Annotated in this window: 52 protein-coding genes, 2 pseudogenes, 2 riboswitches and 1 other annotated feature (1 of these 57 only partly in view); of the genes and pseudogenes, 24 read left to right on the top strand and 30 right to left on the bottom strand. The window is 64.1% G+C overall.

Annotation, left to right across the window (positions count from 1 at the left end):
* The 4 genes in view from VF673_RS05400 to VF673_RS05385 are tightly spaced (at most 29 nt apart) and all read left to right on the top strand, a layout consistent with a single transcriptional unit that may run on beyond the window.
* Positions 1–450, top strand: the 3' portion of a protein-coding gene (locus VF673_RS05400) for a CheR family methyltransferase (protein ID WP_440291185.1). The gene continues 390 nt to the left of window position 1, outside the view; 450 of the gene's 840 nt are visible here — the last part of the coding sequence; its start codon lies beyond the left edge, outside the window; it ends in the stop codon at positions 448–450.
* Positions 438–6,698: an Hpt domain-containing protein gene (locus VF673_RS05395; protein ID WP_440291184.1), complete on the top strand. Its 6,261-nt coding sequence runs from the start codon at positions 438–440 to the stop codon at positions 6,696–6,698. The genes VF673_RS05400 and VF673_RS05395 overlap by 13 nt, the downstream gene beginning before the upstream one ends.
* The gene (locus tag VF673_RS05390) at positions 6,691–7,650 is read left to right on the top strand and encodes a chemotaxis protein CheB (RefSeq protein ID WP_440291183.1); all 960 of its coding nucleotides are present in this window, start codon (positions 6,691–6,693) and stop codon (positions 7,648–7,650) included. Before VF673_RS05395 ends, VF673_RS05390 begins: the two co-directional genes overlap by 8 nt.
* Positions 7,651–7,679: 29 nt before the next feature.
* Positions 7,680–8,141 carry a chemotaxis protein CheW gene (locus tag VF673_RS05385; protein WP_440291182.1) on the top strand — a complete coding sequence of 154 codons (462 nt, stop codon included), beginning with the start codon at positions 7,680–7,682 and terminating at the stop codon, positions 8,139–8,141.
* Here VF673_RS05385 and VF673_RS05380 read toward each other — a convergent pair.
* Together VF673_RS05380 and ompR are read right to left on the bottom strand one after the other, a co-directional pair.
* Positions 8,135–9,445, bottom strand: a complete 1,311-nt coding sequence (locus tag VF673_RS05380; RefSeq protein WP_235818647.1) for an ATP-binding protein — start codon at positions 9,443–9,445, stop codon at positions 8,135–8,137. The genes VF673_RS05385 and VF673_RS05380 overlap by 7 nt on opposite strands.
* Positions 9,442–10,167, bottom strand: coding sequence for an osmolarity response regulator transcription factor OmpR (gene ompR / locus VF673_RS05375; protein ID WP_090540273.1), 726 nt, complete (start codon positions 10,165–10,167; stop codon positions 9,442–9,444). Before ompR ends, VF673_RS05380 begins: the two co-directional genes overlap by 4 nt.
* 198 nt (positions 10,168–10,365) lie before the next feature.
* On the opposite strand from ompR, the gene VF673_RS05370 reads away from it, so the two are divergent.
* The 4 genes from VF673_RS05370 (at position 10,366) to VF673_RS05355 (ending at position 15,797) form a co-directional block, all read left to right on the top strand.
* Positions 10,366–12,684 carry a Tex family protein gene (locus tag VF673_RS05370; RefSeq protein ID WP_320331548.1) on the top strand — a complete coding sequence of 773 codons (2,319 nt, stop codon included), beginning with the start codon at positions 10,366–10,368 and terminating at the stop codon, positions 12,682–12,684.
* A gap of 4 nt (positions 12,685–12,688) precedes the next feature.
* Positions 12,689–13,090, top strand: a complete 402-nt coding sequence (locus VF673_RS05365; RefSeq protein ID WP_090540193.1) for a PaaI family thioesterase — start codon at positions 12,689–12,691, stop codon at positions 13,088–13,090.
* Positions 13,091–13,123: 33 nt separating this feature from the next.
* The gene (gene gshA, locus VF673_RS05360; RefSeq protein ID WP_440291181.1) at positions 13,124–14,695 is read left to right on the top strand and encodes a glutamate--cysteine ligase; all 1,572 of its coding nucleotides are present in this window, start codon (positions 13,124–13,126) and stop codon (positions 14,693–14,695) included.
* Between the two features lie 124 nt (positions 14,696–14,819).
* Positions 14,820–15,797 carry an NADPH:quinone oxidoreductase family protein gene (locus VF673_RS05355; RefSeq protein ID WP_090540189.1) on the top strand — a complete coding sequence of 326 codons (978 nt, stop codon included), beginning with the start codon at positions 14,820–14,822 and terminating at the stop codon, positions 15,795–15,797.
* A gap of 43 nt (positions 15,798–15,840) precedes the next feature.
* Here the strand turns inward: VF673_RS05355 and VF673_RS05350 are convergent, their stop codons facing one another.
* The 5 genes and pseudogenes from VF673_RS05350 to glnA all read right to left on the bottom strand — a co-directional run bounded on the left by VF673_RS05350 (position 15,841) and on the right by glnA (position 21,354).
* Positions 15,841–16,305 (bottom strand): tRNA (cytidine(34)-2'-O)-methyltransferase, encoded by a 465-nt coding sequence (locus VF673_RS05350; protein WP_440291180.1) that lies wholly within the window; start codon positions 16,303–16,305, stop codon positions 15,841–15,843.
* A 108-nt stretch (positions 16,306–16,413) separates the two neighbouring features.
* Positions 16,414–17,844 (bottom strand): nitrogen regulation protein NR(I), encoded by a 1,431-nt coding sequence (gene ntrC, locus VF673_RS05345; protein ID WP_440291179.1) that lies wholly within the window; start codon positions 17,842–17,844, stop codon positions 16,414–16,416.
* A pseudogene (glnL, locus tag VF673_RS05340) lies at positions 17,841–18,917 on the bottom strand (nitrogen regulation protein NR(II)). Before glnL ends, ntrC begins: the two are co-directional and overlap by 4 nt.
* 234 nt (positions 18,918–19,151) lie before the next feature.
* Positions 19,152–19,775, bottom strand: a complete 624-nt coding sequence (locus VF673_RS05335; protein WP_440291178.1) for a DUF4124 domain-containing protein — start codon at positions 19,773–19,775, stop codon at positions 19,152–19,154.
* 175 nt (positions 19,776–19,950) lie between these two features.
* Complete coding sequence (gene glnA, locus VF673_RS05330) at positions 19,951–21,354, bottom strand: glutamate--ammonia ligase (RefSeq protein WP_440291177.1); 1,404 nt, start codon at positions 21,352–21,354, stop codon at positions 19,951–19,953.
* A 321-nt stretch (positions 21,355–21,675) separates the two neighbouring features.
* Between glnA and thiI the strand changes: the two genes are divergently transcribed.
* From thiI to VF673_RS05315, 3 genes and pseudogenes are all read left to right on the top strand, one after another.
* On the top strand, positions 21,676–23,130 hold the full coding sequence (gene thiI / locus VF673_RS05325) for a tRNA uracil 4-sulfurtransferase ThiI (RefSeq protein ID WP_440291176.1): 1,455 nt from the start codon (positions 21,676–21,678) through the stop codon (positions 23,128–23,130).
* Positions 23,131–23,249: 119 nt separating this feature from the next.
* Complete coding sequence (typA, locus tag VF673_RS05320) at positions 23,250–25,061, top strand: translational GTPase TypA (protein ID WP_440291175.1); 1,812 nt, start codon at positions 23,250–23,252, stop codon at positions 25,059–25,061.
* A 108-nt stretch (positions 25,062–25,169) separates the two neighbouring features.
* A pseudogene (locus VF673_RS05315) lies at positions 25,170–25,696 on the top strand (IS3 family transposase); the annotation flags it as partial.
* Positions 25,441–25,572: a sequence feature (AL1L pseudoknot), on the top strand. (Overlaps the previous pseudogene by 132 nt.)
* A gap of 131 nt (positions 25,697–25,827) precedes the next feature.
* On the opposite strand, the gene VF673_RS05310 reads toward VF673_RS05315, so the two are convergent.
* Positions 25,828–26,997, bottom strand: coding sequence for a saccharopine dehydrogenase NADP-binding domain-containing protein (locus tag VF673_RS05310; protein WP_273128764.1), 1,170 nt, complete (start codon positions 26,995–26,997; stop codon positions 25,828–25,830).
* Between the two features lie 110 nt (positions 26,998–27,107).
* Entirely contained in the window at positions 27,108–28,451 is a 1,344-nt protein-coding gene (locus VF673_RS05305; protein ID WP_440291174.1) for a KamA family radical SAM protein, read from the bottom strand.
* A 428-nt stretch (positions 28,452–28,879) separates the two neighbouring features.
* Between VF673_RS05305 and VF673_RS05300 the strand changes: the two genes are divergently transcribed.
* On the top strand, positions 28,880–29,299 hold the full coding sequence (locus VF673_RS05300; protein ID WP_440291173.1) for a GFA family protein: 420 nt from the start codon (positions 28,880–28,882) through the stop codon (positions 29,297–29,299).
* 20 nt (positions 29,300–29,319) lie between these two features.
* On the opposite strand, the gene VF673_RS05295 is transcribed toward VF673_RS05300, so the two are convergent.
* The 3 genes from VF673_RS05295 to VF673_RS05285 form a co-directional block, all read right to left on the bottom strand.
* Positions 29,320–30,555 carry a serine hydrolase domain-containing protein gene (locus tag VF673_RS05295; RefSeq protein ID WP_440291172.1) on the bottom strand — a complete coding sequence of 412 codons (1,236 nt, stop codon included), beginning with the start codon at positions 30,553–30,555 and terminating at the stop codon, positions 29,320–29,322.
* Between the two features lie 93 nt (positions 30,556–30,648).
* Positions 30,649–31,458: a TIGR03915 family putative DNA repair protein gene (locus tag VF673_RS05290; RefSeq protein ID WP_440291171.1), complete on the bottom strand. Its 810-nt coding sequence runs from the start codon at positions 31,456–31,458 to the stop codon at positions 30,649–30,651.
* A 2-nt stretch (positions 31,459–31,460) separates the two neighbouring features.
* A complete protein-coding gene (locus tag VF673_RS05285; RefSeq protein WP_440291396.1) occupies positions 31,461–31,721 on the bottom strand; it encodes a hypothetical protein in 261 nt (86 codons plus the stop codon).
* A 186-nt stretch (positions 31,722–31,907) separates the two neighbouring features.
* On the opposite strand from VF673_RS05285, the gene VF673_RS05280 reads away from it, so the two are divergent.
* Entirely contained in the window at positions 31,908–32,399 is a 492-nt protein-coding gene (locus VF673_RS05280; protein ID WP_440291170.1) for a phosphate-starvation-inducible protein PsiE, read from the top strand.
* A 63-nt stretch (positions 32,400–32,462) separates the two neighbouring features.
* Entirely contained in the window at positions 32,463–33,713 is a 1,251-nt protein-coding gene (locus tag VF673_RS05275) for a DUF2254 domain-containing protein (protein WP_440291169.1), read from the top strand.
* A 154-nt stretch (positions 33,714–33,867) separates the two neighbouring features.
* Here the strand turns inward: VF673_RS05275 and VF673_RS05270 are convergent, their stop codons facing one another.
* Positions 33,868–34,488 carry a trimeric intracellular cation channel family protein gene (locus VF673_RS05270; protein ID WP_440291168.1) on the bottom strand — a complete coding sequence of 207 codons (621 nt, stop codon included), beginning with the start codon at positions 34,486–34,488 and terminating at the stop codon, positions 33,868–33,870.
* Between the two features lie 22 nt (positions 34,489–34,510).
* Positions 34,511–34,608: riboswitch (glycine riboswitch) on the bottom strand.
* A gap of 22 nt (positions 34,609–34,630) precedes the next feature.
* A riboswitch (glycine riboswitch) is annotated at positions 34,631–34,723 on the bottom strand.
* Positions 34,724–34,863: 140 nt separating this feature from the next.
* On the opposite strand from VF673_RS05270, the gene VF673_RS05265 reads away from it, so the two are divergent.
* From VF673_RS05265 to dtd, 5 genes are all read left to right on the top strand, one after another.
* The gene (locus tag VF673_RS05265; protein ID WP_440291167.1) at positions 34,864–35,400 is read left to right on the top strand and encodes a DUF924 family protein; all 537 of its coding nucleotides are present in this window, start codon (positions 34,864–34,866) and stop codon (positions 35,398–35,400) included.
* 26 nt (positions 35,401–35,426) lie between these two features.
* Positions 35,427–36,398 (top strand): META domain-containing protein, encoded by a 972-nt coding sequence (locus VF673_RS05260; RefSeq protein ID WP_440291166.1) that lies wholly within the window; start codon positions 35,427–35,429, stop codon positions 36,396–36,398.
* 28 nt (positions 36,399–36,426) lie between these two features.
* Positions 36,427–37,008: an NnrU family protein gene (locus VF673_RS05255; protein WP_440291165.1), complete on the top strand. Its 582-nt coding sequence runs from the start codon at positions 36,427–36,429 to the stop codon at positions 37,006–37,008.
* Between the two features lie 87 nt (positions 37,009–37,095).
* Complete coding sequence (pip, locus tag VF673_RS05250) at positions 37,096–38,067, top strand: prolyl aminopeptidase (protein WP_440291164.1); 972 nt, start codon at positions 37,096–37,098, stop codon at positions 38,065–38,067.
* Positions 38,067–38,504 (top strand): D-aminoacyl-tRNA deacylase, encoded by a 438-nt coding sequence (gene dtd / locus VF673_RS05245; RefSeq protein ID WP_090540143.1) that lies wholly within the window; start codon positions 38,067–38,069, stop codon positions 38,502–38,504. Before pip ends, dtd begins: the two co-directional genes overlap by 1 nt.
* Before the next feature lie 17 nt (positions 38,505–38,521).
* Here dtd and VF673_RS05240 read toward each other — a convergent pair whose 3' ends face one another.
* Both VF673_RS05240 and VF673_RS05235 read right to left on the bottom strand, forming a co-directional pair.
* On the bottom strand, positions 38,522–39,112 hold the full coding sequence (locus tag VF673_RS05240; protein WP_440291163.1) for a 2-hydroxychromene-2-carboxylate isomerase: 591 nt from the start codon (positions 39,110–39,112) through the stop codon (positions 38,522–38,524).
* Positions 39,113–39,129: 17 nt separating this feature from the next.
* Positions 39,130–39,858 (bottom strand): SDR family oxidoreductase, encoded by a 729-nt coding sequence (locus VF673_RS05235; protein ID WP_273128379.1) that lies wholly within the window; start codon positions 39,856–39,858, stop codon positions 39,130–39,132.
* A gap of 107 nt (positions 39,859–39,965) precedes the next feature.
* Here VF673_RS05235 and VF673_RS05230 point away from each other — a divergent pair, with 107 nt between their 5' ends.
* Positions 39,966–40,451: a winged helix-turn-helix transcriptional regulator gene (locus VF673_RS05230; protein WP_440291162.1), complete on the top strand. Its 486-nt coding sequence runs from the start codon at positions 39,966–39,968 to the stop codon at positions 40,449–40,451.
* Here VF673_RS05230 and VF673_RS05225 read toward each other — a convergent pair whose 3' ends face one another.
* Genes VF673_RS05225 through ubiE form a run of 9 tightly spaced genes read right to left on the bottom strand, consistent with a single transcriptional unit; the run spans position 40,452 to position 46,279 of the window.
* A complete protein-coding gene (locus tag VF673_RS05225; RefSeq protein ID WP_320331567.1) occupies positions 40,452–41,159 on the bottom strand; it encodes a 16S rRNA (uracil(1498)-N(3))-methyltransferase in 708 nt (235 codons plus the stop codon).
* Positions 41,156–41,935, bottom strand: coding sequence for a twin-arginine translocase subunit TatC (tatC, locus tag VF673_RS05220; protein WP_440291161.1), 780 nt, complete (start codon positions 41,933–41,935; stop codon positions 41,156–41,158). Before tatC ends, VF673_RS05225 begins: the two co-directional genes overlap by 4 nt.
* Entirely contained in the window at positions 41,932–42,297 is a 366-nt protein-coding gene (tatB, locus tag VF673_RS05215) for a Sec-independent protein translocase protein TatB (protein WP_090540130.1), read from the bottom strand. The genes tatC and tatB overlap by 4 nt, the downstream gene beginning before the upstream one ends.
* A 6-nt stretch (positions 42,298–42,303) precedes the next feature.
* Complete coding sequence (gene tatA, locus VF673_RS05210; RefSeq protein WP_090540128.1) at positions 42,304–42,534, bottom strand: twin-arginine translocase TatA/TatE family subunit; 231 nt, start codon at positions 42,532–42,534, stop codon at positions 42,304–42,306.
* Positions 42,535–42,555: 21 nt separating this feature from the next.
* Positions 42,556–42,900 (bottom strand): phosphoribosyl-ATP diphosphatase, encoded by a 345-nt coding sequence (locus VF673_RS05205; RefSeq protein WP_320331568.1) that lies wholly within the window; start codon positions 42,898–42,900, stop codon positions 42,556–42,558.
* Entirely contained in the window at positions 42,881–43,294 is a 414-nt protein-coding gene (hisI, locus tag VF673_RS05200; protein ID WP_440291160.1) for a phosphoribosyl-AMP cyclohydrolase, read from the bottom strand. The genes VF673_RS05205 and hisI overlap by 20 nt, the downstream gene beginning before the upstream one ends.
* Before the next feature lie 17 nt (positions 43,295–43,311).
* Positions 43,312–44,901: a ubiquinone biosynthesis regulatory protein kinase UbiB gene (gene ubiB / locus VF673_RS05195; protein WP_440291159.1), complete on the bottom strand. Its 1,590-nt coding sequence runs from the start codon at positions 44,899–44,901 to the stop codon at positions 43,312–43,314.
* Positions 44,898–45,518, bottom strand: a complete 621-nt coding sequence (locus VF673_RS05190) for a ubiquinone biosynthesis accessory factor UbiJ (protein WP_440291158.1) — start codon at positions 45,516–45,518, stop codon at positions 44,898–44,900. The genes ubiB and VF673_RS05190 overlap by 4 nt, the downstream gene beginning before the upstream one ends.
* Positions 45,518–46,279: a bifunctional demethylmenaquinone methyltransferase/2-methoxy-6-polyprenyl-1,4-benzoquinol methylase UbiE gene (gene ubiE, locus VF673_RS05185; protein ID WP_090540120.1), complete on the bottom strand. Its 762-nt coding sequence runs from the start codon at positions 46,277–46,279 to the stop codon at positions 45,518–45,520. Before ubiE ends, VF673_RS05190 begins: the two co-directional genes overlap by 1 nt.
* Positions 46,280–46,431: 152 nt before the next feature.
* Between ubiE and VF673_RS05180 the strand changes: the two genes are divergently transcribed.
* A complete protein-coding gene (locus VF673_RS05180) occupies positions 46,432–46,707 on the top strand; it encodes a polyhydroxyalkanoic acid system family protein (RefSeq protein ID WP_090540118.1) in 276 nt (91 codons plus the stop codon).
* A 44-nt stretch (positions 46,708–46,751) separates the two neighbouring features.
* On the opposite strand, the gene VF673_RS05175 is transcribed toward VF673_RS05180, so the two are convergent.
* From VF673_RS05175 to VF673_RS05150, 6 genes are all read right to left on the bottom strand, one after another.
* Positions 46,752–47,132 carry a gamma-butyrobetaine hydroxylase-like domain-containing protein gene (locus VF673_RS05175; RefSeq protein WP_090540116.1) on the bottom strand — a complete coding sequence of 127 codons (381 nt, stop codon included), beginning with the start codon at positions 47,130–47,132 and terminating at the stop codon, positions 46,752–46,754.
* A gap of 21 nt (positions 47,133–47,153) precedes the next feature.
* Positions 47,154–48,494: an ATP-dependent protease ATPase subunit HslU gene (hslU, locus tag VF673_RS05170; RefSeq protein WP_440291157.1), complete on the bottom strand. Its 1,341-nt coding sequence runs from the start codon at positions 48,492–48,494 to the stop codon at positions 47,154–47,156.
* A gap of 20 nt (positions 48,495–48,514) precedes the next feature.
* The gene (hslV, locus tag VF673_RS05165) at positions 48,515–49,045 is read right to left on the bottom strand and encodes an ATP-dependent protease subunit HslV (protein ID WP_090540269.1); all 531 of its coding nucleotides are present in this window, start codon (positions 49,043–49,045) and stop codon (positions 48,515–48,517) included.
* Positions 49,046–49,182: 137 nt separating this feature from the next.
* The gene (locus VF673_RS05160; protein ID WP_440291156.1) at positions 49,183–49,776 is read right to left on the bottom strand and encodes an SPOR domain-containing protein; all 594 of its coding nucleotides are present in this window, start codon (positions 49,774–49,776) and stop codon (positions 49,183–49,185) included.
* A gap of 5 nt (positions 49,777–49,781) precedes the next feature.
* Positions 49,782–51,527, bottom strand: coding sequence for an arginine--tRNA ligase (gene argS / locus VF673_RS05155; protein WP_440291155.1), 1,746 nt, complete (start codon positions 51,525–51,527; stop codon positions 49,782–49,784).
* Positions 51,528–51,631: 104 nt separating this feature from the next.
* Complete coding sequence (locus VF673_RS05150; RefSeq protein WP_440291154.1) at positions 51,632–53,848, bottom strand: primosomal protein N'; 2,217 nt, start codon at positions 53,846–53,848, stop codon at positions 51,632–51,634.
* Between the two features lie 209 nt (positions 53,849–54,057).
* Between VF673_RS05150 and rpmE the strand changes: the two genes are divergently transcribed.
* The 3 genes from rpmE (at position 54,058) to VF673_RS05135 (ending at position 56,437) form a co-directional block, all read left to right on the top strand.
* The gene (rpmE, locus tag VF673_RS05145; RefSeq protein ID WP_090540106.1) at positions 54,058–54,273 is read left to right on the top strand and encodes a 50S ribosomal protein L31; all 216 of its coding nucleotides are present in this window, start codon (positions 54,058–54,060) and stop codon (positions 54,271–54,273) included.
* A 16-nt stretch (positions 54,274–54,289) separates the two neighbouring features.
* The gene (locus tag VF673_RS05140) at positions 54,290–55,057 is read left to right on the top strand and encodes a thermonuclease family protein (protein WP_440291153.1); all 768 of its coding nucleotides are present in this window, start codon (positions 54,290–54,292) and stop codon (positions 55,055–55,057) included.
* A 117-nt stretch (positions 55,058–55,174) separates the two neighbouring features.
* Positions 55,175–56,437 carry a malic enzyme-like NAD(P)-binding protein gene (locus VF673_RS05135; protein ID WP_440291152.1) on the top strand — a complete coding sequence of 421 codons (1,263 nt, stop codon included), beginning with the start codon at positions 55,175–55,177 and terminating at the stop codon, positions 56,435–56,437.
* The last annotated feature ends 209 nt before the right edge of the window (positions 56,438–56,646 follow it).

The following is a 56,646-nucleotide window of genomic DNA, read 5'->3' as shown; positions in this document are numbered from 1 at the left end:
CAACCGCGCCGGGATTTCGGCATCTGGGCAACCGATATCAGCCAGCAGGCGCTGGATCAGGCGCGCCGGGGGGTCTATCCGGCCCGGCGCTTGGGTGGGATGACCGCCGCCGAGACACATCAATGGCTGGAACAACTGCCGGATGGACAGTATCAGGTAGCCAGTGTGCTGCGTGACCGGGTGTGTTTCACCCGGCTGAACATCCTGGAACTGGCCCAGGCCCCGATCCGGGACCTGGATATCATCTTCTGCCAGAACCTGCTCATCTACTTCCGGCGCTGGCGCCGTCGCGAGCTGCTCAACCAACTGGCAAGACGGTTGACGCCCGGCGGCATGCTGGTGATCGGGCCAGGTGAAATAATGGACTGGGATAATCCCTTGCTCGAGCCCGTAGCGGATGATGGCGTACAGGCTTACAGGCGCAGGGACTGCATGGAATGTCTGGAGTGACTATGGGTGATCGGCATGATTATGTCGCCCTCGACTGGGTTAAAGGCGAGATTTCCGAGACGCTGAATCAGGCGCGTCAGGCACTGGAAGCCTTTGTGGAGAACCCCGAGGACACTACGCGGCTGCGCTTTTGCCTGACCTATATCCATCAGGTCCACGGCACCTTGCAGATGGTCGAATTCTACGGCGCTGCGCTGCTCGCCGAAGAAATGGAAAAGCTTGCCCAGGCGCTGATGCATGGCACCTGCAGTCGCAAGGCAGAGGCTCTGGAAGTGCTGATGCAGGCGATACTGCAGATGCCCTCATATCTGGATCGGGTGCAGAGTGGCCGGCGCGATGTACCTGTCCTGCTGCTGCCACTGCTCAACGACATGCGCAGTGCCCGGGACGAGAAGCTGCTGACCGAGACCGCAGTATTCAATCCGCAGCTGCGCGACAGCGAGGCCGAACCCGTCGCCCGGGTGGACTTCGCCAGCCCCACGGTAACCCTGCAGCTGCGCAAGCTGCGTCAGGCGCTGCAGATCACCCATGCGGCGATCCTGCGCGGTCAGGATGTCGAGCGCAACAGTCACCAGCTGGGTCGGGTGTTCGTGCGCCTGGAGCAGCTGTTCCAGGGGACCCGTTTCGCCGAGCTATGGAGTGCTTTTGCCGGTGTCGCCGAAGGTCTGGAGCATGGCAGCATCGAGAACGGTGCGGCGGTGCGCCAGCTGCTGCGACTGGCCGACCGGGAACTGCGCCAGCTGCTGGAGGAGGCCGCGGACATTCCACGGCAGGACCCCAGCCCCGAGCTGCTGCGCAATCTGCTGTTCTATATTGCCAAGAGTGATGGCGACAGCCCGCGGCTCAGAGCGCTGAAGGATTACTACCAGCTTGACGAGGTATGGCAGGAAAGCAGTGACACCAGTGCCGACAGCAACGATCCGCTGGTCGGTCTGGACCAGGGCACAATGCAATCGGTAGCCGCTGCGCTCAACGAAGAACTGCTGCAGGTCAAGGAGCGCCTGGATCTGTTTGTCCGCAGCACCATCCGCAGCCAGCATGAACTGGGCGCCTTGCTGCCGGACATGAAGCGCATTGCCGATACCCTGGCGGTACTCGGGCTGGGTCAGCCTCGTCGAGTGCTGCAGGAGCAGATCCAGCGGGTCGAGCAGCTGGCTTGCGCCCCCGAATCACCGACTGATGCACAGTTGATGGAAGTGGCCGGTGGCATGCTCTACGTCGAGGCCAGCATGCACGGCATACTGGCCATGGAGCGCATGCACGACCAGGGGGCTGCCGGCGGACAACTGTCCACTACCGGCGCCCTGTTGCAGATCCAGCAGCAGGTGGTGGTGGAGGCACGCAACAATCTGGAGCAGACCCGCGAGGCCATCAGCGCCTTCGTTGCCGGTCAATGGGATTACAGCCATCTGGAACCCGTGGACGAGCTGCTGACCAGCATCCGTGGTGGTCTGGCGATGCTGCCGCTCAAGCGGGCCGCCGACGCCGTGGCTGCCTGTCGACTTTATATCAAGCGCGAACTCATCGACGCCCAGCGCGTCCCGGACTGGGAGGCGCTGGATGCCCTGGCGGACGTCATCTCCGGTATCGACTACTACCTGGAGCGGGTGGCTCGGGATGACGCCAGTCGCGGCGATGGCATTCTCACCACCGCCGAGGAGCGCCTGGCAGCCCTGGGTTACCCCCCGGCAGAGCTGTCGCGCCTGCAGGCCGGCGCCGTGCCGCTGGATGACCGCGAGAGTACCGCCAGCCCCGAGGAGGCCGCCGAGGCGGCAGTTGCAGTCGAGCCGGCGCTGGTCGAGGAGGCGTCGGAGGATGAAGACGAGCTTGACCCGGAGTTGCTGGAGATCTTCATCGAGGAAGTCGGCGAAGTGCTGGAAACCCTCGAGGAGTACAGCCCGCGCTGGGAGGCCGACAACGACGACGTCAGCGCGCGAACCGAAGTCCGCCGGGCCTTCCACACCCTGAAGGGCAGTGGGCGCATGGTCCAGGCCAGTGTACTGGCCGAGTTGGCCTGGGCGGTGGAAAACATGCTCAACCGGGTGATCGACGGCAACGTGGACACCACGCCGGCGATCTTTGCCGTGGTCAATGCAGCTCGTGGCCTGATGCCGGCCCTGCTGGACGACTTTGCCAATGGCCGGCCCAGCGCCCTGCAGGTGGTCGAACGTCTTGCCGGGCAGGCGGAGATGCTGTCCCGTGGGGAGATGCCGGTCGATGTGATCGGCGAGCTGGAGCCGGCACCGCAAACCCTGGTGGCCGAGCAGCCCGAAGGGCTGTCCGACGAGGTTGTGGACGAGTCCCCGATCATCGAGCCTGTCGAAGAGTTGCAGCCGCAGGACGAAGCAGAGCTGCCGCTGGAACTGGAAGCAGAGCCGGAGACACAAGCGGAACGGGATGCGCCGTCGCTGCCGGCCATCGAATTCGAGCTGGAAGGTGCGGATCTGCCGCTGCCGGAGCTGGTCGAGGAGTCGGCGCCGGACGCACTGCCCGAGCTGCCTGATGAGGTGGCCGAGCCGGTGGCGCTGGAGGCAGAGGAACCCACCGACGCAGTCGAAACTGTCGAGACACTCGAGCCGACCGACACCGTGCCGCTGGCGGCGGAGAGCGCGACCGAGCTGGATCCGCTGCTGCTGAGGATCTTCCGTACCGAAACCCAATCCCATATCAGCCAGATCAACGGGTTCCTGGACAAGTGCCATCGCGAGCTGCCCCAGCCGTTGAGCGATGCACTGCAGCGGGCGCTGCACACCCTCAAGGGCAGCGCACACATGGCCGGCATCCAGCCGGTGGCGACACTGGTCACGCCCCTGGAGAAGCTGGCCAAGGACTTCAAGACCAATCTGATTCCCGCCGACCAGGCCGTCGCCGAACTGCTTGGCGAGGCGGTCGGCATGCTGCAGGCCTGGCTGGATCAGGACGACGCGAATCAGGCCATCAGCGGCAGCGAGGAGTTCCTGCAGCGGCTTGATGCGCTCTATCAGCAGACCATGCAGCGGCTCGACAGCAGCCGCGCCCAGCTGGAAGGGGGTAGCGATACCGACCTGCTGTCGATCTTCCTGACCGAGGGCGTCGAACTCTTGCTGGACGCCGCCGACGAGCTGGCCGAGGGGCAGGCGATCGACCATGTCGAACTGGGTCGTGCATTGCGTGCCCTGGCCGAGGTGGCCCAGGAGGTCGAGCTGCCGGCCATCGAGGAACTCTGTCAGGGGCTGGAAGACGTTCACGAAGCCCTGGTCGGACAGCGCCTGCAGCTGGATGACACCGTGAACGGCGCCCTGGCGCGGGCCCATGAGCGCCTGATCGCAATGATGGACCAGGTCGCTGCGCACCAGCATGTGCAGTCGGCACAGGCCGAACTGCAGGAGCTGCGCGAGCTGTTCTCCGTGCCGATCGAAACGCCGGCCGCCGAGGCCGAGACCGCTGCGGCAGCAGGGCAGTGGCTGCCGACCGAGGCGGATGTCGACAGCGAACTGGTGGATATCTTCCTCGAAGAGGCGCAGGAAATCCTCGACAGTGCGTCCACCGGCCTGCAGCGCTGGCTGGCCGAGCCGGGCGACGCCGAGGCACTGCATGCCTTGTTGCGAGACCTGCACACCCTCAAGGGTGGCGCGCGCATGGCCGAGATACGTCCGGTCGGCGATCTGGCCCACGAACTCGAGTTCCTCTACGAGGGGCTGGTGGGTGGCCGCTTCGAGCTGATTGACGGCCTGCCCGAGCTGCTGATGGCCTGCCATGACGCCCTGGCCGACATGGTCGAGGGCATTCAGGCCGGTCGTGCGATCAGCGATGGCATGGCGCTGACCCGCGCCATCCGCGAATTCCGCGCCGCGCCGCAGCAGGTACCGCAGTGGCGGGAGGACACTCCGCTCCGGACTGCGCCCCCGGCGGAGGCGACGGTACCCGAGGTGGCGCTGGCCGAACTGCAGTCCGCGGACGAACCGCTGTCGGAAGTCCCCGTGGCGACCCCGGCGGTATCCGGCATGCTCGGCATGTTCATCGAAGAGGCCCGGGAGCTGCTGCAGCCCTGCCCCGCATTGCTGGCCCAGCTGCCCGGCGACCCGGCGGCCGCTGCGCAGCTGTTGCACCGGGTCGAGGCGCTCAAGGGGTCTGCCCGTCTGGCCGGCCAGGACAGCCTCGCCGAACAGGCGCGGGAGCTGGAGCGCGCCCTGCACGAAACCGGTCCGCAACTGCAGCAGCTGGAAACCGGTTTCTCCAGGCTGCAGGCGGATATCGAGCAACTGGCCGGTGGTCACAGCCAGGTGGTGGAGGACTGGACCGCAGCGGTGGTCCCGGTCGCGCAGCCGGAGCCGGAGGCCCCTGCGGCGCTGCCGACCTCCGAGCATACCCTGGCGCAGGTTCGACAGATCCTGAGCGACGCCATGGGTCAGGGGCAGGCCGAGAGCGGTGGCAACCGCTCCGCCGTGCAGGAATCGGTCAAGGTGCCTGCGGCGCTGCTCGAGGAGCTGGTCAACCTGGCGGGCGAAACCTCCATCTTCCGCGGCCGCATCGAACAGCAGGTCAGCGATATCAGCCATACGCTGAATGATATGGAAAGCACCATCGAGCGGGTTCGCGACCAGCTGCGGCGTCTGGACATGGAAACCCAGGCGCAGATCCTGTCGCGCCACCAGGAGGAGATCGAGCAGGGTTACGAGGACTTCGACCCGCTGGAGATGGACCGCTACTCCCAGTTGCAGCAGCTGTCCCGCTCGCTGTTCGAGTCCGCCTCGGACATGCTCGACCTCAAGGAAACCCTGGCGGCCAAGAGCCGGGATGCCGAAACCCTTCTGCTGCAGCAGGCGCGGGTCAACACCGAGCTGCAGGAAGGCCTCATGCGTACCCGCATGGTGCCCTTCGATCGTCTGCTCCCGCGCCTGCGGCGAGTGGTCCGTCAGGTCTCCGCGGAGGTCGGCAAGCAGGTCAACCTGGAGGTGCTCAACGCCGAAGGGGAGATGGACCGCAGCGTACTGGAACGCATGATGGGACCGCTCGAGCACATGCTGCGTAACGCGGTCGACCACGGTATCGAGCTGCCAGCGGCGCGCAGCCAGTGTGGCAAGTCCGAGACCGGGCGCATCACCCTGGACCTGCAGCGTGAGGGTGGCGAGATAGTGCTGCGGCTGTCCGATGACGGCCGCGGGGTGGATCTGCAGGCGGTGCGATCCAAGGCCATCGAGCGCGGCCTGATGGATGTCGATGCCCACCTCACCGATCACGAGGTGCTGCAGTTCATCCTTCAGGCCGGGTTCAGTACCGCCGAGCAGGTGACACAGATTTCCGGCCGCGGGGTCGGCATGGATGTGGTCAACAGCGAAATCAAGCAGCTCGGTGGCAGCATGACGCTGAGCACCGAGGCGGGGCAGGGCACGATCTTCACCATACGACTGCCGTTCACCGTGTCGGTGAACCGGGCGCTGATGGTGTACTCCGGCGACGACCTCTATGCCATTCCGCTGAATACCATCGAGGGTATCGTGCGGGTCTCCGGCTACGAGCTGGAGGCCTACTACGTGCCCGGGGCACCGGCGTTCGAGTACGCCGGCAAGCATTACGATCTGCGCTATCTGGGCGACCTGCTCGGCACCGGTCAGCAGCCGCGCCTCAGCGGTCAGAGTCTGCCGCTGCCGGTGATCCTGGTACGGGGTGCAGAACACAGCATTGCGGTGCAGGTGGATGCCCTGGCTGGCTCCCGGGAGATCGTGGTGAAGAGCCTCGGCAAGCAGTTCTCGGTGCTGTCGGGCATCTCCGGCGCGACCATCCTCGGCGACGGTCGGGTGGTGGTGATTCTCGATCTGCTGGCGGTGATCCGGGCCCAGCAGGCCCATGCCCAGCAGGCACGTCAGGTGCTGCAGCCGGCAGCGGTGGAGGACCGCGCCACCCTGGTTATGGTGGTGGATGACTCCATTACCGTACGCAAGGTCACCGGACGGCTGCTGGAGCGCCATGGCATGGAGGTGGTCACCGCCAAGGACGGGGTCGACGCCATCGCCCGGCTGCAGGACATCCAGCCCGATGTCATGCTGCTGGACATCGAGATGCCGCGCATGGACGGCTTCGAGGTGGCGACCCTGGTTCGCCACGACGAGCGCCTCAAGGACCTGCCGATCATCATGATCACCTCGCGTACCGGTGAGAAGCACCGTGAGCGGGCACGCAGCATCGGTGTCAACGAGTACCTCGGCAAGCCGTACCAGGAAGCGCAGCTGCTTGAATTGATCGGCAAACTGGTGGGGCGTGGTGAGTGACGACAGAACGCCCGGTGTCGCGCTGCTGGTTGGTTGCAACCGCAAACGCGATCGCCTGAGCGAGGTGGTGCAGCACTTCGGCTACCGGGTGGTATTTACCGGCGAGCCGGAAGCGCTGGAGGCCGGGCAGCTGGCCGAGGTGTCCACCGATCTGTGGCTGCTGGACATGGCCGAGGACTCGCCGCTGCTGGACTGGCTGCTGGACAGCAGCGAGGTGCCGGTGCTGCTGGGCAATGACGAGATCCCGCCGCCCCGCGATGAGGATTATCCCCGCTGGCAGCGGCGGCTGTACGGCAAGCTGTGCGGATTGCTGGGGGCACCGCCTTCGGCACCGAAACTGCAGGTGCCCACATCAGCTGTGGCGGTGGGCAGCTGCAGTGTCTGGTTGCTGGGTGCGTCACTGGGTGGGCCGGCGGCGGTCAAGAGCTTCCTCGATGCCCTGCCGTCGGAGCTGCCGGTGGCCTTCGTGTATGCCCAGCATATCGATGCCGGTTTCGAGGAGCAGCTGCCGCGCATCATTGGCCGGGAGAACAGCTGGCGGGTACGCAACTGCGAACAGGGCAGCCGTCTGCAGCCGGGGGAAGTATTGGTGACGCCCATCACGCGGCGTCTGAGTTTCAGCAGCGACGGTCTCATCCATCTGCAGGACAGCCCCTGGCCCGGCGCCTATCAGCCGGCCATAGAAGCGGTGCTCGACGAGGTGATCACGGCCTTCGCGCCCCTGTGCGGGGCGATCATATTCAGTGGCATGGGTGAGGATGGAGTGCAGGCCTGTGGGCGCATGCGCCGTCAGGGGATGCCGGTCTGGACCCAGAGCGCCGACAGTGCGGCCTGTGCGATCATGCCCCAGGCCGTACAGGACGCCGGCCACAGCCTGCTGCAGGGTTCACCCGAGGAACTGGCCCTGGCGATGCGCCATTGGCTTGAACAGGAACGCACGACGCCTGCCTGAAGGGGCGCGCGGTGCAAGAGGATTTTGCTATGTCAGATGCACTGGACAGTCTTACCGGTCTGATCATCCCCCTGGTGGGTCAGCCGCTGCTGCTGCCCAACGTGGCCGTTGCCGAGCTGGTGGGTTACCGGGTGGGCCAGACCGCCCCGCGTGGCCCGGAATGGTTCATCGGCTGGGCCAGCTGGCGCGACCAGAAAGTGCCGCTGGTCGACCCCGGACTGCTGATGGGGCAGCCGCCGACCGAGGGGCCGGGCACGCGGATCCTCATTCTCAACGGGGTGGGAGGTCGCCCGGGACTGAATTTCATCGCCCTGCGCATCGGTGGCATTCCCCGTTCCCGCCGGGTGTTGCGCAGGGAGCTGGCGGCCACCGGTCAGGCTGGCGATTTCGTCAGTCAGCAGGTGCAGCTGCTGGATGAGGAGCAGCCGCTGCTGATACCGGATCTGGAGGCCATCGAGCAGGTGGTGACCGAGGTGCTCGCCGCTCAGTGAGTCGGCGCCGGGAAGCACAGCCGTGCTTCCATTCCCCCGCCGCTGCGGTTGAGCAGCTGCACACTGATGCCATGGCTGTCGGCGATACGCTTGACGATGGCCAGGCCCAGTCCGGTGCCCTTGGTCGAACGGGCGCTGTCGCCGCGAATGAATGGCGTGAACAGATCCTTGCCTTCGCTCTGGTCGACACCCGGCCCCCGATCCAGCACGCTGACCACCACGCAGGGCTGCAGGGCGCTGTGTTCCAGATGACTGGTGATCTCCACCCCGGTACCTCCGTGATTCAGGGCATTCTCCACCAGATTGCTCAGCATGCGCTTGACTGACAGCCGCCGCAGCGCCAGTTCGGGTACCGGCTGCAGATAGAGGGCCACCCGCGGCTCGGTGCTGTTGATCGGCGTCACCACCTCGCGGATCAGCTCGTTCAGATCGCAGGGTTCGCAGGGTTCGGCATTGCCGTCGCGGATGTAGGCCATGAACTGATCGAGGATGGCGTCCATGTCCTCGATGTCGCGGATCATGCCTTCGGTCAGCTCCGGCTCGACGCCGGACATCAGTTCGGTGGACAGACGCATGCGCGTCAGCGGTGTGCGCAGGTCATGGGACACCCCGGCCAGCAGCAGGGCCCGGTCGCTGTTGGCCTGTTCCACGTCCTGGGCCATCTGGTTGAACGCCCGGTAGACCTCGGCAATCTCCGCCGGCCCGCTGGTGTCCAGCAGACGCACACTGTGGCCCTGACCGATGCGCTGAGCCGCGCGCTCCAGCACCTTGAGCGGCCGGTTGAGCTGGCGCACGAAGATCCAGGCGGCGGCAAAGGACAGCATGATGATCAGCGCCGACCAGGTCAGCACCAGGCCCAGGCGCTGTCCGCGCAGCGGGTGGGCGTAGAGCGGTACCTTCAGCCAGTGTTCGCCGTAGCTCGGCTGGTGGACCCAGATGGCCGCCTGGTCATGGGTCTGCACACGGATCTGGGTACGGTCACCGAGCTCGTTGCGCAGCTGGCTGGTAAACACCCCGGAATAGGGCCAGTGCACCTCGCCGGGAGGCACCTGACTGTGGTGGACCAGCTGCATGCCGGTCAGCTTTTCCAGGTCCGCACGGGCCTCCGGCCCGCTGGCCCAGTAGGCATGCACCAGCATGGCGGTGCCATGGCTGTACTGGCGGTCCACCAGCAGATCCTCGTTGCTGATCAGGTACAGCAGGGTGAGGATCTTGGAGAACAGCAGGGTCAGCAGCACCAGCAACAGGGTGCGGGCAAAGAAGCTGCGGGGCAGCAGCGGGTGCCAGCCCGGACCGCCCTTCACTGCTGCTGGCCATCCGGCACGAAGACGTAACCCACACCCCACACCGTCTGGATATAGCGCGGCTTGGACGGATCCGGTTCCAGCAGCCGGCGCAGGCGGGAGATCTGCACATCGATGGAGCGCTCCAGGGCGTCCCATTCCCGGCCCCGGGCCAGCTGCATCAGCTTGTCCCGGGTCAGGGGCACACGGGGGTGGTGCACCAGCGCCTTGAGTACCGAGAATTCGCCGGAGGTCAGCATGTGGACCTGGTCGCCCCGTTTCAGCTCCCGGGTGGACAGGCTGAGCACAAAGTCGCCGAAGGTCACCTCGTTGTCCTCGATGGTCGGTGCCCCGGGAATCTGCGGCGCCTGGCGGCGCAGTACAGCCTTGATGCGGGCCACCAGCTCACGGGGGTTGAACGGCTTGGGCAGGTAGTCGTCGGCGCCCAGCTCCAACCCCTGGATACGGCTGGTTTCGTCGCCCTTGGCGGTGAGCATGATGATCGGGGTGCTGTTGCCCTGCTCGCGCAGGCGCTCGCAGGCCTTGAGCCCATCCTCGCCGGGCAGCATCAGGTCGAGCACTATCAGCGAGTAGAGCTCGCGATCCAGCAGCCGGTCCATCTGTGCGGTGTCCTCGACGGCGCGCACGCGGTAACCCTGTTCGCTGAGAAAACGCTCCAGCAGACGGCGCAGCCGGGCATCGTCGTCGACGATGAGTATCTTTTCGCCTTCCGTATTGCTCATAAGCAGCATCACCTCTTGGTAAGCGTTGCATTGTCGCTGATGCCGGATGCGGGGGGAGCCGGCCATTGTTACAAGAGTTTACTTCCCAACCGCCCCGACTGCCGGATTACCTGCGGCCAGAGCGCACAAGGCAGCAACGCTTGGACCAGCGACTCGGTTATACTGCCGCGCTTGAGACAATTGATGTGGAAAGCCCCTATGGACAGTATTGCCGCGCGTATTGCTTCCGAACTGGCCGTGCGCCCCGAACAGGTGGTGGCCACCGTAGCCCTGCTCGACGAGGGCGCCAGCGTGCCCTTCATCTCCCGCTACCGCAAGGAGGTCACCGGCAGTCTGGATGACACCCAGCTGCGCCAGCTGGAGGAGCGGCTGCGCTACCTGCGCGAACTGGAAGACCGCCGCAGCACCATCCTGGCCAGCATCCAGGAGCAGGGCAAGCTGACCCCGGAGCTGGAGCGGGACATCCGTCAGGCCGAAACCAAGACCACGCTCGAAGACCTGTACCTGCCCTACAAGCCCAAGCGCCGGACCCGGGGCCAGATCGCCCTGGAGGCGGGCCTGGGACCCCTGGCCGATCAGCTGTACGCCGATCCCACGCAGGATCCGCAGCAGCTGGCCGCCGGCTTCGTCGACGCCGACAAGGGCGTGGCCGATGTGAAGGCGGCGCTGGACGGTGCCAAGTACATCCTCATGGAGCGCTTCAGCGAGGATGCCCGGCTGCTGGAACGCCTGCGCCAGACCCTGCGTCAGGACGGCCGGGTGGTATCCCGGCTGGTCGAGGGCAAGGAGCAGGAGGGCGCCAAGTACCGCGACTATTTCGAATACGACGAGCCGCTGCGCAATGTGCCCTCCCATCGCGCCCTGGCCATACTGCGCGGGCGCAACGAAGGCATCCTCAGCATAGCGCTGGAACTGGGCGATCCCGAGGCGCCGGCTGGCGCCACGCATCCCTGCGAAGGGTTGATCGCCGAGGCCGCCGGTATCAGCAATCAGGGTCGTGCCGCGGACAGCTGGTTGCAGGAGGTGGTGCGCTGGACCTGGCGGGTGAAACTGCTCGGCCACATGGAAACCGAGCTGCTCGGCGAGCTGCGCGAGCGTGCCGAGGATGAGGCCATTCGCGTGTTCGCCAGCAACCTCAAGGATCTGCTGCTGGCCGCTCCCGCCGGCCCGCGGGTGACCCTGGCGATGGACCCGGGGCTGCGCACCGGGGTCAAGATCGCCGTGGTGGATGGCACCGGCAAGCTGCTGGATACCGCGACCATCTTCCCCCATGCGCCGCGCAATCAGTGGGATCAGTCCCTGGCGGTGCTGGCAGCCCTGTGCCGCAAGCATCAGGTGAGCCTGCTGGCCATCGGCAACGGCACCGCCTCCCGGGAGACCGACAAGCTGGCGGGCGATCTGCTCAAGCTGTGTCCGGAACTCAAGATGCACAAGGTCATGGTCTCCGAGGCAGGTGCCTCGGTGTATTCCGCATCGGAACTGGCGGCCCGGGAATTCCCCGATCTGGATGTGACCTACCGCGGCGCGGTGTCCATCGGCCGCCGTCTGCAGGATCCGCTGGCCGAACTGGTGAAGATCGAGCCCAAGGCCATAGGTGTCGGCCAGTACCAGCACGACGTGTCCCAGGTGAAGCTGGCGCGCAGCCTCGATGCGGTAGTGGAGGACTGCGTGAACGCCGTGGGCGTGGACCTCAATACCGCCTCGGCAGCCCTGCTGACCCGGGTGTCCGGGCTCAACCCGACCATTGCCCAGAACATAGTGGACTACCGCGATCAGCATGGCGCCTTCAGCAGCCGCCGCGAGCTGCTCAAGGTCAGCCGGCTGGGCGAGAAGACCTTCGAGCAGGCCGCGGGCTTTCTGCGGGTGATGAACGGCAGCAACCCCCTGGACGCCTCGGCGGTGCACCCGGAGGCCTACCCGCTGGTGGAGCGCATCGCCGAGCAGACCGGTCGCGACGTGCGCAGCCTGATCGGCGATTCGGCCTTCCTGCGCCGGCTCGACCCGGCCCGCTTCACCGACGAGCGCTTCGGTATCCCGACCATCACCGACATTCTCTCCGAGCTGGACAAGCCCGGCCGCGACCCGCGTCCCGAGTTCAAGGCGGCGGCCTTCCAGGAAGGGGTGGAGAAGATCAGCGACCTCAAGCCCGGCATGGTGCTCGAGGGGGTGGTCAGCAACGTGGCCAACTTCGGTGCCTTCGTCGATATCGGCGTGCACCAGGATGGTCTGGTGCATATTTCCATGCTCAGCGAGGCCTTCGTCAAGGACCCGCGGGATGTGGTCAAGGCCGGGGATATCGTCAAGGTCAAGGTGCTGGAGGTGGACGTACCGCGCCAGCGCATCAGCCTGACCATGCGCATGGGCGATCAGCCCGGCAGTACCGGTGGCGGCGGTCGAGAGGCCGGCGGCGAGCGACGCAGCCGCCCGCGGGCGGAGAAGAATCAGTCTGGCCCCGCGGCGCAGTCAGGTGCTACCTTTGCCAACCTGTTCGCCAACGCCCGGCATCTGAGGAAGTAGTTCCATGAGTGAGCACCCCAAGACCCGTGACATCCGTCTCAACCGCATGAGCCCCTTCACCGAGGCACTTGGCCTGGAGCTGGTGAACCTGGACAGGGAGGGCTGCAGCATGCGCCTGGAAATAGGGCCGCAGCACTTCAACGCCGGCGGTCGGGTGCACGGCGGGGTGACCTTCTCGCTGCTCGATTCGGCCATGGGGGCGGCGGTTTACGCCCATCTGGCCCCGGATGAGATGACCGCTACCATTGAATGCAAGGTCAACTACACTCTGGCCATTACCGGTGGCGTGCTCGCGTGCCGGGCCCGGGTAGTGCATGTGGGCACCAAGACCATGGTGGTGGATGCCGAGGTCCATCAGGACGGCGTACTGGCCGCCAAGGCCCTGGGTACCTTTGCCCGAATCTGAGCCTGGCCCATTTCTTGTTGAGGAGTGACGCTCTTGTCACCACTGTTGAAGCAACGCATCGAGCTGCTGTCGCAGGCGGCCCTGCAGGACGACCTGCGTCAGGCCATGCATGGCATCGAGAAGGAAAGCCTGCGGATCGATGCACAGGGAACCCTGTCGCAGCAGCCCCACCCGCCGGCCTGGGGCTCGGCGTTGACGCACCCCAGTATCACTACCGATTACTCCGAGGCGCTGGTCGAGCTGATCACTCCGGTGACCGGGGATATTGACGAGCTGTTCGGCGAACTGGACCGTATCCATCGCTTCGTCTACAGCGAGCTGGGCGACGAGCTGCTGTGGACCGAGTCCATGCCCTGCATACTCCCGGCCCGGGATGACGACATTCCGATCGCCTGGTACGGCACCTCCAACGTCGGCATGCTCAAGCATGTCTACCGCCGGGGCCTGGCGGTGCGCTATGGCAAGCCCATGCAGTGCATTGCCGGTATCCACTACAACTTCTCGCTGGCGCCCGGCCTGTGGCAGGCACTGCAGCGGCAGGACGGCGATGCCCGCAGCGCCCAGGATTACCAGTCCGAGCGCTATGTGGCGCTGATCCGCAACTTCCGCCGCTATGCCTGGCTGCTGATGTACCTGTTCGGGGCCTCACCGGCGCTGTGCGCCAGTTTCCTCCAGGGCCGCGAGCACCAGCTGCAGCCGCTGGGCGACAAGGGGCTGTATCTGCCCCATGCCACCAGCCTGCGCATGAGCGACCTGGGTTACAACAACGACGCCCAGTCGGGGCTGAGTGTCTGCTACAACAGCCTGGAAAGTTACATCGCCAGCATGCGCAAGGCCATCAGCCTGCCCTATCCGCGCTACGCCGAGCTGGGCACCCACGATGTCGATGGTCAGTGGCAGCAGCTCAATACCAACCTGCTGCAGATCGAGAACGAGTTCTACAGCTCCATCCGTCCCAAGCGCGTCACGCGCAGCGGCGAGAAGCCGGTGCAGGCCCTGGCCGAGCGGGGCGTGGAGTACGTGGAGGTGCGCTGCCTGGATATAGATCCCTTCCTGCCACTGGGCATAGAGTCGGCTACCGCCTACTTCCTCGACAGCTTCCTGCTGTTCTGTGCGCTGGCCGAAAGCCCGGCGATGTCCGACGAGGAATGCCGCACCAGCAGCGAGAACTTCGATCTGACGGTGATGCGCGGCCGCGAGCCGGGTCTGCAGCTGACCCGCAAGGGCCAGCCCTGCGAGCTGCTGACATGGGGCGAGCACCTGCTGGACAACATGGCCGCCTGCGCCGCGCTGCTGGATCAGGCCCACGGGACCCGTGCCTACAGCGACAGTCTGGCCCGGCAGCGGGCCAAGCTGCAGGACCCTGCGCTGACGCCCTCGGCCCGTGTGCTGGCGGCCATCCATGAGCAGGGTGACAGCTTCTTCCGTTTTGCCATGGACCAGTCGGAAAACCACCGGGACCATTTCCGCAGCCGCCCGCTGAGTGACGCTGAACAGCAGCACTTCAGAGAGCTGGCCCGCCAGTCGCTGGCTGATCAGCTTGCCCTGGAGCAGGGCGACACCCTGGATTTCGATACCTACGTCGCGCGCTACCTGGCGCAGTGACCCGGCGGGCGGGCAGGGAAGCCCGACGCCTGTCTTATGCAGACCGATCAATCCCCGGTATGGTGATTGACCCGGCGCCGGTAGGCGCGGCTAGACTAATAAAAAATACCCATCAGGAGCCATCATGAAAGCCGTACTGTGCAAAGCCTATGGTCCCGCCAGCAGCCTGTCGCTGGAGGAGACCACCGACCCGGTAGCGGGCGACAACGAAGTCGTCATCGATGTCCATGCCGCCGGCGTCAACTTCCCGGATACGCTGATCATCGAAGGCAAATACCAGGTCAAGCCCGAGTTCCCCTTCTCCCCCGGCGGCGAGGCGGCCGGCGTGGTCGCCAGCGTCGGCGCCAGGGTCAAGCATCTCAAGCCCGGTGACCGGGTCATGGGCCTGACCGGCTATGGCAGCTTCGCCGAGAAGGTGAAGGCCGACGCCAGCCGCGTACTGCCGATGCCCGATGACATGGACTATGTCACCGCGGCCGGTTTCAGCATGACCTACGGTACCTCCATGCATGCCCTGGTGCAGCGTGGCCAGCTGCAGCCGGGCGAGACCCTGCTGGTGCTGGGCGCCTCCGGTGGCGTGGGTCTGGCCGCCGTGGAGATCGGCAAGGCGATGGGCGCCCGGGTGATCGCTGCCGCTTCCAGCGACGAGAAGCTCGAGGTGGCGCGCAAGGCCGGTGCCGACGAGCTGATCAACTACAGCGAGGGCGACTTCAAGGAGAAGGTCAAGCAGCTGACCGGCGGCAAGGGCGCCGATGTGATCTATGATCCGGTCGGAGGCGACCTGTTCGATCAGTGCATGCGCTGCATCAACTGGAAGGGTCGCCTGCTGGTGGTGGGCTTTGCCAGCGGCCGCATTCCCGAGCTGCCGGTAAACCTGGCGCTGCTCAAGGGGGCCTCCGTGGTCGGGGTGTTCTGGGGCGCCTTCGCCACCCGTGAGCCCCAGGCCAACCTGGACAACTTCCGGCAGCTGTTCCAGTGGCACAGCGAGGGCAAGCTCAAGCCGCTGGTGTCCCAGACCTTCGAACTGGACCAGTACGAAGCTGCACTGAACACCCTCAGTACCCGTCAGGCGGTGGGCAAGATCGTCATCAAGACCCGCTGACAGCCCTGCGAAATGGCCCGCCGCCGGCGGGCCATTCCCCTTCTCAGCTGCCGCCGGCGAACCCCTGCTGGCGCCAGGCTTCATAGACCAGCACCGCCGCACTGTTGGACAGATTGAGACTGCGATTGCCCGGTCGCATGGGGATGCGCAATACCTGCTCCGGAGGCAGGCTGTCGCGTATGTCCGCTGGCAGTCCCCGGCTCTCCGGCCCGAACAGGAACAGATCCCCCGGCACATAACGCACCTCGCTGTAACAGCGGGCACCCTTGGTGCTCAGGGCAAACACCCGGTGCGGCTGCACGCTGGCCAGGCAGCCGGCCAGATCCGCGTGGGTCTGCACGGCGGCATATTCGTGGTAGTCCAGCCCGGCGCGGCGCAGGCGCTTGTCGTCCAGCTCGAACCCCAGGGGCTCGATCAGGTGCAGCTGGCAGCCGGCATTGGCGCACAGGCGGATGATGTTGCCGGTATTGGGGGGAATCTCCGGCTCGAGCAGGGCGATATGGAACATGGGGGCAGTCCGCAGGAAAACGGCTGCAAGTGTAGGGGCGACGGGCAGCCGGCTTCAAGCTGCACAGGTCTTTCGGGCTGCGCCTGGGCAGGGCGCGGCCCGCTGTCTTCAGTCGTCGCCGTCGTCGCCGTTCTCGTCCACCTGCATGCCCAGTTCCTTGATCTTGCGGGTCAGGGTGTTGCGGCCCCAGCCCAGCAGTATGGCGGCATCCCCGCGCCGGCCGGCACTGTGCTTGAGGGCGGTTTCTATCATGACCCGCTCGAAGATGGGCACTGCCTGATCCAGCAGGTTGCCGACACCGCGGGTCAGCTGCTGGTCGGCCCAGTTGCGCAGACTCTGCTCCCAGTTGTTGTCGGTGGTGCCGGTGTGCGGCTGGTTGAGCAGCTCCGGCGGCAGGTCATCCACCAGCACCTCGCGGCCGGAGGCCATTACCGTGATCCAGCGGCAGGTGTTCTCCAGCTGGCGGACGTTGCCCGGCCAGGGCAGGGCCTTGAGGTATTCCTGGGTCTGGGGCTTGAGCACCTTGGGCTCCACCGCCAGCTCCTTGGCGGCGCGGGCCAGGAAATGCTGCGCCAGGGTCGGGATATCCTCGCGCCGTTCTGCCAGCGTCGGAATATGGATGCGGATCACGTTCAGCCGGTGGAACAGATCCTCACGGAATTTGCCCGCCTGCACCAGCTCCTCCAGATTCTGGTGGGTGGCGGCGATGATGCGCACATCCACCTTGATCGGGGCATGCCCGCCCACCCGGTAGAACTCGCCATCGGCCAGCACCCGCAGCAGTCGGGTCTGGGTCTCGGCAGGCATGTCGCCGATCTCGTCGAGGAACAGGGTGCCGCCGTCGGCCTGCTCGAAACGCCCGCGGCGCTGCACGGCGGCGCCGGTGAAGGCACCCTTCTCGTGGCCGAAGAGTTCGGACTCCATCAGCTCCCGGGGAATGGCTGCCATGTTCAGGGCAATGAAGGGGCTGCGCGAGCGCGGACTGTGGCGGTGCAGTGCCCGGGCCACCAGCTCCTTGCCGGTGCCCGACTCGCCGTTGATCAGTACGGTGATGTTGGAGTGGGACAGCCGGCCGATGGCGCGGAACACCTCCTGCATCGCCGGCGCCTCGCCGATGATTTCCGGTGTGTGGGTGGACTGGCCGGCGTGCACCGTGTCCTGTTCATTGCTGTGGGCCAGCGCGCGGCGCACCAGCGCCACGGCCTCATCGACGTCAAAGGGCTTGGGCAGATACTCGAAGGCGCCGCCCTGATAGGAGGCGACCGCACTGTCCAGGTCCGAGTGCGCGGTCATGATGATCACCGGCAGACCCGGGTGCAGCTCGCGGACATTCGACAGCAGCTCCAGGCCGCTGCTGCCGGGCATGCGGATATCGCTGATCAGAACATCGGGCCGCTGCTGCCGGTGCAGGCGCAGCAGGGCGCTGTCGGCGCTGTCGAAGCAGGTCGGTTCCATGCCGTCCTGTTGCAGGGCCTTCTCCAGAACCCAGCGGATGGAGCGGTCGTCATCGATGATCCAGATATTGGCGGCTTGGCTCATTCATCCTCCCCGGGAAGCGGTAGAAACAGGGTAAAGGTGGTGTGGCCCGGCACGCTGTCGCATTCGATGAGACCCTGGTGCCGGGTGACTATGTTCTGGGTGATCGACAGTCCCAGGCCGGTGCCGTCGGCGCGGCCGCTGACCATGGGATAGAAGATGCTGTCGAGGATGCCCGGGGCAATGCCCGGGCCGTTGTCGGTGATCTCCAGGCGGCAGACCAGGCGGTGGCGCTTGGAGCCTATGGTGAACTGGCGCAGGGTGCGGGTGCGCAGAATGATCTGGCCGCGCCGGCCATCGGCTTCGGCCATGATCGCCTGCATGGCGTTGCGCACTATATTGAGCACCGCCTGGATCAGCTGTTCGCGATCCCCCAGCAGGTCGGGAATGCTCGGGTCGTAATCGCGCAGGATGTCCATGTTGCCCTGGGTCTCGGCCTGGATCAGGCTGCACACGTGCTCGGTGATCTCGTGGATGTTGATCGGCATCAGGCGCGGCGGCTGGTAGGGGCCGAGCATGCGATCGACCAGATTGCGCAGGCGGTCGGCCTCCTGGATGATCACGTCGGTGTAGTCCTGCAGGGAGGGCTCGACCAGCTCCCGGGCCAGCAGCTGGGCTGCTCCGCGGATGCCCCCCAGGGGGTTCTTGATCTCGTGGGCCAGCCCGCGTACCAGCACCCGGGTGACCTCCTGCTTGGACAGCTGGGCCTCCTCCCTGGTGATGCGCAGCAGGCGGTCCCGGGGCAGCAGCTCCAGCAGCACCCAGTTGCGCTCGGAGGCCTGCACCGGCGTCACCGAGTAATCCACCATCAGGCATTGACCGTTGCTCAGATTCAGCTGGGCCTCGCGCTTGGTGAAGGGGTGGCCGTTGCTGATCTAGTTGCGCAGCGACTCCATGGATTCGACTGCATCGCTGAACAGGCTGGAGATCCGTTGGCCCTGTACCCGCTGGCCGCTGACCTCGAGAAGCATTTCCGCCGCCGGATTCATGTAGCTGACCCGCAGACTGCCATCCAGCAGCACCACCGCAGTGGTGAGGTTATCCAGTATCTGGCGAAGAAGGTGCTCAGGCAGCATAGGGCGTTATCCCGGGTGATTGTTCCCGTTGTGACGGGGGCGATTGTTCTTTGCAAGAATCAAACCAGATTCCGCAGGCCATGCAGGGAGCGCACGGAATCGGAGCAGCCCGCGCCGCTGCGCCCCGGCGGACAGGCGCCTGCGCCGCCGGGAAGCAGAAGAGAGGTAGTGGTGACTGAACTATGGCACGAAAAAGTGCATGTGCACCATGTTGGTGCACATGTCAGGGGTTGGTCAGCTGCCGCTGCCTGGACGGGGCGCATTCGGTGCGCGGGGAGCTGCCGGTGCGCGCGGTGCCTGGTTGGCACCGCCGCGGGCCGGCTGATTCAGCGAGGTGCGTTGCAGGTGCACCGTGATGGGGGCGGTGCGCTGGACCTCCTGACCGCGGGCATCGACTACCACCGCAGCGACCTCATGGCTGCCCCGGTCAATGTTGTGCACCGTCAACTGATGTACCTCGGCACCGGAACCGGGCACGCCGGTCTGGCTCAGCTGACCGTCGATGGAGACCTTCAGCAGGTGGCTGCCGCTGAGCGGTGGTTCGGTGACCACGGTCAGGGTGAGATCACCTTCGTTGCTGCGCAGCGCAGTGTCGTGGGCCGGGTCGGTGATCATCAGGCGCTGGTAGACCGGGCCGCTGGGCCGGTCACCTTGCGTACTGCCACGGCTCGATGCCGGGGGCGCCGGAGTGGGCTCCACCACATTGGTGGGTTTGAGCTCTATGGTGCTGGCACCCGGGCGGGGCTGGTCGGAGTACATCCGATTGCCGTCGGCATCGGTCCAGGAATAGATCTGGGCGCCGGCCGGACCGGCCAGCAGCAGGCACAGGCAAAGCAGGGGCAGTAATAAACGCGGCATGCCATTCACTCCCTTGTAGACTGTCCCAAGGGTTGCACCCAATTGCCCTTGTGGCAAGTGTCGTGGTGGATGGTGCGACGCCGTTCGCACTGCCGGCGGCACCGGTCGTCGGAGGGTGCGCAGGCAAACGAAAAAGGCGCTCCGAAGAGCGCCTTTGTTCAGGGTGTTGCCGGGATTACACGCTGTAGTACAGGTCGTATTCCAGCGGGTGAACGAAGGTGCGAACCTTGATCTCCTCGGCGGCTTTCAGCTCGATGAAGGCATCGATGAAGGCGTCGGAGAACACGCCGCCCTTGGTCAGGAAGCCACGGTCGGCATCCAGTGCTTCCAGCGCTTCCTTCAGGCTGCCGCAAACCTGCGGGATTTCCTTGGTCTCTTCCGGGGGCAGGTCATAGAGGTTCTTGTCAGCCGCATCGCCGGGGTGGATCTTGTTCTGGATGCCGTCCAGGCCAGCCATCAGCAGGGCAGCGAAGGCCAGATAGGGGTTGGCTGACGGGTCCGGGAAGCGAGCCTCGATGCGCCGGGCTTTGGGGCTGGTCACATAGGGGATGCGGATCGACGCCGAGCGATTGCGCGCGGAGTAGGCCAGCATGACCGGAGCCTCGAAACCGGGCACCAGACGCTTGTAGGAGTTGGTCGAGGGGTTGGTGAAGGCGTTCAGCGCCTTGCCGTGCTTGATGATACCGCCGATGAAGTACAGGGCGGTGTCGCTCAGACCGGCATAACCTTCACCGGCGAAGGTGTTCTTGCCATCCTTGCTGATGGACATGTGCACGTGCATGCCGGAACCATTGTCACCGTACAGCGGCTTGGGCATGAAGGTAGCGGTCTTGCCGTAGGCATCGGCCACATTGTGCACCACGTACTTCAGGTTCTGCACCTCGTCGGCCTTGGCAACCAGGGTGTTGAACTTGACGCCGATCTCGTTCTGGCCTGCAGTGGCCACCTCGTGGTGATGAACCTCGACGGTCTGACCCATCTCTTCCAGTGCGTTGCACATGGCGGTACGGATCTCGTGGTCATGGTCGACCGGCGGCACCGGGAAGTAGCCGCCCTTGACGCCCGGACGGTGACCCTTGTTGCCGGTCTCGAAGGCGGCGCCGGTGTTCCAGGAGGCCTGTTCGGAGTAGATCTTGAACATGGAGCCGGAGATGTCGGACTTGAACTTCACTTCGTCGAAGATGAAGAACTCCGGCTCCGGACCGAAGAAGGCGGTGTCGCCGATGCCAGTGGACTTCAGGTATTCCTCGGCCAGCCGGGCGATGCTGCGCGGATCGCGCTCATAGCGCTGCATGGTGGAGGGGTCGATGATGTCGCACACCAGAATCAGGGTCGGCTCTTCGGTGAAGGGATCCAGTACCGCAGTGCTGTCGTCGGGCATGAGGATCATGTCGGAGGCTTCGATGCCCTTCCATCCCGCGATGGAGGAGCCGTCGAACATCTTGCCCTCTTCGAAGAAGTCTTCGTTGACATCCCGCGCGGGCATGGTGACGTGCTGCTGTTTGCCCTTGGTATCGGTGAAGCGCAGGTCAACCCACTTCACGTCAAATTCGTTGATCAGTTGGATCGCTTTCGACATGCTGTTCTCCAGAAGGAATCGTTACCCAGATACGGGTTCAGCCGTGACCTGGAAATGGTGCGGAATGCAAGGCTCCCGCCGGTTCGTTATTCACCTGTCAGTGACAGCAAAAGCTGTGCCATCTCTACCTGGCTGTCGAAACCCCTTTCGCAGCGCCATCCGCGGGGCAACGCTGCAGTTAAGCGCCATTATCGCGCACTTGATCGGTGCGTGGAACAGACTTGCGCACCATATTGGCGCATCTGTCGGTATTTTGCGCAGTAGCCGAACCGTGCAGGTATAATGCGCCCCTTTCGCACCGCCGACCGCTGAATATTACCTATGAAACTCATTATCAAGTTCTTCGCCGAAGTCACTATCAAGTCACCCCAGGTACGCAAGCGCTTCGTCAGCCAGCTGCGCAAGAACCTGAAGGTACTGCTCAAGGCGATCGATCCTGATGTGCGTCTGAGTGGCACCTGGGACAGCCTGGAGGTCATCACCGGCGATGATCCTGCGGTGCAGGCAGCGCTGCTCGAGCGGCTGCGCAACACTCCGGGCATCAACCACATCCACGAGGTACGCGAGTACCCGCTGGGGACGCTGGAGGAGCTGGGCGAGCTGTGCGTCGAGCGTTTTTCCGAGCAGCTGGCGGGCAAGACCTTCGCCGTGCGCTGCAAGCGCGTGGGCAATCATCCCTTCACCTCCAACGACGTCAATCGTCAGATTGGTGCCCGGCTGATGCAGACAGGTGCACCGGCAGGGGTGTCACTGAATGATCCGCAGATGGTGGTGCAGCTGGAGATCCGCCAGCAGCGGGTGTTCCTCATTCAGGCCAGGCACGAAGGGCTCGGCGGCTTTCCGCTGGGCACCATGGAGCCGGTGCTCAGCCTGATGTCGGGCGGCTTCGACTCCACCGTGGCCAGCTACCAGATGCTCCAGCGCGGCGTGCTGCCCCATTTTGTGTTCTTCAACCTCGGTGGTCGTGCACACGAACTGGGCGTGCGCCAGGTGGCGCACTATCTGTGGGAAAAGTACGCAGCCAGCCATCGTCTGCGCTTCATCAGCGTGCCCTTCGAAGGGGTGGTCGCGCAGATCCTGCAGAACGTCGACAACAGCCAGATGGGCGTGGTGCTCAAGCGCATGATGCTGCGCGCGGCCAGCCGCATTGCCCATCGCTACGGCTACCATGCCCTGGTGACCGGCGAGGCCATCGCCCAGGTCTCCAGTCAGACGCTGCCCAATCTCGCCGCCATCGATCAGGTCTGCGACATGATGGTGCTGCGGCCGTTGATCACTACCAGCAAGACCGAGATCATCCGTACCGCCCGGCGCATCGGCACCGAGGCGTTTTCCAGCAGCATGCCCGAATACTGTGGCGTGATCTCCGTCAGCCCGGACATCCACACCAATGTGCGCAAGGTCGAGGCGGCCGAGACGGGCTTCGATTTCAGTGTGCTGGATGCGGCGGTGGAACAGGCCACCTCCACCGATTGCTGTGATCTGGAGCTGGAGCTGGAGGGCTCCCAGGTCGAGACCGTCGAGCAGGCGCTGGCTGGCCAGGTGGTGCTGGATATCCGCCATCCGGATGAGGAAGAACTCAAGCCGCTGGCGCTGGAGGGCGTCGAAGTGCTCAAGGTGCCCTTTTACCAGCTCAACAGCCGTTTTGCCGAACTCGACCCAGCCCGCGCCTATCTTCTTTACTGCGAAAAGGGCGTGATGAGCCGGCTGCACGCCCAGTATCTGCTCGACCGCGGGCACGACAATGTGCGGGTGCTGCGCCTTCCCAGGGGCTGAGTTCGGGACAAATCGCGACCGTCTGTACGAAAATGCAGGCACTGTGGGCTCAGTGTCTGTATAATGCGTGACTCTTTTTTTCCGACAGGCCTGCCTGTCGCCCCTAGCAGGAATGCCCCGTGATCGAAAAACTCCGTAATATCGCCATCATTGCTCACGTTGACCACGGGAAGACCACCCTGGTAGACATGTTGCTGCGCCTGTCCGGCACCCTCGACCGCAAAGAAGCGGAAAACGAGCGGGTGATGGACTCCAACGACCAGGAAAAGGAACGCGGCATCACCATCCTGGCGAAGAACACCGCGCTGAAGTGGAACGACTACCACATCAACATCGTCGATACCCCCGGCCACGCCGACTTCGGTGGCGAAGTGGAGCGGGTGATGAGCATGGTCGACTGCGTACTGCTGGTGGTCGACTCTATCGATGGCCCCATGCCGCAGACCCGTTTCGTGACCCAGAAGGCTTTCCAGGCCGGTCTCAACCCCATCGTGGTGATCAACAAGATCGACCGCCCCGGCGCCCGTCCGGACTGGGTGGTGGATCAGGTATTCGACCTGTTCGACAACCTGGGTGCCAATGAGGAGCAGCTGGACTTCCCGATCGTCTATGCCAGTGCCCTCAACGGTATTGCCGGTCTCGACCACGAGAAGCTGGACGACAACATGGACGCGCTGTTCCAGGCCATCGTCGACCACGTACCGCCGCCGAAGGTGGATCTGGATGGTCCCTTCCAGATGCAGATTTCCCAGCTGGACTACAACAGCTTCCTGGGCGTGATCGGCGTCGGCCGTATCACCCGCGGCAAGATCAAGAGCAACACCCCGGTGGTGGCCATCGGTGCCGACGGCAAGAAGCGCCAGGGTCGTATTCTCAAGATCATGGGCCACTCCGGTCTGCAGCGTGTTGAAGTCGAAGAGGCCCAGGCCGGCGACATCGTCTGCGTCAGCGGCATGGACGAGCTGTTCATCTCCGATACCCTGTGCGACATGAACCACGTCGAAGCCCTGCCGCCGCTGACCGTGGACGAGCCCACGGTGTCCATGACCTTCCAGGTCAACGACTCCCCGTTCGCCGGCAAGGAAGGCAAGTTCGTCACCAGCCGCAACATCAAGGAGCGTCTGGAAAAGGAACTGCTGCACAACGTGGCCCTGCGCGTGGAAGAAGGCGACTCGGCGGACAAGTTCAAGGTCTCCGGCCGTGGCGAGCTGCACCTGTCGGTACTGATCGAGACCATGCGCCGCGAAGGCTACGAGCTGGCCATCGGTCGCCCCGAAGTGGTCATCCGTGAGGTCGACGGCGAGAAGCAGGAGCCCTACGAGAACGTCATCATCGACATCGAGGAGCAGCACCAGGGCGCACTCATGGAGCAGATGGGTCTGCGTAAGGGTGATCTGACCGACATGGCGCCGGACGGCAAGGGCCGCATCCGCCTGGAATACACCATTCCGGCCCGCGGCCTGATCGGCTTCCGCAACAACTTCCTGACCATGACCTCGGGTACCGGCATCCTGGCTTCCACCTTCAGTCATTATGGTCCGATCAAGGGCGGCGACGCGACCCACCGCCCGAACGGCGTACTGGTGTCCATGGCCACCGGCAAGGCACTGACCTACTCTCTGGAAACCCTGCAGGAGCGCGGCAAGCTGTTCCTCGATCCGGGTCAGGAGATCTACGAAGGTCAGGTCATCGGTATCCACAGCCGGGATAACGACCTGGTGGTGAACCCGACCAAGGCCAAGAAGCTGGACAACATGCGCGCCTCCGGCAAGGACGACACCGTGCAGCTGACCCCGCCGGTGCGCTTTACTTTGGAGCAGGCGCTGGAGTTCATCGACGACGACGAGCTGGTTGAAGTAACGCCCAAGTCGATCCGGCTGCGCAAAAAGCTGTTGGATGAAACCCAGCGCAAGCGGGCCGCTAAAAACTAAGTTAGCCCCGCGTTAGCACCTAACAACGCCCCGTTCCGAGTTACTGGAGCGGGGCGTTGTGAATCATACTGGGTTTCGTGGAGGCCTTAACTTTTGAGAGAATGAGGCGTGAAGAAATCCAACAGCTACTCCGCAGAAGTCCGTGAACGTGCCGTGCGCATGGTTCTGGAGAACGTGAACGACTACCCATCCGAGTGGGCAGCCATCGAATCCACTGCACCCGAGATTGGTTGTGTCCCGCAGATGGCTGGGTGCGCAAACACCAGACCGACAACGGCCAGCGACCCGGTCAGACGACTGAGGATCGGGAGCGTATCAAGGCCTTGGAGCGCGAGAATCGTGAGCTGCGTAAAGCGAACGGGATCCTCCGCCTGGCCAGTGCATATTTTGCCCAGGCGGAGCCCGACTGGCCGGCACCCCGGCGCCGCAACAAACCCTAAACGCCTTTGTTGACGAGTACCGTGACCGTTACGGGGTCGAGTCGATCTGCCGCGTGGTGCAGAGCGCTCCGTCCGGTTACTACCTACATGCAGCTGCTGTGTGAGGACATCAAGCGTGTATGGGAAGACAACATGCAGTGCTACGGCGTCGTGAAGGTCTGGAAGCAACTCAGGCGTGACAAGGTGACCCGGTGTGATTCAAAAGTAGTTTCATATTACCCGGCGAGAATCGGCTAGCTCGTCTGGGCTTATTGCCTTATCCAGAGCAAGAACTTGGGTTGCGGCCAGCAGAGCCAGCAACCCAAGTGTGCAGCATAAACCGCCGGTTAGTCGGCTGAGCACAAGACGGTTAGATCGGCGCCTTGCTCACCGCAGAAGGGGTCGAACAGCTCGAAAAACCTATCCGGATCAATCACCTCTTCGGGGGCGAATACACCCGTGCGCTGAATATCGCCATGGTGTAGTAGTGGCAGGAATAGGGCGTGGGGGATGCCGGTGATGGTAGCCATGCCGCCGCTGGGGCGATTGCCAATAAAGGCGCCGGCGGTGGCCGGTTGGCCATTTTTATAGCCTGCAGCATAGGCCAATGCAGAGGGCACGTCAGCGCGGTCTTTGGCGGCTAACCGCTCTTGGCGGGCGGCCCGACCACCATCGCCAGCTAACTGTCTAGCGGCGTCATCAACGCTGACTTGGCCGTTGGCCACTGCCTCGGCAACCGCGCGCAGGTCTGCTACCAGGTCTTCAATGCCTAACATACCGTTGTAGCAGTTCTGCAATTGTGGAAAACGACGTACTAGGGTGACGGCTTCAGGGTGGCCGAGGGACCAAACATCCAGCTCCCCTAGGGTAGGGAAGTCGAGCACCGAGTGCTCTAGGGGCTTGCTGTCGATAAACTGGCCTTGGTGCAGAATGCGGATTTTTTCCGATAGGCAATGCATTAGGTGAACGGCGGCGGCATCGACCTGCCCGGCGGTGGGCGGTGGGGTAAAGCCGTCATCATCGTTAATGGCGCCCGATAGCTTCCACGCCGAGACCAGCGTGTCAACTTGATCCAGGGTGCTGGCTGCCTTGACCGATAGTAGGTTGATGATGCCGGGACTGGCGCCCAGCCCAATCACGGCCTTGACCCCTTTGCGCTGTGCTTGCTCGCTTAGCTCCAGCATTTGCAGGGTTGGCTGCCAATCATCGCAGATGTCGCAATAGTGTTTTCCGGCTTCAATGGCGGCGGTCAGGATGGGCACGCCGAAGCGAAAGAAGGGCCCGGTGGAGTTGAGCACAACATCCACGCTATCCATGGCTTGCCGTAGGGCTTGGCTGTCGGTGATGTCTAGCGACAGGTTGCGTACCCGTGGGTCATTGAGTGAGGCGACAAAGCGTTCGGCCAGCTCTCCGTCGATACCTGCGACAACTATCTCAGTGACAAAATCATAGGTTAGGGCGGCCCGTACCGTCGCCCGCCCCATGCCACCACTGCCACCTAGAGCTAATACTCTCATGCCTCTCTCCCTTGTTGTTCTGTGCATATGATGCTTGTTGTGTCGTTCCGTCAAATTGCCAGAAAGCTCAGGGAGAATCCATCGCCGGGGTGGCGGGTTAGGTGTTCTGTTTACTCTTCTTCGTAGAAGAAGCGCTCCTCACCAAAGGCCGGTTTGAGGTGGTTAAGCCAAGTGGCTTGCTCGTCGTAACGGGCAAAGAAGGGGCGTTGTACCCAATCCGCGTCGCGGCCCTGGATCATGCGCAGGGCCAGTACCTTCTCGCCGTTGATCTCGGTGACGCCCTGGATCTCCACCTTGCCCGGATCCGAACTCATGGACGGGCCGCGGGCGGTGCGGGCGATGCCGGACACCCGCTGGATGGCTTCGCGGTAGATTTCCCAGGCGCGTACCAGCGGCACCTCGAAATAGTGCCGGGCGCCGGTATCCCGCTCCACGAACATGTAGTAGGGGATGATGCCCAGCTCGACCTGGGTTTGCCACAGCCGCGCCCAGACCCCGGGATCATCGTTGATGTGCGCCAGCAGCGGGCCCTGGGCGCGGATCTGCGCGCCGGTAGCACGGAGCCGGGCAATGGCTTGGCGGGCGATGGTCGGCTCCAGCTCCCGCCAGTGGTTGTAGTGCGCCATGATCGCCAGGTGCTTGCCGGCGGCCTGGATCTCCTCGAACAGTGCCAGCAGATCATCGGCATCCTCGTCGGTGACAAAGCGCTGGGGCCAGAATGTCAGGGCCTTGGTGCCGATGCGGATGGTGCGCACATGGTCGAACTCCGGCGCCAGCAGCGGCTCGATGCAGGCGCGCAGGTTGCGGGTCTTCATTACCAGCGGGTCGCCGCCGGTGATCAGCACATCGGTGACCTGAGGGTGGGCGCGCAGGTAGTCACACAGCCGGCTCGACTCCCTGGCGGCGATTCTCAGGTCCTTGTCGCCGACGAACTGCGCCCAGCGGAAGCAGAAGGTGCAATAGCTGTGGCAGACCTGGCCGGAGCTGGGGAAAAACAGCACCGTCTCCCGGTACTTGTGCTGGATGCCCTCGACCCGCTCGCCGTCCAGCTGGGGGATGTTGTGCTCCAGCTGTCCAGCCGGGTGCGGATTGAGGGCATGGCGAACTTCGGCCACCAGCGCATTGAATTCGGCCGCCGGCCACTCCTCGCGCAGGGCGCGGGCCACCCGCTCGAAGTGCTCCGGCGCCAGCATGCCGCGCTGGGGGAAGGTCAGCTGGAAGATCGGGTCCTCGGGGACCGCTGACCAGTCGATCAACTGGTCGATGACGTACTGGTTGACGCGGAAGGGCAGCACGCTGGCGACCACGCGCATGTCGAAACGCTGCTGCTCGGAAAGCTGGCGCAGCTGGGGTATCTGGTCGAGCTGGCGGGCGGTGTAGACGCGGAAGCGTTCAGGGGTAGCGGTGTGTTGCGTGATCTCGTGGATAGCAACAGCGGAATCAAGTGTCTTCATAGTTAGAGCTGTTCACATATTTCTGATCGGTGTTCAACCGAGGCAGGCGTGCGCGCAGGAAAGAACGTGCGCGTAAGGTCGTCGATAATCAATCGGTTTACTGGCGGGAGGTGCCTGCTACGGGTTCGTCTGTTGCAGCCGACAGTCTGGTCGGGACGGGCAAAAGGATACAGCAATAAAGAATTGGTTGTCCAAAGCCGGTCGTTTCAGAGATTGTCCGCGCGGCAGAATGCCGGTTCAGGCGCCGTGGCTGGGCTGTAGTCGACACCTGTTGATGCAACGGGGGAGTGGACGCCATGCAGGACTCGTTCGACCTTGAGCGCTTTCACGCCGCGCAGCAGCACTTCTTCGCGGTGAACGGGACGGGCAGACGCTGAAACTGCTAGGGTGTCAGCCCCCAGCCAACAACGACTGATCGAGGTGATGGAGTGCATACAGGCCACTGTCAATGCGGCGGCGTCCGCTTTCGAATCCGGGGGGAGCTGGCCGCGATCCAGCTGTGCCACTGCTCCCAATGCCGACGGGCCCAGGGCACGCCATTCGCCAGCAACCTGCCGGTGGCCGAGGACGCTTTCGAGCTGACCGGCGCGCAGCTGCTGCGCTCCTTCGAGTCGTCCCCGGGCAAGCACCGCTTCTTCTGCAGCCGGTGCGGGTCGCCGATATTCAGTCGCACCGAGGCCAAGCCGGGCGTCCTGCGCGTCCGTGCGGGATTGATCAACGAACCGCTGGCGGCGCGGCCGGGCATGCATATCTACATCGGTTCGGCCGCCAGCTGGTGGACGGTCGGCGACGACCTGCCCCGGTTCGAGGCCGGCGCGGTGCGGAGCGAGCGCACCGATGCCGATTGAGTCGGCTCCGCCTGCGTGCCTCAGCGATCGCCGAACAGTATGCTGCTGACGGTGCCGTGAACCACCCGTGAATGGCGGTAGTCGGTGTTCTGCAGCATGCCCAGGACTATCCGCCCGTTGTTCGGGTCGACCCACATCCAGGGACCCTGGATGCCCCACCACCAGTAGGTGCCGACCGGCAGATGCCCGGCGGCAGCGCTGTCCTCGACCACCGCCACATTCAGACCGAAGCGGTTGCCCGGCGCCCAGGAGGGGCCGGCGACCTCCGGCGGCAGCTGGTCGCGGGCCATTTCGGCGACGGACTCGGGGGACAGCAGGCGCACCCCGTCCAGCTCGCCGCCATTGAGCAGCATGCGGGCAAAGCGCAGATAGTCATTCATGCTGGAGATCAGCCCGCTGCCACCCTGAGTCAGGGTCGGCTTGTGCAGATACTGACTGTTGTCCTGCGGTTCCAGTCCATTCTCACCGGGCTTGTAGGAGACCGCCAGGCGCGGCGCCTGTTCTGCGCTGACGTGGTAACCGGTTTCCTTCATGCCCAGCGGCTGGAAAATGTGCTCGGCGAGGAACCGGTCATAGGGCTGGCCGCTGACCATTTCCACTACCCGCGCCTGGATATCCACTGACAGGCTGTAGTTCCAGACGGTACCCGGCTGGTTGAGCAGGGGCAGCTGCGCCAGCTTGGCGACCATCTGCTCCAGGGTCTGTCCGGTATTGAACAGGTCGGCCTGCAGATACAGGGTATCGACCTGGGACTGGCTGAATACGCCGTAGCTGAATCCGGCCGTCTGGTTCATCAGCTCGCGCAGGGTTGGCGGATGGCTGGGTAGGGTTGTCTCCGGCACACCGTCGGGGCCCTCGGCAATGGCGACCCGGAGATCGGCAAATTCCGGCAGATACTTTTCCAGTGGATCATCCAGCGACAGCTTGCCCTGCTCCTGCAGCATGAGCAGGGCTACGCTGGTAACGGGCTTGGTCAGGGAAAAGATCTTGTACAGGCTGTCATCCGCCAGAGGGACCTGGCCTTCGATGTCCTGATAGCCGTGGCGGCTGCGATGCAGCAGCTTGCCGTTCTCCTCGATCAGTACGTCGATGCCGGCCAGACGACCCTGATCGACCTCGGCCTGCAGGGCCTGATCCAGCTGCTGGAAGCGTTCGGCCGCAATGCTGCCGGTATCGGCGTGGGCCATGGTGGTCAGCAGCAGGCAGGCGAGACCCAGCCGGAGGAGGTGCGCAAAGCGGGAATGGGTGTTGAGCATGGCAGTATTTCTTGTTGTCTGGAGGATGGCACACAATAGCATCCTGCCTCACCGAAACGGAAGAACCCGGCGCCGCGGCTGAGCTGCTCCAGGTCAGCGGTCGCGCAGGTTGAGGTCCGTGGTACGCTCGGGGCGCTGCGGCTGCTTTTCCGACAGGTATTTCCAGTAACGTGGCGGTAACTGCCGCAGGTGTTGGCGCCGATTTTCCCGGGCCGGGATGTTGACCGCCTTGAAGCAGGCTTTCCACATTTCCTGGAAGGCCGTCTCCTGCCCGTCCAGCCGGGCTTCGTCGAGCTGCGCCCGCAGACGATCCAGCACCGCGCCCAGCGAATCGATCAGGCGCACCTGCTCGCCGTCCCAGGCGATACCATAACTTCTGCGCACATCGAAGATCCGCCAGCCCATGTCTGCGAAGCGGCGTACGAAGTGATCATCGAGCAGCGGCAGTACATCGAAGTCGGGATCGACAAGGGCATACCAGAAGCCGTCCTGCGCTTGCTGGAAGCGGACGAAGGCGTGCATGCGGTGGATTTCCCGGTCCATCATCTTGCGGATCTGGGCGGCGCGCAGAACATCGCGGTCGGCGTAGTTCTTCAGATAGTCTGCCTGCCTGACCCGCATCATCTTGCGGATCAGGCGGCAGACCAGCAGCGGGGCGTCGGCGAACCCCGAGAGGAAGATCATCAGGCACAGTCGTCCGGCCTGACCATCGCTGACGTTATCGATACCCTCCAACACCCGCCGGGCGATGCCCGGGTCGGTCGTTACCTCTACCGTGTCATCCAGCAGGCTGGCCTGATACATCGATCGGTCTACAATGGCCGCAGGAGCAGGGCCGCGATAGGATGCGTAGACCGCACACAGTAGCCCCTCGAAGCTGCCGTCGGTGAGATAAACGCCCATGGCTACCCAAACAGGTCCAGCTGCGGCGGACTTCGGTCGGGAGCTGCCGCAACACCGGGACGGCTGATTAAATGGCGCGCCCGGCGGGTGGCGACGCCGAGATTCTTCAGGGTTTCCCGGATAATGTACTGGAAGCGTCGGGTGCTGATGGAGTTGTCAGGCCCCGTGTTCCTGCTCGCTTGCCGGCTGCCGCCGGATGAGCAGGAGGCATCGTACTTGGCCGCATCGGCGAGGATGGAGAGCTTGTCGATAACGGAGGTCATGGATCACCTTTAGCTGTATGGGTATACAGTATATCGAGCAGGCTCGTCAGGTCCAGAGGGGTTGCGGGGGCAGGTGACAGCCGGTCAGGGGAGCAAACTGCAGATCTGCCGCGATTGCCGCTTCGCCGGTGGCTGGCACCGGTGGCATACTGAGGCTGGCCCAGCGGACCAGAGGGAGACAGGGACATGAGCAGGATCGAGCGTATGCGCGCTGGCATGCACAGCGTGGCGGATTCACTGGGCAACATGCTGGTGGAGGCCTTCCATTATCTGGCGCTGTTCGCCATCGGGGTGGTCACCGCCTGGGGCGGTACCATGGCCTTCATCGGCATGCTGGACAAGGGCCATATTTCCATAGATGACATCCTGCTGCTGTTCATCTATCTCGAGCTGGCGGCCATGGTGGGCATCTATTTCAAGACCAACCACATGCCGATCCGCTTCATGATCTATGTGGCCATCACGGCGCTGACCCGTCTGCTGATTTCCGATATTTCCCACCATCACCAGCCGGGTTGGGGCGTGGTCATGGTCTCGGGCGCCATACTGCTGCTGGCGCTGGCCATACTGGTGGTGCGCTTTGCTTCCGCCCGGTTCCCGGCGGTCACTGCCGGTGGCCTGCCGCGGGCGCGGAGTCGCGAGGATGCCAGTGCCGAGCGTGATGACCTGGCAGATTGAGGCAGCCCGGAGCCCAGTCCTGGAGAACCGGTGCCAGGCTTCGCAGAACAGGGAAGGGCTGAGGTGAACTACTGGCACTGGATCTATGAACGGGTCAGGCGTCAACTCTGGTGGCGCGCGGTGGCCTACGGTATCGCTGGCATGCTCACGGCTGTGCTGGCGCTGGTGGCCGAAAGGATCTTTCCCTGGGAAATCCCGTTCAATCTGACGCCGGATGCAGTCGACAGCCTGCTCAACATCATCGCATCCAGCATGCTGGCGGTGACCACCTTTTCCCTCGGCGTCATGACCGCCGCCTTCAGCGCCGCCACCACCAACGTCACACCCAGGGCGACGCGGCTGCTGATGGAAGACGATCTTACCAACAACGTGCTGTCGACCTTCATCGGTGCCTTCCTGTTCAGCATAGTCGGTATCATAGTGCTCAAGACCGGCTCCTACGGGGAGCGCGGCCGGGCGGTGCTGTTCCTCATCACCATAGTGGTGATCGCTCTGGTGGTGATCCAGCTGCTGCGCTGGATCAACCATCTGATTTCCCTCGGCCGGGTCGGCACCACCATAGATCGGGTCGAGGCGGCCACCAGCGCAGCACTGACCGAGCGGCAGGAGCAGCCCTATCTGGGTGCCAATCCCTGGTTTGATCTGTCGACTCTGCCGGACGGCGCCACGCCGGTCCACGCCCGAACGATCGGCTACATCCAGTTCATCGATATCCAGGCCATTGCCCATCTGTGCGAGGAGGCGGGGTGCGAAGCCTATCTGCCGCTCAATCCCGGCACCTTCGTATTCGAGGATACCGTGCTGGCCTGGCTTCATGCTCCCGATGGGTTGGCTTCCGGCCTGATGGGCAGGGTAGCGGGTCATTTCATCATCGCGACCAATCGCAGCTTCGATCAGGATCCGCGGTTCGGTCTGGCAGTCATGGCTGAAATCGGCTCCCGGGCGCTGTCCCCGGCGACCAATGATCCGGGTACGGCAATTGATGTGATCGGCCGACTCACCCGGCTGCTGGCGCACTGGGCAGAAGGTCGCGCGGACGTTCAGGTGCGTTATCCGCAACTGCACCTGAACCCATTGAGCGATGCCGACCTGTTCGAGGATGCCTTCATGCTCATGGCCCGGGATGGTGCACGGCTGATCGAGGTACAGCTGCGCCTGCAGAAATCCCTGGCTGCATTGCAGCGTCTGGGCAGGTCAGATTTCCGGCAGGCTGCGGCGGTGCAGGCGGCGCTGGCTCTGGAGCGCAGCCTGCAGGCAATGGACTGCGAAACCGATCGCCAGCGGTTGCAGGCGCTGGTGGCGGCAGGGGACTGATGGCGTCGCAGGCCCAGGTCAGGCCCTCGGTCGCCGTGCTGCCATGGGGCTGTGCCAGCTAAGCTGGAACGGCCGATCCGGGTTCGCGACTGCGCCTGAAGTGGCGCAAACGTCTGGCCCGCTGGCGCCGTCGGCTGGGACTGGATAAGTCGCGCTAGTCGCTCCAGCGCCCCGGAGCATAGGAAAATACCGGCAATGACCAGCTCCAGCGGATGGCCGCCAGGCGGATCGTCAGGCCGAAGACAAAGGAGGCGAGCAGGTTCAGGTCGTGGTTGACGTCCAGGTGGCGCAGGGTCAGGTAGAGAATGGCCACCAGCAGCGACACGCTGGCGTACAGCTCCTTGCGCAGCACCATGGGCGTACGGTTACACAGGATGTCCCGCAGGATGCCGCCGAAGATGCCGGTGGTCATGCCAGCCATGATGACCACCGTGGTGGTGTAGCCCAGCTCCAGCGCAACATTGCAGCCGATCACGGTGAAGGCGATCAGGCCCATGGCATCCAGTACCAGGAAGATGGCGTGGAGGCGATGCATGTAGCGTGCGACCAGCATGGTCAGCAATCCGGCCGAGATGGTCAGGTGGATGTACATGGGATGCTGGGTCCAGGTCACCGGATAGTTGCCCAGGAGCATGTCGCGGACGGTGCCGCCACCCAGTGCGGTGATGAAGGCAATGAAGCCCACGCCGAACAGGTCCATATTGCGCCGTCCTGCGGCGAGAGCGCCGGACATGGCCTCGGCAGTGATAGCGATCAGATAGATATAGAGAAGCACACAGGAGTCCTCAAGCTGTGTCGCCTCTCCCCCTGTCCTTTTACCTGAGAGTTTACGCAGTCGATGGACTGCTTGCCCCTTCGGTGGGTTGTCGAACAACCTCTCTCCAGCTGGCGGTACGGCACTGCCGTGGCAGTGTCGGATCTGATTCGCAGTAACTGGTGCCTGAGCGATTATGGGAGTTTGCGCCTTCGGCGGGGAGCCTGGATAAGTCCCTCTCTCCTGCGAGCCGGGGATTATACTCCAAGGAGTGCCCTTTTCCAGTGCAGGCGCAGGCTTGCGGCTGCCCAATCCCCTGCGCCTTTTGCGGCGCATCCAACCGCGGCAGTGTGGGATTGGTTACACTGGGTCGGATCAGGACAACCGGAGCAAGCCATGTATCAGACAATACTGACATTCTGGTTCGATGAACTCGAGCCGGCCGACTGGTGGAGGCGTGACAGTGCGCTGGATGAGCTGATTCGCCAGCGCTTCGGCCAGACTCACCGACAGGCGGCTGCCGGCGAGTTGTGGGACTGGCGCACCAGCGCCGAAGGCCGACTGGCGGAGGTCATAGTGCTGGACCAGTTCTCGCGCAACCTGTTCCGCGACGATCCCGCCGCCTTCGCCCAGGATGGCATGGCCCTGGTACTGGCACAGGAGGCCATCGCGCTGGGCGTGGACCAGGCGCTGCCGGTGATGCAGCGCAGTTTTCTCTACATGCCCTTCATGCACAGCGAGTCGCCGGCGATGCATGACCGGGCCGTGGTGCTGTTCGATGTGCCGGGCATGGAGAGCAGCCTGGATTATGAACGGCGGCACCGGGATATCATCAGGCGTTTCGGACGTTATCCGCACCGTAACGCTGTTCTTGGCCGGGAATCGACCCCGGAGGAGCGGGACTTTCTTACCCAGCCGGGCTCATCCTTCTGAGCAGTGGACCAACAGGAGACAACAGCATGAAGAAAATCACAGGGCTGACATGGACGGTGTTCTGCGTCCTTCTGGCCGGCTGCGGCGCCGCGGAAGATGAGCGCCGGAACGCGGACACCCCCTTCAGCGCTGAGCTGCGCTGCGGCCAGCTGCCGATCCGCGTTCAGGGTAAAGGCGAGTCACTGCAGCTGGAGATCGGCGGGGAGCAGCGGCAGCTGCAGCAGGCCGTCAGTGCCTCGGGTGCCCGCTATGTGCAACGACAGGACGGGGAAGGGGCTGCTGAAGGGGAGGAGCAGGAACAGACCAGCCTCTGGTTCAAGGGCGATCAGGCCAGTCTGCTGCTGGATGGCGTGGAGTACCCCCTGTGCGTACCGCCCGGTTCGCTCATCGAGCCCTTCCGCGCGTCGGGCAATGAGCCTTTCTGGTCGTTGCGGGCCGAGCAGGGGCAGCTGGAGCTCAATCGCCTGAACCAGGGTGAGCTGCCCGCGCAGACCTGGCAGGCCGGTGATGACGAAGGTGAATACCTGACCCGGGATGAGCCGCCGATTCGTCTGCAGCTGCGCGATGAAATCTGCCGAGATGACATGAGCGGCATGCCCTATCCGCAGCGGGTACGCGTCGAGGTTGAAGGCGAGCAGCTGCTGGGCTGCGGGGGCGATCCGGCCCGCCTGCTGCAGGGCGGTGAGTGGGTGGTCGAGGACATCCTGGGCGGCGGTATCATCGACCGCTCGCGGGTGACCCTGCGTTTCTGGCAGGATGGCAGACTGACCGGCCGGGCATCCTGCAACAATCTCATGGGACAGTATCAGCTCAGCGGTGAAGGCCTTGCCATCGGCCAGGCGGCTACCACCCGCATGGCCTGCTCACCGGCACTGATGGAGCAGGAACAGCGGGTTCTGAACAGCCTGGCACAGGTGCAGCGCTTCGATATCGATGACACCGGTGCCCTGCTGCTGTACACGTCCGAGGGCGCCCTCAAGGCGCGTCTGGAACATTGAAGATAAAGCTGGGGATAGGGAGAAACACATGCTGGCGCTGATATTGGGTCTGATACTCTTTCTGGGCATGCATTCCGTTCGCCTGTTCGCGGCGGACTGGCGGGACCGGCAGATTGATCGGCTGGGGCTACTGACCTGGAAGGGCATCTACTCGGTGGTTTCCCTGGTCGGGCTGATTCTGATCATCTGGGGCTATGGCCAGGCGCGTCTGAGTCCCGAGTGGCTGTGGCTGTCCCCGGTCTGGACCCGGCATCTGGCGGCACTGCTGACCATCCCGGCGTTCATTCTGCTGGCGGCAGCCTACGTACCCGGTACCCATATCCGCGCCCGGGTCGGCCATCCGATGCTGCTGGGGATCAAGTTCTGGGCCCTGGCGCACCTGATCGCCAATGGCACCCTCGCCGACCTCTTGCTGTTCGGCGGATTTCTCGCCTGGGCGGTGGCGCTGTTCATCGTGCTGCGCCGCCGGGATCGCCAGACCGGCATCACCTATCCGGCCCGGGGTGCCGGTCGTGATCTGATCGCGGTGGTGCTGGGGCTGGTGGGCTTCGTGGTGTTTGCCCTGCTGCTGCATTGGCCATTGATCGGCGTGCGGCCGTTCGGCGGCTGAGGCAAACCAACCCCCGGCGCCGTGGCGCCGGTCCAACACCAGTTGCGGCAGACCCGGAGCCGGGCTGCCGCATGGGAGTCAAGACTCATGCAATTGCTGTATCCCTCGATCAAGCCCTATGCGCGCCATGATCTGGCGGTGGAGCCACCCCATGTGCTCTACGTGGACGAAAGCGGCCGCGAAGACGGGCTTCCGGTAGTGTTCATTCACGGCGGCCCCGGTGGCGGCTGTGATGAGCTGAGCCGACGCTTCTTTGATCCCTCGGTGTATCGCATCATCACCTACGACCAGCGCGGTGCTGGTCGCTCGACGCCCCATGCCAGCCTGGAGAACAACACCACGGCGCACCTGGTGGCCGATCTGGAAGTGCTGCGCCAGCACCTGGGCATCGACCAGTGGGTCCTGTTCGGCGGCTCCTGGGGTTCCACCCTGGCACTGGCCTATGCCCAGGCGCATCCGCAGCGGGTCATGGGCATGATACTGCGCGGCATCTTCCTGTGCCGTGACGAGGACATCCACTGGTTCTATCAGCAGGGTGCCAGCCGCATCTTCCCCGACTACTGGGAGGAGTACGAGTCACTGATTCCCGAGGCCGAGCGGGGCGACATGGTCGGCGCCTACTACCGCCGGCTCACCGGGGATGACGAGATCTGCCAGATGCATGCTGCCAGGGCCTGGTCGGCCTGGGAGGGCCGCTGCGCCACCCTGCGGCCCAGCGCCCAGGTGGTCGATCGCTTCACCGAATGCCGGCGTGCCCTGGCCATGGCGCGCATCGAGTGCCATTACTTCATCAACAAGGCGTTCCTGGAACCCAACCAGTTGCTGCGCGATATGCCGAAGATTGCCCATATTCCGGGCATCCTGGTGCACGGCCGCTATGACATGATCTGTCCGTTGGACAATGCCCTGGCGCTGCACCGCAACTGGCCTGGCAGCGAGCTGCAGATCATCCGCGATGCCGGTCATTCGGCAGGCGAACCGGGCATTGCCGATGCGCTGGTGCGCGCCACCCAGAGCATGGCGCAGCGGTTGCTGAAGCTGGCGCCGGAGGCGGAATAGTGAAGGGTTTGTTGCAACGGGTCAGCCAGGCCCGGGTGGAGGTCGCAGGTGAGGTCGTCGGGGCCATCGATCAGGGCTTGCTGGTGCTGGTCGGCGTGCAGCCGCAGGATGACCGGGCCAGTGCCGATCGGTTGCTGCACAAGCTGCTCAATTACCGGGTATTCGCCGACGCCGAGGGGCGCATGAACTGCTCGGTACAGGATGTGCAGGGCGGGCTGCTGCTGGTGTCGCAGTTCACCCTGGCGGCGGATACCCGCAAGGGCTTGCGTCCGGGCTTTTCCACCGCGGCGCCGCCGCAGCAGGCCGAGCAGCTGTTCGACTATCTGGTCGAGCAGGCCCGCAAGACCTGGCCGCAGACTGCCACCGGCCGGTTCGGTGCTGACATGCAGGTACACCTGGTCAACGACGGGCCGGTGACCATTCTGCTGGAGACCTGAGGACTGCCCTCTGCTCCTCAGCTCTCTGCCAGCGCCGCCTCAACAAAGTCCAGCCGGTCCTGACCGAAGAACATCTCGTCCCCGACGAAGAAGGTCGGTGCGCCGAACACGTCGCGCTCGATGGCGCGCTCGGTGATCTGCCGCAGGCGCTCCTTCACCGCCGGGTCATTGATCTGCTGCAGTAGTCCTGCCACATCGAATCCCTGACCGCCGAGCACCCGGGCCACCACATCCGGGTCGCCCATGTTCTGACCCTCCACCCAGATCGCTCGGAAGACAGCGTCCACATACGGCTGGAACTGGTCGCCATCCAGCAGTGCGACGGCTCCGCGCATCAGCTGCATGGTGTTGATCGGAAAGAAGGGGTTCTGCGCGAAGGGCACCTGATAGCGCCGGGCGAAACGCTCGAAATCGATGCGGGTGTAGCGACCCTTGGCCGGCACCGATGCCGGCGAGGCGTTGCCGGTGGCCTTGAAAACGCCACCCAGCAGCATGGGCTGATAGACCACCTCGGCGCCGTGGCGCTCGGCCAACTGGGCGATCTGGGTCCAGGCCAGGTAGCTGGCCGGGCTGCCCACATCGAAATAGAATTCTACCTGCTTGCTCATCTCGTGTTCTCCGTCAATCAGAAGGTTTCCATCCAGGGGCGCAGATCCAGTTCATGGGTCCAGCAGTCCCGGGGCTGGCAATGGATCTGCCAGTACTGCTCGGCAATGTGCTCGGGATCGAGAATGCCGTCCTGCTCCCGCAGCGCATAGCGCTCGGGAAAATTGTCACGGATGAAGGCCGTATCGATGGCCCCGTCGATGATCGGATGGGCCACATGGATGCCCCTGGGCCCCAGTTCCCTGGCCATGCTCTGGGCCAGGGCGCGCAGGGCGAACTTGGCCCCGGCAAAGGCGCTGAAACCGCTGCCGCCACGCAGGGAGGCGGTAGCGCCGGTGAAGATGATGGTGCCCCGGCCCCGGGGCAGCATGGCCCTGGCCGCCTCGCGCCCGGTCAGGAAGCCGGACAGGGCGGCCATTTCCCAGACCTTGCGATAGACCCGCTCGGTGGTTTCGGTAATGCCGAAGCGCACGTTGGCGCCGATATTGAACACTGCCACTTCGATGGGGCCTATGTCCCGCTCGATATGCTCGAACAGCTCGACCATGGGCTCCTCGCGCCGTGCATCGCAGCCGAAGGCGTGGGCTCGACCACCTTCGTGCTCGATAGCCGCCACCAGCGGTTCAAGCTTGTCCGCCTGCCGGCGGGTGACGCAGAGGGTGTACCCCTCCCGGGCGAAGCGGCGGGCGATGGCGCCGCCGGTGGCATCGCCCGCACCTATGACCACGGCTACTGGGGATCTGGACATGAGTCCTCCTCGCTTGTTATGGGTTCTTTTAAGGAACTAACTGAATAGTCGGTTCCTTTAAAGAACTTGTCAAGCTATGCTGTGACACTCGGATGAGGAGAACTGTCATGCGTTGGGAAGAACTGGATCAGCAGCCGTGCTCCCTGGCACGTACCCTGGCGGTGGTCGGCGATCGCTGGACCCTGCTGGTGCTGCGTGACTGTTTTCTGGGGATCCGGCGTTTCGACGAGTTCGAGAAGCGCCTGGGCATCACCCGGCATGTACTGGCTGACCGCCTGAAGAAGCTGGTCGACCATGGCGTACTGATCAAGGTGCCCTACCAGCAGCGGCCACTGCGCGAGGAGTATCGACTCACCGAGCGGGGGCTGGACCTGCATGGGGTGATCCTGGCGCTGGTCAGCTGGGGCGACCGGCACATGGCTGATGAGCGAGGAGCGCCGGTGCGTCACGTGCACAAGGGCTGTGGTCAGGTCATGCGGCCGCTCATCAGCTGCTCGGAATGCGGTGAACAGGTGAGTGCGCGGGATATACGGGTGGAGCCCGGCGAGGGTTGGGGCGACCGGGTGGAGGAAGTGCTGCCCCAGGTGCGCTGATCACCCCAATCGGGCGAGCAGCGCAGTGACGGCGGTTTCCACGCGCAGGATGCGCTCGCCCAGCTGTACCGGTTGCAGCCCGGCTTCGATCAGCTTGTCCACCTCGTAGGCTATCCAGCCGCCCTCGGGGCCTATGGCCAGGGTGACTGCGCCGTCGACTGCCCTGGGGCAGGGTGGATAGTCACCGGGGTGGGCCACCAGGCCCAGACTGTCGCCGAGCAGCTCCGGCAGTCGATCCTCGACGAAGGGCTTGAAGCGTTTCTCGATGTGCAGCTCGGGCAGCACGGTATCCCGCGCCTGCTCCAGGCCCAGCAGCAGATTCTCGCGGATGCTGTCCGGCTGCAGGAAGGGCGTCTGCCAGAAGCTCTTTTCCACCCGGTAGCTGTTGAGCAGCACTATCTGCGCCACGCCCAGGGTGGCACAGTGTTGCAGTATGCGGCGGAACATCTTGGGCCGGGGCATGGCCAGCAGCAGGGTAAGGGGCAGCTTCGGTGGCGGTGGCTGGTCGAGGCTGACCTCGAGTTCGGCCTGTTGCGCAGTCAGCGAGAGGATCCGGCCGCTGCCCATCAGGCCGCCGATCAGGCCGACCCGCAGGCTGTCGCCCGGGTTGGCCTGATGGATCTCGCGCATGTGCTGCAGGCGCCTGCCCCGCAGCAGCACACGGTCGGCCGACACAAAATCGGGCTCATCCAGCAGCAGCAGGTTCATGCGCCGGCGCTGTCATCCTGTCCGGAAGTATCGCGCTGAACCGGCTTGAGGAAGCCGGCAAACAGGATACCTACCTCATACAGCAGCCACATGGGCAGCGCCAGCATGGTCTGGGAGATGACGTCCGGCGGGGTCAGCAGCATGCCGATGACGAAGCATCCGACTACCACGTACCCACGGATGCGCTTCAGGCGGGCGACATCGACCACCCCGGCCAGTACCAGCAATACCGTTGCGACCGGAATCTCGAAGGACAGGCCGAAGGCCAGAAACAGGGTCATCACGAAGTCGAGGTAGGAGCTGATATCGGTCATCACCGCCACCCCCTCCGGGGCCACGCTGGTGAAGAAGCCGAAGATCAGCGGAAACACCACGAAGTAGGCGAAGGCCATGCCGGCGTAGAACAGGATGATGCTCGACGCCAGCAGCGGCAGGGCGATGCGTTTCTCGTGCTTGTACAGCCCCGGTGCGATGAAGCCCCAGAACTGGTGCAGTACAAAGGGCATGGCCAGGAACAGGGCGCTGATCAGGGCCAGCTTGAAGGGCGTCAGAAACGGCGAGGCGACGTCCGTGGCGATCATGCTGGTGCCTTCCGGGAGGAAGGCGCGCAGCGGCTCCGACAGGAAGGTATACAGGTCGTTGGCGAAGTAGAACAGGCCGAGGAAGATCAGCAGCCAGATCGCCACGATGCGCAACAGGCGCGAACGCAGTTCGGTCAGGTGAGCAACCAGCGGCATGTGGCTGTCGTTGTGCTCGGGGGGCAGTTGATCACTCATGGGCGTGGGGCCGGGTCATCGGTGGACGGTGCGCCGGGCGCCGGTTCGACGGCCTCGGCGCTCGGCGCAGCGGCATCGGCTGTGGGTGCCGCAGCGGTAGCGTCGGGCTGGGTGCGCTTGACGTTGGAGGTCGTCGACTGTTTCGCCAGATCGGCCATGATCTTCTCGTTATGCAGGGTCTGGCGCAGTTCATCGGCGCCGATTTCCCGCTCCACCTGGCTGCGTACCTCCGCCATGCCACGCTTGATGCGGCCGACGTAGAGACCGACCGTGCGCACGGCGCCCGGCAGCTTGTCGGGGCCGAGCACCAGCAGGGCGACCACGGCGACCACCACCATTTCCAGAAAACCGAGATCAAACATGGACCATCAGTCCTTGTGCGACGTGGATTCCGTCTTCTTCTCCGCCTGCACATCCAGGGTCTCGCCCTTGCGCTGCTCCACGGAGGGCTTGTCATCATCGTTCATCGATTTGCGGAAGCCCTTGATGGCCTCGCCGACATCGGAGCCGATGCCCTTCAGCCGCTTGGTGCCGAACAGCAGGATCACGATCAGCAGGATGATTGCCAGTTGCCAGATACTGATTCCACCAAAACCCATCTTTACCTCCGGGGCATCGCCCTACTTAGTGACACGCGCTGCTTTCTCGGCCAGGCCGGACAAGTCAAAACGCCTTTCCAGTTCTTTCAGGACATCGTCCGGGCCAAGGCCCAGGTGACTGAGCATGACCAGGCTATGAAACCACAGATCGGCGGTTTCATAAATCAGCTCCTGAGTGTCGCCGCCATGCTGACAATCCTTGGCCGCCAGCAGCGTTTCGGTACATTCCTCGCCAACCTTCTCGAGGATCTTGTTCAGTCCCTTGGCGTGCAGGCTGGCCACGTAGGAACTCTCCGCGGAGGCCTGCTTGCGCTGCTCCAGCACCTCGGCCAGGCGCTGCAGGGTATCAGTTGTGCTTGTGTTCATAGATGTCTTCCGGATTGCGCAGGACGGGATCGCTGTCCACCCATTGCCCGTTGCGGTAAATCTTGTAGAAGCAGCTCTGGCGGCCGGTATGGCAGGCAATGCCGCCCCGCTGCTCGACCTGCATGATGATCACGTCGCTGTCGCAGTCCAGGCGCAGCTCGTGCAGTATCTGCACGTGACCGGACTCCTCGCCCTTGCGCCACAGTTTGCCACGGGATCGTGACCAGTAGATGGCACGGTTCTCCTGCACGGTGAGCTGCAGGGCCTCGCGGTTCATCCAGGCCACCATGAGTACCCGGCCGGTCTCGTGGTCCTGGGCGATGGCGGGAATCAGGCCGCTGGCATCCCATTTGATGCTGTCCAGCCAGCTGGTCTCGGTGTGTGTATCGGTCATGGTCATGTCGGAATGGGTCAGCGGCGCAGTACCAGCCAGACGCCGGCGGCCAGAGACAGCCAGTGGACCGGCTGGGTCTGGGCCCAGGTATTCGGGTCGGCGCCCAGAGTGCCGGCCCCCAGTGCAATCAGGGCGGCGCCCAGCAGGCGCAGGGCGAGGGCATCCTTGCGGTGTGTCCGCGGATGGTGCTCCCATTGGGCAATATTGTCCAGCGCCCGGTGGGTTGTCTGCAACAGCGGCGGTATGCGCTCCATATGCTGGCGCAGGTTCTGCCACTGATGACGGGGACCTGCGCGCTCGCGCATCCAGCGCTCCAGATAGGGCTTGCCGGTGCGCCACAGGTCCAGCTCCGGATACAGCTGACGTCCCAGACCCTCGATGTTGAGCAGGGTCTTCTGCAGCAGGACCAGCTGGGGCTGCACTTCCATGTTGAAGCGGCGGGCGGTCTGGAACAGCCGCAGCAGCAACTGACCGAAGGAGATGTCCTTCAGCGGGCGCTCGAAGATGGGCTCACAGACACTGCGGATGGCCGCTTCGAATTCGTTGACCCGGGTCTCCGGTGGTACCCAGCCGGAATCGATGTGCAGCTGGGCCACCCGACGGTAGTCACGCTTGAAGAAGGCCATCAGGTTGCGCGCCAGATAGGTCTGGTCCTCGGGGGTCAGGCTGCCGACGATGCCGAAGTCGATGGCGATGTACTGGGGCTCGTCCGGGCTGCCGTGGGCGACGAAGATGTTGCCCGGATGCATGTCGGCATGGAAGAAGCTGTCGCGAAACACCTGGGCAAAGAACACCTCGACACCACGCTCGGCGAGCTTCTTCATGTCGGTACCCTGGGCGCGCAATGCCTGGATGTCGGTGACCGGGACGCCACTGATGCGCTCCATCACCAGTACCTTGTGGCGGCACCAGTCCCAGTAGATCTTCGGCACGTAGAGTACCGGTGAATCCTGGAAGTTGCGCTTGAGCAGTGAGGCGTTGGCCGCTTCGCGATACAGATCCAGCTCGTCGAAGATGGTCTGCTCGTAATCCCGTACCACCTCGACCGGGCGCAGTCGACGACCCTCGCGCGAGACCTTCTCCAGGGTGCGGGCAGCCAGGTACAGCCACTGGATGTCCTGATGGATGACATCCTCGATACCCGGGCGCACCACCTTGACCACCACCTCACTGCCGTCGTGCAACCGGGCGCTGTGTACCTGGGCCACCGAGGCAGAGGCCAATGGCTCGTCAGAAAATTCGGCAAAGGCCTCGGCAATGGAGACGCCCAGCTGTTCCTCGATGCGCTGGCGGGCCTCGGCCGGGGCGAAGGGCGGAACCTTGTCCTGCAGGAAGGCCAGCTCGGTGGCGATGTCATCGGGCAGCAGGTCGCGCCGGGTGGAGAGGATCTGGCCGAACTTGATGAACACCGGCCCCAGGTTCTCGAAGGCCAGACGCAGGCGGGCGCCGCGGCTGAGGTCCCTGGGGGCGGGGTACAGCTTCCAGGGGCCGATCAGCAGCAGGCGCATGTACCAGGGCAGCGGTAGGGGAGCCAGGATCTGGTCCAGGCGGTAGCGGGTGAACACCAGCAGAATGCGAAACAGGCGCAGGAAGGCAGTCAGGTTCATGCATCGGATCCAGTATCGGGGTGCGACAGACGCTGTACTCGCGCGTCCAGTCGATCCAGTTGCAGGCGCAGCTCGTGAATCTGCGCGGCAGCCACATCCGCCTCGGCGCGCCCGACCAGCTGACGGCCTTCCTCGGTCAGGTAGTCGGCCACGGCCTGCTCCAGGCTGGCCTGGCTGGTGCCGAGCCAGTTGCGACCCTGGCGGGCCACACGACCTATGGCATGCGCCGCCACCGGGCCAAGCCAGCGCGCCAGCGCCGCCTCGCCATCGATCCGCAGGTCGGCAAAGATATTCTGCAGCTGCACCAGTACCTGGGTATCACCGCTGAGCTCCAGTTCCGGCGCCTGCAGCAGTTGCTGCCGATCACTGCTCAGGGCCAGACGTGCCAGCAGGCTCGCCGGTGCGCTGAGGCTGCAGTCGACCTCGGCATGGTGCTCGCTGCTCAGGCGCAGCCCATCCGCCCCCGGCAGCAGGTACACCGACAGGCTCGGCTGGCGGCTGCGGATCAGGATGACCCGGCCCTGCAGTGCCGCCAACCGTCGGGCGGTCAGGGGGTCCTGCTGAATGGCCAGCTGCAGACTGCGTTCGACCCCGGCCAGCAGAAGACGGCTGGGCATCAGGGCTTGATACCCCGGTGCAGGGCGACGATGCCGCCGGTCATGTTGTGGTAGGTAACCCGGGCAAAGCCGGCCTCTTCCATCATGCCCTTGAGGGTTTCCTGATCCGGATGCATGCGGATGGACTCCGCCAGATAGCGGTAGCTGTCGGCATCCCCTGTGATGAGGCGGCCCATCAGCGGCAGCATGGTGAAAGAATAGCGGTCGTAGGCCTTGGACAGCAGTTCGTTGCCCGGTTTGGAGAACTCCAGCACCAGCAGTCGGCCCCCGGGCTTGAGCACCCGCAGCATGGAGGCGATGGCGTCTTCCTTGTGGGTCACGTTGCGCAGGCCGAAGGCGATGGTAATGCAGTCGAAATGGTTGTCCGGGAAGGGCAGCTTCTCGGCGTCGGCCTGAACGAAGCGAACATTGCCCGCCACGCCCTTGTCCAGCAGGCGGTCACGACCGACCTTGAGCATGGAGGCGTTGATGTCGGCCAGTACAACCTCGCCGGTGGGACCGACCAGGCTGGAAAACTTGCGGGTCAGGTCACCGGTGCCGCCGGCGATGTCCAGTACCCGGTTGCCGGGCCGCACGCCGGAAAGTTCGATGGTGAAACGCTTCCACAGGCGATGGATGCCGCCGGACATGAGATCGTTCATCAGGTCGTACTTGGCTGCCACCGAGTGGAATACCTCGGCCACCTTGCCGGCCTTCTCCGACTCGGAAACAGTCTGGAAGCCGAAGTGAGTGGTGCGATCTGAGCTGGATTTATCAGTCATGGAAGCATCTGCCCTGGCAAGTTGAATGGCCATTCTACCTGTATTTGCCGCGCCGAAGGCAGCGACAAGCAACTGTATGATAGGACAGGCTGTCGCATATGCGTGTATTGCGGCATGCTATGCACCTTTTTCACATCTCAGAAGGGAAAATCATGGCAACAGTGGAAATTACCCGCGAGCATGCACTGGGCAAGGAGGAGGCCAAGGTGCGAGCGCAGAAGATGGCGGACAAGCTGGCCACCAAGCTGGGGGCCGAGTGCCGCTGGCAGGATGACGAGCTGACGTTCCAGCGCAGCGGTGTGGATGGCAGCATCCTGGTCGGCGAGGACAGCGTGCGCGTGGCAGTCAAGCTCGGCATGATGCTGTCGCCGATGGCCGGCATGGTCAAGGGCGAGATCGAGAAGGCGCTCAACCGCTATCTGGTCTGATCCGGCAGGGCCCGCCCCCTCCTGCGGGCCCGCTGCCCGGGTTGCTAGGGCAGGATGCGGACCACGGAAACATCCGGGTCGCGGCTGGCGCCGGCCCGGCGCAGCCGGTCCAGATACTCCTGCCACAGTCGGTCCTGATCCTGCCCGAGCCGGTAGAGGTAGTCCCAGCTGTACAGGCCGCTGTCGTGGCCATCGTCGAACACCAGCTTGAGCGCATAGTTGCCGGCGGGCTCAAGGCCCACCAGGGCAACATTCTGCTTGCCGGTCTGCAGAATCGGTTGACCATGGCCCTGCACCTCCGCCGAGGGCGAATGCACCCGCAGAAACTCCGCCGGCAGGCTGAAACGGGTACCGTCGGCATACTCCAGTTCCAGCGTGCGTGACGCCTTGCGCAACTTGATGCCGGTGGGGATGGGGCTGCTCATGGCTGATCGATTCCACTCGGGTCAGAGGATGTAACGCGACAGGTCTTCGTTGACCGCCAGCTCGCCCAGATGCTGATTCACGTAGGCGGCGTCGATCACCAGGGGCTTGCCCTCCTGCTTGGAAGCCAGATCCCCGGCGCTGAAGGACAGCTCCTCCAGCAGGCGCTCGAGCACCGTGTGCAGGCGGCGGGCACCGATGTTTTCGGTCTTCTCATTGACCTGCCAGGCGATCTCCGCCAGACGGGCAATGGCGTCCTCGGCGAACTCGACCTCCAGGCCCTCGGTCTTGAGCAGGGCGCGGTACTGCTCGGTCAGGGACGCATGGGGCTCGGTGAGGATGCGCTTGAAGTCCTCCGGGGTCAGGGACTGGAGTTCCACGCGGATAGGCAGGCGGCCCTGCAGTTCCGGGATCAGATCCGACGGCTTGGTCAGGTGGAAGGCGCCCGAGGCAATGAACAGGATGTGGTCGGTGCGGACCATGCCGAACTTGGTGTTCACCGTGCAGCCCTCGATCAATGGCAGCAAGTCACGCTGCACACCCTCGCGGGACACATCGGCACCGCTGCCGCTGTTGGCGCGCTTGCTGACCTTGTCGATCTCGTCGAGGAAGACGATGCCGTTCTGCTCGGCGGCCTCGATGGCACGGGCCTTCAGATCCTCCTCGTTGACCAGGCGCGCAGCTTCCTCGTCGCGGATCAACTTGAAGGCTTCCCGCACCTTGAGCTTGCGGGTCTTGCGCCGCCCCTTGCCGAAGCCGGAGAACATGTTCTGCAGCTGGCTGGTCATCTCTTCCATGCCCGGCGGTGCCATGATCTCCACACCCACCGGCGCGTCGGCCACCTCGATATCGATCTCCTTGTCGTCCAGCTGACCCTCGCGCAGGCGCTTGCGAAACAGCTGGCGGGTGCTGGAGTCCTCCCGCGCCGGCTCCTCGCCGGTGCCCTGGCGGGGCGGAGGCAGCAGCGCATCGAGGATGCGTTCCTCGGCGGCATCCTCGGCGCGATGGCCGACCTTCTCCATTTCCTGCTGGCGCAGCATCTTCAGCGACGCATCGACCAGATCGCGGATGATGGATTCCACATCGCGGCCCACGTAGCCGACCTCGGTGAACTTGGTCGCCTCCACCTTGATGAAGGGGGCCTGGGCCAGGCGTGCCAGGCGACGGGCGATCTCGGTCTTGCCGACGCCGGTCGGCCCGATCATGAGGATGTTCTTCGGTGTCACTTCCTGGCGCAGATGCTCGGGCAGCTGCTGCCGACGCCAGCGGTTGCGCAGGGCAATGGCCACGGCGCGCTTGGCATCCTGCTGGCCGATGATGTGGCGGTCCAGTTCATGGACGATTTCACGGGGTGTCATGGACATGTGTTTTGCTTCCGGCCGCCTCAGGTATCGGCGTCCAGCTCCTCGATAGTCTGATTCTGGTTGGTATAGATGCAGATCTCGCCGGCAATACCCAGGCTGGACTCGACGATTTCCCGGGCGGACAGATCGGTATGGCGTAGCAGGGCGCGGGCGGCGGACTGGGCATAGGGCCCCCCGGAACCGATCGCGATCAGACCCTCCTCGGGCTCGAGGACATCGCCGTTGCCGGTAATGATCAGCGAGGCATCCTTGTTGGCGACCGCCAGCAGCGCCTCCAGCCGGCGCAGGGTGCGATCGGTACGCCACTCCTTGGCCATTTCCACGGCGGCACGTACCAGATGACCCTGGTGCTTCTCCAGCTGGGCTTCGAAATGTTCGAACAGGGTGAAGGCATCGGCCGTGCCCCCGGCAAAGCCGGCGATCACCTTGTCGTGATACAGACGGCGCACCTTGCGGGCGTTGCCTTTCATGACGGTGTTGCCCAGGGAAACCTGGCCATCGCCACCGATGACCACCTTGCCGTGGCGGCGTACTGAAACAATTGTAGTCACGCGCAGCTCCTGTTGGCTGTTCAGGGAATGCAGCACGACGGGCGCGCTGTCTTTGAGGCTTATCTGGGGATGCTGAAGGATGAATTCAAGCGGGATGGAGCAAAGATCGGCGGCCATATGGTCGCCGATGTACGGACTCAGCGAACGCTGCGCTGCCGGCGCAACAGGTTGCTGAAGCCGTTGCCGGACAGGGTGCGCTCGGCTTGGGCCAGCCGCGACTGGTCGGTGAAGGGGCCCACCTGAACCCGGTGCCAGACTTCGCCATTGGCCAGTTTGGCATCCTCGAGCCGGGCATCCAGCCCCATCAGAATGATCTGCGCACGTACCCGGTCTGCCTCACTGCGCTGGCGGAAAGAGCCTGCCTGGAGAAAATACTGGGTGGTGGGGGCTGCCGCCTGTTCAGGCTTGCTCGTCGGCGGCTGCGCGGGCGGCGGTGGCGGCGGGGGTGGCTCGGGTCGACGACCGGGTGACACCACTTCCGATTCCGGCAGCAGGGTGTAGAAATCGTAGCTCGGGCTCTGGCGCCGGGGTGGCTCGGCCTTGGGGGCAGGCGGGGTGACCACGGTATCCCGCTTGACGCTGTCCTGCCCCGGTTCCAGGGTAAACAGGAAGGCGACGAACAGGCCGACCACGGCCACGCAACAGGCGATCAGCCATACCGGCACCCGCGGGCCGGATTTCGGACTGGCCCGGCTGGCGCCGCGGCGGGGGGCTTTACGTGCTTTGGCCATGCAGGTTACATGCGCTCCAGGGTGGTAATACCCAGCAGGTTAAGGCCCTGCTGCAGGGTTCGTCCAGTCAGCGCAGCCAGGCGCAGCCGGCTGTCGCGCTGGGCGGGCTGCTCGGCAGCCAGGATCGGACAGTTCTCGTAGAAGCCGGAAAAGCGTCCGGCCAGCTCATACAGGTAATGGCACAGGGTGTGGGGGGTACCTTCACGGGCCACATACTGCAGCAGGTTGCCGAACTGGGCCAGGTGCGCAGCCAGGTCGATCTCCGCTTCCTGTTCCAGCACCAGTGGGGCCAGATCATCCAGTTTATGCATGTCGCGGTCGATGCGGCGGAACACGCTGGCGACCCGGGTATAGGCATACATCAGGTAGGGTGCGGTGTTGCCCTCGAAGCTGAGCATCTGATCGAAGTTGAAGTTGTAATCGCTGCTGCGGTGCTTGGACAGGTCGGCATATTTGACCGCGCCAATGCCGACTGCCCGGGCGATCTGCCGCAGCTCGGCCGGCTCCAGCTCGGGATTTTTCTCCTGAACCAGCTGATAGGCGCGTTGCTCCGCTTCGTCCAGCAGGTCGATCAGCTTCACGGTGCCGCCATCGCGGGTCTTGAAGGGTTTGCCATCGGCGCCGTTCATGGTGCCGAAGCCCATGTGCTCGAGCTGCATTGCCTCGGGTACGAAGCCGGCCTTGCGTGCCACGGCGAAGACCTGCTGGAAGTGCAGGGCCTGGCGTTGGTCGACGAAGTACAGGACCCGGTCGGCGTTCAGCACCTGGTGGCGGTAGCGCATGGCAGCCAGATCAGTGGTGGCATACAGGTAGCCGCCGCCGGCCTTCTGGACGATCACCGGCAGGGGCTTGTCCTCGCTGGTTCTGAACTCGTCGAGGAACACGCAGCGCGCGCCTTCGCTTTCGGTGAGCAGGCCACGCTGCTGCAGGCTGTCGACCACATCGGCCAGCTGATCGTTGTAGGCGCTCTCGCCGCGCACATCGGCAGGCGTCAGGCTGACGCCCAGGCGGTCATACACCGCCTGGCAATGGCCCAGGGAGATATCGTTGAAGCGCCGCCACAGAGCCAGGCACTCCTCGTCGCCGGCCTGCAGCTGGACCACCCGCTCGCGCGCGCGATCGGCAAATTCGGGGCTTTCATCAAAGCGCTTCTTGGCCTGGCGGTAGAAATTCTCCAGATCACCCAGTTCCGCTTCGGCGGTCGCCGGGTTCTCTTCCAGATAGGCCAGCAGCATGCCGAACTGGGTGCCCCAGTCGCCCACGTGGTTCTGGCGGATCACGGTATGGCCGAGGAACTCGAGCACCCGGGCCACCGCATCGCCGATGATGGTCGAGCGCAGGTGGCCGACATGCATCTCCTTGGCCAGGTTGGGCGAGGAGTAGTCCACCACCACCCGCAGGGCAGGGTCGGCTGCCGGGACGTTCAGCCGCTCATCGTCCAGCGCCTGCTGCAGCTGGCGGGCCAGCCAGGCGCGGTCCTGGAAGAAGTTGATGAAGCCGGGGCCGGCAATGCTGACCTGGGCCACGGCCTCGCTGGGCGGCAGGGCGGCGATGATCTTCTCGGCCAGGTCACGGGGCTTCATGCCGGCGGGCTTGGCCAGGGCCATGGCCAGGTTGCTGGCAAAGTCGCCGTGGCTCTTGTCGCGGGCGGTTTCCACCTGGATGTTGGGACTGATATCGGTGGGCAGCACGCCTTCGGTCTGCAGGGTGCTGATGGCGCTGGCGAGCAACTGGCTGAGGAGATTTTTCATGGGTGCTATGGATTCCGGCTACGGCCTGTGGAAAACCCGACATTATCCGACTTAACCGCAGGCTTGCCAAATCCCTGTGCATGTCAGGTGTGGCTGCAGCTTAACTAGAACATGTCCATCGGGTCGACATCAATCGACCAGCGTACCCGCCGCGCCTGGGGTTGTTGCTCCAGTTCGACCAGCAGCAGGTGCAGCAGCTGGTGCAGCGCCGAGCGCTGGGTGGCCAGGATCAGCAGCTGGGCGCGGTAGCGTCCGGCCCGGCGCTCCATCGGCGAAGGTACCGGTCCGAGCAGCTCGACGCCCTGGATCCGGTGGCGGGCAAGCAGCCCGTCGGCCAGCTCCACCGCGCCGTCGAGAAAGGCGTCAGTCTGGGCCAGGTCATTGGCCTCTGCGCGCAGCAGAGCGGTGAAACTGTAGGGCGGCAGTCCGGCCTGCTGACGCGCGGCCAGCTCCCGTTCGGCGAAGCGGGCATAGTCATGCTCGACCAGATCCAGCAGCAGCGGGTGTTCGGCCATGTGGGTCTGGATGATGACCTGTCCGGGCTTGCTGGCGCGTCCGGCGCGCCCGGCCACCTGGATGATCTGCTGGGCCATGCGTTCCGGGCCGCGGAAGTCCGCGGAAAACAGGCCACCATCGGCATCCAGGATTGCCACCAGGGTCACGTCCGGGAAGTGATGCCCCTTGGCGAGCATCTGGGTGCCGACCAGCACGCAGGGTTCGCCGCTGTGGATGCGCGCAAGCATTTCCTGCATGGCCTGCTTGCGGCCCATGGTATCGCGGTCGATGCGCAAAACCGGGAAGTCCGGAAAGCAGCTGATCAGATGCTCTTCGGTGCGCTCGGTACCCGCGCCCACCGGGCGCAGCTGCTCGCCCTGGCAGGAGGGGCAGGTGCGGTCGACGGGCCGCTGACTGCCGCAGTGGTGGCAATGCAGCTGCGGCGGGAACTGGTGCAGGGTCATGCGTGCATCGCAGCGCCGGCACTCGGCCATCCAGCCGCAATCGTGACACATCAGCGTAGGGGCGAAGCCGCGCCGGTTGATGAACACCAGCACCTGATTGCCCTGGCGCAGATGCTCGCCCATCAGCTGGATGAGTGGGCGGGACATGCCGCCCTCCAGAGGGCGACTGCGGATATCCAGACTCTGGAAGCGGGGTGGCTGCGCATTGCCGGCCCGTTGCGTCAGGCGCAGCAGCTGGTAGCGACCGCGCTGGACATTGTGCAGACTCTCGAAGGAGGGTGTGGCAGAGCCGAGGATCACGCCGACCTGCTCCAGATGCCCGCGGTAGACCGCCAGGTCCCGGGCGTTGTAGCGCAGGCCGTCCTGCTGCTTGTAGGACAGGTCGTGTTCTTCATCAACGATGATCAGGCCGGGCCTGGCCAGGGGTGTGAATATGGCCGAGCGGGTACCGATGACGATGCTCGCCTCGCCGTCGCGGGCGGCTATCCAGGCGTCCAGACGCTCGCGGTCATTGAGGCCCGAGTGCAGGATCACCACCGGCACATTGAAGCGGCGTCGGAAGCGCTCCATGGTCTGCGGCGTCAGGCCGATCTCCGGGATCAGGATCAGTGCCTGGCGCTGGCGCTTCAGGCAGTGTTCGATCGCCTGCAGGTAGACTTCCGTCTTGCCACTGCCGGTCACCCCCTCCAGCAGCCAGCATTGAAAGCCCTCGGCGGCGATGATGCGGTCCAGCGCAGCCTGCTGTTCGTCGTTGGGTTGCAGCGCCGGCTCCCTTAATAGAGGACGGGGCTCGTTGCTGTGGTGGGGTGACTGGGTGATTCTCTGTACCAGACCCTTGCGCTCCAGCGATTCCAGTGCGTCCCGGGTCAGCCCCCACTGGCTGAGCAGGGCGTGGGACAGGCCGTGGGGATGCATGGCCAGAGTCTGCACTGCCTGTTTCTGTTTGGGCGCACGACTGATGGCCGGATGTTCCGGGTAGGCTCCGGGGAGCAGTTGCCAGAGCATGTCCTGACGTGCCACTGCCGGCTCGCCCTGGCGCAGCAGCACGGGCAACGCGCTGCTCAGGGTGTCGCCCAGGCCATGCTGATAATAGCTGGCTGTCCAGCGGCACAGTTGCCAGAGGCTGTCGGGCAGCAGCGACTGGTGGTCCAGCAGCTCCGCTGCCTGCTTCAGCTTGCCGGCGGGTACGCTGGAGTGCTCGACGATGCCGGCAATCAGGCCTACCAGCTGACGGTTGCCGAAGGGGACCCGGACCCGGGCACCAATCGGCAGATGCTCGGCGCGCACCCCGGCCGGCCCGCGGTAATCGAACAGGCGACGCAGGGGAGAGGGCAGGGCAACCTGGATGATCGGAGCTGGCACGTCGGCGGATATCCTTCTCTGTCAGACAGCTGATGGTAACATCGGTGGACCGGCCTGTAGACCGCGGTACTTGCGTGCCAGCGGAATTCTGTTATTATCGCCGGCCTATTTTCCGGTCCATTCGTGTCTGTTTCGGTGCCGGGTAGATTACACAGTGCGGTGCCTGATCAGGTTGGTCCGGTGGCGGCACACAAAACCGAGGAATGACCATGAAAGCTAATCTGCATCCTGCATACGAAGAAATCGAAGCCACCTGTGGTTGCGGCAATGTGATCAAGACCCGCTCCACTCTGGGCAAGAACATCTATCTGGACGTCTGCTCCGCCTGCCATCCGTTCTATACCGGCAAGCAGAAGGTTGTGGACACCGGCGGTCGTATCGAGCGCTTCAACCAGCGTTTCGGTGCCGTCAGCACCAAGAAGTAAGACCGGCGCCATCACCATGGCCCTGTTATCAGGAAAGGCGTCCCTCTGGGGCGCCTTTTTTGTTTTCTGGCTACTGGCTCCGACGGCCCATGCTGAATACTGCAGTCAGCCGGACGCCGGCGAGGCGGTATCGAGCAAGCGTGTCATTGATGGCGATACCCTGGATCTGGCCGATGGCCGGCGTGTGCGACTGATCGGGATCAATGCACCCGAGATGGGGCGCGACGGTCAGCGGTCCGAGCCCTATGCCCAGGCGGCGCGTCGGGAGCTGCAGCGTCTGGTCAGCGGCTCGAAACTGCGCATGATCATCGGCGCGCAGCCGCAGGACAGGTACGGTCGCACGCTCGGTCATCTGTTTGATGCCCGCGGCGCCAATATCGAGGCCAGGCTGTTGATGCGTGGGCTGGGTTTCACTGTCGGCCTGCCGCCCAATACCGGTCTGCTGGAGTGCCACCTTCAACACGAGCAGCATGCCCGCCAGCGTGGTCTGGGTGTCTGGCAGCACCCTCCCGTGCGCCACGCTGCTCAGGTGGGGCCCGGTTTCCAGCTTGTCCGTGGTCGGATCGAGCGAATCAGTCGCAGTCGCGAGCATGTCTGGCTGGATATGGATGGGCCGCTTACTCTGCGTCTGCCTCGGGACATGGTCGGGGTGGACCAGTTGCTGCGTGCAACGGGACGCGAGCTGGAAGTGCGTGGCTGGGTGGTGGATCGCGGACGGGCGAGGCCGGGACAGAAGCGCTACATGCTCCCGCAGGCCGAAGCCCGGCTGATGTTCCTGCAGTAGGTCCGGGGCGTTGCGGCCCTTTATCGCAGGCGCAGCGGTGACCTTGTGAGGGGTAGGGGTTTTCTGTATTCTCGAGCGTTCGGAAACACAATAAGCAACTTGACCGGAATTGTAATCATGTCTGATCTGAGAACCGATGCACTCGAATATCACGCCCACCCCCGTCCGGGTAAGCTGAGTGTCGAACTGACCAAGCCTACCGCTACTGCGCGTGACCTCGCGCTGGCTTACAGTCCCGGCGTTGCTGAGCCTGTGCGTGAGATTGCCAAGGACGCAGATCTGGCATTCAAATACACCGGCAAGGGCAACCTGGTAGCGGTGATCTCTGATGGTACTGCCATTCTCGGTCTGGGCAACCTCGGTCCGCTGGCTTCCAAGCCGGTAATGGAAGGCAAGGGTGTACTGTTCAAGCGCTTTGCCGGCGTTGACGTATTCGACATCGAAGTCGAGGCGGAAAGTCCCCAGGCCTTCATCGATACAGTCAAGCGCATCTCCTGCACTTTTGGCGGTATCAACCTCGAGGACATCAAGGCGCCCGAGTGCTTCGAGATCGAGCGCGCACTGATCGAGCAGTGCGATATCCCCGTGTTCCACGATGACCAGCACGGTACCGCCATCGTTACCGCGGCGGCCATGCTCAATGCGCTGGAGCTGGCGGACAAGAAACTGGAAGACGCCAAGATCGTCTGCCTGGGTGCCGGCGCCGCCGCAGTGGCCTGCATGAAGCTGCTCATCAGTCTGGGTGCTGCTGTTGAAAATATCAGCATGGTTGATCGCAAGGGCGTGATCCATGCCGGTCGTGATGACCTGAACGAACACAAGGCCATCTTCGCCAACGAAACCGACAAGCGCACCCTGACCGATGCGATCAAGGGTGCTGACGTATTCGTCGGCCTGTCCGGTCCGAATCTGCTGCAGCCGGCGGAGCTCAAGCTGATGGCTGAAAACCCCATCGTCTTTGCCTGCTCCAACCCGGATCCGGAAATCAGCCCGGAGCTGGCCCATGCTTCCCGTCCTGACGTGATCATGGCGACCGGTCGCTCCGACTACCCCAACCAGGTTAACAACGTACTGGGCTTCCCATTCATCTTCCGCGGTGCGCTGGATGTTCGTGCAAGCCGCATCAACGAGGAAATGAAGATCGCCGCTGTGCACGCGATTCGCGAGCTGGCCAAGGAGCCGGTGCCGGATTACGTCATGCAGGCCTACGGCGGTCTGAACCTGGAATTCGGTCGCGAATACATCATTCCCAAGCCGATGGATGCGCGTTTGATCGAGAAGGTGCCCGCTGCAGTAGCCCAGGCTGCCATCGACAGCGGTGTGGCCCGTCTGCCCTACCCGGCACACTATCCGCTGAAGTCGGTCGAAGACTGCTTCTGAGGGTGGCGTTGCGAAGCTCGATAGGGCTTCGCAACAATGCACTGAAAAGGTGCTTGACGAGGCGGCGAATGGGTCTATAATTCGCCACCTCATCGCCGCGGCGGCCGGTTCAACCCCGTCACCGAGGCGAAGAAAAAGGTTTTACGGAAGGCGTTGACAAGGGGTTTTGATCCTGTAGAATGCGCCTCCCTGGCACGGCAAGCGAGCAG

Origin of the sequence: Halopseudomonas sp. Lyrl_26 (assembly GCF_051948695.1) — a bacterium.
Lineage (GTDB): Bacteria > Pseudomonadota > Gammaproteobacteria > Pseudomonadales > Pseudomonadaceae > Halopseudomonas > Halopseudomonas formosensis.
Note: the sequence above shows the minus strand (reverse complement) of the source record. Positions and strands in the feature narration are given on the sequence as shown.

Coding starts and splice junctions, on each gene's coding strand:
- VF673_RS05395 (WP_440291184.1), top strand. CDS start 438: ATGTCTGGAGTGACTATGGGTGATCGGCATGATTATGTCGCCCTCGAC.
- VF673_RS05385 (WP_440291182.1), top strand. CDS start 7,680: ATGTCAGATGCACTGGACAGTCTTACCGGTCTGATCATCCCCCTGGTG.
- ompR (WP_090540273.1), bottom strand. CDS start 10,167: ATGAGCAATACGGAAGGCGAAAAGATACTCATCGTCGACGACGATGCC.
- VF673_RS05370 (WP_320331548.1), top strand. CDS start 10,366: ATGGACAGTATTGCCGCGCGTATTGCTTCCGAACTGGCCGTGCGCCCC.
- VF673_RS05365 (WP_090540193.1), top strand. CDS start 12,689: ATGAGTGAGCACCCCAAGACCCGTGACATCCGTCTCAACCGCATGAGC.
- VF673_RS05355 (WP_090540189.1), top strand. CDS start 14,820: ATGAAAGCCGTACTGTGCAAAGCCTATGGTCCCGCCAGCAGCCTGTCG.
- VF673_RS05350 (WP_440291180.1), bottom strand. CDS start 16,305: ATGTTCCATATCGCCCTGCTCGAGCCGGAGATTCCCCCCAATACCGGC.
- ntrC (WP_440291179.1), bottom strand. CDS start 17,844: ATGAGCCAAGCCGCCAATATCTGGATCATCGATGACGACCGCTCCATC.
- VF673_RS05335 (WP_440291178.1), bottom strand. CDS start 19,775: ATGCCGCGTTTATTACTGCCCCTGCTTTGCCTGTGCCTGCTGCTGGCC.
- glnA (WP_440291177.1), bottom strand. CDS start 21,354: ATGTCGAAAGCGATCCAACTGATCAACGAATTTGACGTGAAGTGGGTT.
- thiI (WP_440291176.1), top strand. CDS start 21,676: ATGAAACTCATTATCAAGTTCTTCGCCGAAGTCACTATCAAGTCACCC.
- VF673_RS05310 (WP_273128764.1), bottom strand. CDS start 26,997: ATGAGAGTATTAGCTCTAGGTGGCAGTGGTGGCATGGGGCGGGCGACG.
- VF673_RS05305 (WP_440291174.1), bottom strand. CDS start 28,451: ATGAAGACACTTGATTCCGCTGTTGCTATCCACGAGATCACGCAACAC.
- VF673_RS05295 (WP_440291172.1), bottom strand. CDS start 30,555: ATGCTCAACACCCATTCCCGCTTTGCGCACCTCCTCCGGCTGGGTCTC.
- VF673_RS05290 (WP_440291171.1), bottom strand. CDS start 31,458: ATGGGCGTTTATCTCACCGACGGCAGCTTCGAGGGGCTACTGTGTGCG.
- VF673_RS05285 (WP_440291396.1), bottom strand. CDS start 31,721: ATGACCTCCGTTATCGACAAGCTCTCCATCCTCGCCGATGCGGCCAAG.
- VF673_RS05280 (WP_440291170.1), top strand. CDS start 31,908: ATGAGCAGGATCGAGCGTATGCGCGCTGGCATGCACAGCGTGGCGGAT.
- VF673_RS05265 (WP_440291167.1), top strand. CDS start 34,864: ATGTATCAGACAATACTGACATTCTGGTTCGATGAACTCGAGCCGGCC.
- VF673_RS05260 (WP_440291166.1), top strand. CDS start 35,427: ATGAAGAAAATCACAGGGCTGACATGGACGGTGTTCTGCGTCCTTCTG.
- VF673_RS05255 (WP_440291165.1), top strand. CDS start 36,427: ATGCTGGCGCTGATATTGGGTCTGATACTCTTTCTGGGCATGCATTCC.
- pip (WP_440291164.1), top strand. CDS start 37,096: ATGCAATTGCTGTATCCCTCGATCAAGCCCTATGCGCGCCATGATCTG.
- VF673_RS05240 (WP_440291163.1), bottom strand. CDS start 39,112: ATGAGCAAGCAGGTAGAATTCTATTTCGATGTGGGCAGCCCGGCCAGC.
- VF673_RS05235 (WP_273128379.1), bottom strand. CDS start 39,858: ATGTCCAGATCCCCAGTAGCCGTGGTCATAGGTGCGGGCGATGCCACC.
- VF673_RS05230 (WP_440291162.1), top strand. CDS start 39,966: ATGCGTTGGGAAGAACTGGATCAGCAGCCGTGCTCCCTGGCACGTACC.
- VF673_RS05225 (WP_320331567.1), bottom strand. CDS start 41,159: ATGAACCTGCTGCTGCTGGATGAGCCCGATTTTGTGTCGGCCGACCGT.
- tatC (WP_440291161.1), bottom strand. CDS start 41,935: ATGAGTGATCAACTGCCCCCCGAGCACAACGACAGCCACATGCCGCTG.
- tatB (WP_090540130.1), bottom strand. CDS start 42,297: ATGTTTGATCTCGGTTTTCTGGAAATGGTGGTGGTCGCCGTGGTCGCC.
- tatA (WP_090540128.1), bottom strand. CDS start 42,534: ATGGGTTTTGGTGGAATCAGTATCTGGCAACTGGCAATCATCCTGCTG.
- VF673_RS05205 (WP_320331568.1), bottom strand. CDS start 42,900: ATGAACACAAGCACAACTGATACCCTGCAGCGCCTGGCCGAGGTGCTG.
- hisI (WP_440291160.1), bottom strand. CDS start 43,294: ATGACCGATACACACACCGAGACCAGCTGGCTGGACAGCATCAAATGG.
- ubiB (WP_440291159.1), bottom strand. CDS start 44,901: ATGAACCTGACTGCCTTCCTGCGCCTGTTTCGCATTCTGCTGGTGTTC.
- VF673_RS05190 (WP_440291158.1), bottom strand. CDS start 45,518: ATGCCCAGCCGTCTTCTGCTGGCCGGGGTCGAACGCAGTCTGCAGCTG.
- ubiE (WP_090540120.1), bottom strand. CDS start 46,279: ATGACTGATAAATCCAGCTCAGATCGCACCACTCACTTCGGCTTCCAG.
- VF673_RS05180 (WP_090540118.1), top strand. CDS start 46,432: ATGGCAACAGTGGAAATTACCCGCGAGCATGCACTGGGCAAGGAGGAG.
- VF673_RS05175 (WP_090540116.1), bottom strand. CDS start 47,132: ATGAGCAGCCCCATCCCCACCGGCATCAAGTTGCGCAAGGCGTCACGC.
- hslU (WP_440291157.1), bottom strand. CDS start 48,494: ATGTCCATGACACCCCGTGAAATCGTCCATGAACTGGACCGCCACATC.
- VF673_RS05160 (WP_440291156.1), bottom strand. CDS start 49,776: ATGGCCAAAGCACGTAAAGCCCCCCGCCGCGGCGCCAGCCGGGCCAGT.
- argS (WP_440291155.1), bottom strand. CDS start 51,527: ATGAAAAATCTCCTCAGCCAGTTGCTCGCCAGCGCCATCAGCACCCTG.
- rpmE (WP_090540106.1), top strand. CDS start 54,058: ATGAAAGCTAATCTGCATCCTGCATACGAAGAAATCGAAGCCACCTGT.
- VF673_RS05140 (WP_440291153.1), top strand. CDS start 54,290: ATGGCCCTGTTATCAGGAAAGGCGTCCCTCTGGGGCGCCTTTTTTGTT.
- VF673_RS05135 (WP_440291152.1), top strand. CDS start 55,175: ATGTCTGATCTGAGAACCGATGCACTCGAATATCACGCCCACCCCCGT.